46 protein-coding genes and 1 pseudogene (2 of these 47 running past the window's edge) are annotated in these 57,671 nt (G+C 58.6%); 13 read left to right on the forward strand and 34 right to left on the reverse strand.

Annotated features, from left to right (window positions below):
* Positions 1-1,613, reverse strand: the 5' portion of a protein-coding gene (locus OC71_RS03345) for a VRR-NUC domain-containing protein (RefSeq protein ID WP_041064146.1). 40 nt of this gene lie to the left of the window's left edge; only the first 1,613 of its 1,653 coding nucleotides appear in the window; it begins with the start codon at positions 1,611-1,613; its stop codon lies beyond the left edge, outside the window.
* 205 nt (positions 1,614-1,818) lie between these two features.
* Here OC71_RS03345 and OC71_RS03350 point away from each other — a divergent pair, with 205 nt between their 5' ends.
* Positions 1,819-2,043, forward strand: coding sequence for a YgdI/YgdR family lipoprotein (locus tag OC71_RS03350; protein ID WP_041064149.1), 225 nt, complete (start codon positions 1,819-1,821; stop codon positions 2,041-2,043).
* A gap of 120 nt (positions 2,044-2,163) precedes the next feature.
* Here OC71_RS03350 and OC71_RS03355 read toward each other — a convergent pair whose 3' ends face one another.
* From OC71_RS03355 to OC71_RS03425, 15 genes are all read right to left on the reverse strand, one after another.
* Positions 2,164-2,538, reverse strand: coding sequence for a hypothetical protein (locus tag OC71_RS03355; RefSeq protein ID WP_041064152.1), 375 nt, complete (start codon positions 2,536-2,538; stop codon positions 2,164-2,166).
* 257 nt (positions 2,539-2,795) lie between these two features.
* Entirely contained in the window at positions 2,796-4,649 is a 1,854-nt protein-coding gene (locus OC71_RS03360) for a polyurethanase (RefSeq protein WP_041064155.1), read from the reverse strand.
* Between the two features lie 197 nt (positions 4,650-4,846).
* Complete coding sequence (locus tag OC71_RS03365; RefSeq protein ID WP_041064159.1) at positions 4,847-6,535, reverse strand: polyurethanase; 1,689 nt, start codon at positions 6,533-6,535, stop codon at positions 4,847-4,849.
* A gap of 56 nt (positions 6,536-6,591) precedes the next feature.
* Positions 6,592-9,678 carry an autotransporter serine protease gene (locus OC71_RS03370; RefSeq protein WP_041064161.1) on the reverse strand — a complete coding sequence of 1,029 codons (3,087 nt, stop codon included), beginning with the start codon at positions 9,676-9,678 and terminating at the stop codon, positions 6,592-6,594.
* Positions 9,679-9,902: 224 nt separating this feature from the next.
* Positions 9,903-12,854, reverse strand: a complete 2,952-nt coding sequence (locus OC71_RS03375) for an autotransporter serine protease (protein ID WP_041064164.1) — start codon at positions 12,852-12,854, stop codon at positions 9,903-9,905.
* A gap of 189 nt (positions 12,855-13,043) precedes the next feature.
* Positions 13,044-14,414, reverse strand: coding sequence for a TolC family outer membrane protein (locus tag OC71_RS03380; protein ID WP_041064167.1), 1,371 nt, complete (start codon positions 14,412-14,414; stop codon positions 13,044-13,046).
* A gap of 2 nt (positions 14,415-14,416) precedes the next feature.
* Positions 14,417-15,766: an HlyD family type I secretion periplasmic adaptor subunit gene (locus OC71_RS03385; RefSeq protein ID WP_041064170.1), complete on the reverse strand. Its 1,350-nt coding sequence runs from the start codon at positions 15,764-15,766 to the stop codon at positions 14,417-14,419.
* Positions 15,763-17,538, reverse strand: coding sequence for a type I secretion system permease/ATPase (locus tag OC71_RS03390; protein ID WP_041064173.1), 1,776 nt, complete (start codon positions 17,536-17,538; stop codon positions 15,763-15,765). Before OC71_RS03390 ends, OC71_RS03385 begins: the two co-directional genes overlap by 4 nt.
* 203 nt (positions 17,539-17,741) lie before the next feature.
* A complete protein-coding gene (locus OC71_RS03395; protein WP_152620430.1) occupies positions 17,742-18,170 on the reverse strand; it encodes an AprI/Inh family metalloprotease inhibitor in 429 nt (142 codons plus the stop codon).
* Positions 18,171-18,262: 92 nt separating this feature from the next.
* Positions 18,263-19,726 carry a serralysin family metalloprotease gene (locus OC71_RS03400; RefSeq protein ID WP_041064176.1) on the reverse strand — a complete coding sequence of 488 codons (1,464 nt, stop codon included), beginning with the start codon at positions 19,724-19,726 and terminating at the stop codon, positions 18,263-18,265.
* 474 nt (positions 19,727-20,200) lie between these two features.
* Positions 20,201-20,452, reverse strand: a complete 252-nt coding sequence (locus tag OC71_RS03405) for a hypothetical protein (RefSeq protein ID WP_041064179.1) — start codon at positions 20,450-20,452, stop codon at positions 20,201-20,203.
* 136 nt (positions 20,453-20,588) lie between these two features.
* Positions 20,589-21,674 (reverse strand): polyamine ABC transporter substrate-binding protein, encoded by a 1,086-nt coding sequence (locus OC71_RS03410; protein ID WP_041064182.1) that lies wholly within the window; start codon positions 21,672-21,674, stop codon positions 20,589-20,591.
* A gap of 55 nt (positions 21,675-21,729) precedes the next feature.
* Complete coding sequence (locus OC71_RS03415; protein WP_041064185.1) at positions 21,730-22,074, reverse strand: cupin domain-containing protein; 345 nt, start codon at positions 22,072-22,074, stop codon at positions 21,730-21,732.
* Between the two features lie 32 nt (positions 22,075-22,106).
* On the reverse strand, positions 22,107-23,513 hold the full coding sequence (locus tag OC71_RS03420; protein ID WP_041064188.1) for an FAD-binding oxidoreductase: 1,407 nt from the start codon (positions 23,511-23,513) through the stop codon (positions 22,107-22,109).
* A 52-nt stretch (positions 23,514-23,565) separates the two neighbouring features.
* On the reverse strand, positions 23,566-24,381 hold the full coding sequence (locus OC71_RS03425; protein WP_041064192.1) for an AraC family transcriptional regulator: 816 nt from the start codon (positions 24,379-24,381) through the stop codon (positions 23,566-23,568).
* 263 nt (positions 24,382-24,644) lie between these two features.
* On the opposite strand from OC71_RS03425, the gene OC71_RS03430 reads away from it, so the two are divergent.
* Positions 24,645-24,917, forward strand: coding sequence for a DUF1652 domain-containing protein (locus OC71_RS03430; protein ID WP_041064195.1), 273 nt, complete (start codon positions 24,645-24,647; stop codon positions 24,915-24,917).
* A 63-nt stretch (positions 24,918-24,980) separates the two neighbouring features.
* Here OC71_RS03430 and OC71_RS03435 read toward each other — a convergent pair whose 3' ends face one another.
* Positions 24,981-27,455 carry a UvrD-helicase domain-containing protein gene (locus OC71_RS03435; protein ID WP_041064197.1) on the reverse strand — a complete coding sequence of 825 codons (2,475 nt, stop codon included), beginning with the start codon at positions 27,453-27,455 and terminating at the stop codon, positions 24,981-24,983.
* A gap of 278 nt (positions 27,456-27,733) precedes the next feature.
* Between OC71_RS03435 and OC71_RS03440 the strand changes: the two genes are divergently transcribed.
* The gene (locus OC71_RS03440; RefSeq protein ID WP_041064200.1) at positions 27,734-28,429 is read left to right on the forward strand and encodes a pirin family protein; all 696 of its coding nucleotides are present in this window, start codon (positions 27,734-27,736) and stop codon (positions 28,427-28,429) included.
* A 179-nt stretch (positions 28,430-28,608) separates the two neighbouring features.
* On the opposite strand, the gene pgm is transcribed toward OC71_RS03440, so the two are convergent.
* The 4 genes from pgm to OC71_RS03460 all read right to left on the reverse strand — a co-directional run bounded on the left by pgm (position 28,609) and on the right by OC71_RS03460 (position 34,835).
* The gene (gene pgm, locus OC71_RS03445) at positions 28,609-30,255 is read right to left on the reverse strand and encodes a phosphoglucomutase (alpha-D-glucose-1,6-bisphosphate-dependent) (protein WP_041064203.1); all 1,647 of its coding nucleotides are present in this window, start codon (positions 30,253-30,255) and stop codon (positions 28,609-28,611) included.
* Positions 30,256-30,351: 96 nt separating this feature from the next.
* Positions 30,352-31,752, reverse strand: a complete 1,401-nt coding sequence (locus tag OC71_RS03450) for a GntR family transcriptional regulator (RefSeq protein ID WP_041064206.1) — start codon at positions 31,750-31,752, stop codon at positions 30,352-30,354.
* A 48-nt stretch (positions 31,753-31,800) separates the two neighbouring features.
* A complete protein-coding gene (locus OC71_RS03455) occupies positions 31,801-33,264 on the reverse strand; it encodes a hypothetical protein (protein WP_041064209.1) in 1,464 nt (487 codons plus the stop codon).
* Positions 33,265-33,812: 548 nt separating this feature from the next.
* On the reverse strand, positions 33,813-34,835 hold the full coding sequence (locus tag OC71_RS03460; RefSeq protein ID WP_041064212.1) for a zinc-dependent alcohol dehydrogenase family protein: 1,023 nt from the start codon (positions 34,833-34,835) through the stop codon (positions 33,813-33,815).
* 269 nt (positions 34,836-35,104) lie between these two features.
* Here OC71_RS03460 and OC71_RS03465 point away from each other — a divergent pair, with 269 nt between their 5' ends.
* Positions 35,105-36,019: a LysR family transcriptional regulator gene (locus OC71_RS03465; RefSeq protein ID WP_041064215.1), complete on the forward strand. Its 915-nt coding sequence runs from the start codon at positions 35,105-35,107 to the stop codon at positions 36,017-36,019.
* Between the two features lie 832 nt (positions 36,020-36,851).
* Here OC71_RS03465 and OC71_RS03470 read toward each other — a convergent pair.
* From OC71_RS03470 to galB, 3 genes are read right to left on the reverse strand one after another with little or no spacing between them, the layout of a single operon-like run.
* Positions 36,852-37,940: a 4-oxalomesaconate tautomerase gene (locus OC71_RS03470; RefSeq protein WP_041064218.1), complete on the reverse strand. Its 1,089-nt coding sequence runs from the start codon at positions 37,938-37,940 to the stop codon at positions 36,852-36,854.
* Positions 37,941-37,942: 2 nt separating this feature from the next.
* Positions 37,943-38,659, reverse strand: a complete 717-nt coding sequence (locus OC71_RS03475) for a 4-carboxy-4-hydroxy-2-oxoadipate aldolase/oxaloacetate decarboxylase (protein WP_041064221.1) — start codon at positions 38,657-38,659, stop codon at positions 37,943-37,945.
* Positions 38,656-39,390, reverse strand: a complete 735-nt coding sequence (galB, locus tag OC71_RS03480) for a 4-oxalmesaconate hydratase (protein ID WP_041064224.1) — start codon at positions 39,388-39,390, stop codon at positions 38,656-38,658. Before galB ends, OC71_RS03475 begins: the two co-directional genes overlap by 4 nt.
* A 155-nt stretch (positions 39,391-39,545) precedes the next feature.
* On the opposite strand from galB, the gene OC71_RS03485 reads away from it, so the two are divergent.
* Positions 39,546-40,781, forward strand: coding sequence for a LysR family transcriptional regulator (locus tag OC71_RS03485; RefSeq protein WP_041064227.1), 1,236 nt, complete (start codon positions 39,546-39,548; stop codon positions 40,779-40,781).
* On the opposite strand, the gene OC71_RS03490 is transcribed toward OC71_RS03485, so the two are convergent.
* The 7 genes from OC71_RS03490 to OC71_RS27465 form a co-directional block, all read right to left on the reverse strand.
* Positions 40,756-42,003, reverse strand: coding sequence for an OprD family porin (locus OC71_RS03490; protein ID WP_041064230.1), 1,248 nt, complete (start codon positions 42,001-42,003; stop codon positions 40,756-40,758). The genes OC71_RS03485 and OC71_RS03490 overlap by 26 nt on opposite strands.
* 123 nt (positions 42,004-42,126) lie before the next feature.
* Positions 42,127-43,389 carry a gallate dioxygenase gene (locus OC71_RS03495; RefSeq protein WP_041064233.1) on the reverse strand — a complete coding sequence of 421 codons (1,263 nt, stop codon included), beginning with the start codon at positions 43,387-43,389 and terminating at the stop codon, positions 42,127-42,129.
* Between the two features lie 23 nt (positions 43,390-43,412).
* Entirely contained in the window at positions 43,413-44,750 is a 1,338-nt protein-coding gene (locus tag OC71_RS03500) for an aromatic acid/H+ symport family MFS transporter (protein WP_041064238.1), read from the reverse strand.
* Positions 44,751-45,030: 280 nt separating this feature from the next.
* A complete protein-coding gene (locus tag OC71_RS03505) occupies positions 45,031-46,311 on the reverse strand; it encodes an ABC transporter substrate-binding protein (protein WP_041064242.1) in 1,281 nt (426 codons plus the stop codon).
* Positions 46,312-46,369: 58 nt separating this feature from the next.
* Positions 46,370-47,638: a DUF1479 domain-containing protein gene (locus tag OC71_RS03510; RefSeq protein ID WP_041064245.1), complete on the reverse strand. Its 1,269-nt coding sequence runs from the start codon at positions 47,636-47,638 to the stop codon at positions 46,370-46,372.
* 148 nt (positions 47,639-47,786) lie between these two features.
* Positions 47,787-48,659 (reverse strand): AraC family transcriptional regulator, encoded by an 873-nt coding sequence (locus OC71_RS03515; RefSeq protein WP_041064248.1) that lies wholly within the window; start codon positions 48,657-48,659, stop codon positions 47,787-47,789.
* Between the two features lie 79 nt (positions 48,660-48,738).
* Positions 48,739-49,041 carry a hypothetical protein gene (locus tag OC71_RS27465; protein ID WP_368040840.1) on the reverse strand — a complete coding sequence of 101 codons (303 nt, stop codon included), beginning with the start codon at positions 49,039-49,041 and terminating at the stop codon, positions 48,739-48,741.
* 54 nt (positions 49,042-49,095) lie between these two features.
* Here OC71_RS27465 and OC71_RS03520 point away from each other — a divergent pair.
* Positions 49,096-49,567 (forward strand): annotated as a pseudogene (locus OC71_RS03520) (LysR substrate-binding domain-containing protein); the annotation flags it as partial.
* Positions 49,568-49,859: 292 nt separating this feature from the next.
* Here OC71_RS03520 and OC71_RS03525 read toward each other — a convergent pair.
* Positions 49,860-50,315 (reverse strand): Lrp/AsnC family transcriptional regulator, encoded by a 456-nt coding sequence (locus OC71_RS03525; protein WP_041064251.1) that lies wholly within the window; start codon positions 50,313-50,315, stop codon positions 49,860-49,862.
* A gap of 117 nt (positions 50,316-50,432) precedes the next feature.
* Here OC71_RS03525 and OC71_RS03530 point away from each other — a divergent pair, with 117 nt between their 5' ends.
* Genes OC71_RS03530 through OC71_RS03540 form a run of 3 tightly spaced genes read left to right on the forward strand, consistent with a single transcriptional unit; the run spans position 50,433 to position 52,388 of the window.
* Positions 50,433-51,068, forward strand: coding sequence for a LysE family translocator (locus tag OC71_RS03530; protein ID WP_217436761.1), 636 nt, complete (start codon positions 50,433-50,435; stop codon positions 51,066-51,068).
* A gap of 14 nt (positions 51,069-51,082) precedes the next feature.
* Complete coding sequence (gene panB / locus OC71_RS03535) at positions 51,083-51,916, forward strand: 3-methyl-2-oxobutanoate hydroxymethyltransferase (protein WP_041064254.1); 834 nt, start codon at positions 51,083-51,085, stop codon at positions 51,914-51,916.
* A 16-nt stretch (positions 51,917-51,932) separates the two neighbouring features.
* A complete protein-coding gene (locus tag OC71_RS03540) occupies positions 51,933-52,388 on the forward strand; it encodes a MaoC family dehydratase (RefSeq protein ID WP_041064257.1) in 456 nt (151 codons plus the stop codon).
* Positions 52,389-53,304: 916 nt separating this feature from the next.
* Here OC71_RS03540 and OC71_RS03545 read toward each other — a convergent pair.
* Positions 53,305-54,483 carry a sugar transporter gene (locus OC71_RS03545; protein ID WP_041064260.1) on the reverse strand — a complete coding sequence of 393 codons (1,179 nt, stop codon included), beginning with the start codon at positions 54,481-54,483 and terminating at the stop codon, positions 53,305-53,307.
* A 116-nt stretch (positions 54,484-54,599) separates the two neighbouring features.
* Positions 54,600-55,007, reverse strand: coding sequence for a hypothetical protein (locus tag OC71_RS28265; RefSeq protein WP_161794892.1), 408 nt, complete (start codon positions 55,005-55,007; stop codon positions 54,600-54,602).
* Between the two features lie 199 nt (positions 55,008-55,206).
* Here OC71_RS28265 and OC71_RS03550 point away from each other — a divergent pair, with 199 nt between their 5' ends.
* The 4 genes from OC71_RS03550 to OC71_RS03565 all read left to right on the forward strand — a co-directional run.
* The gene (locus tag OC71_RS03550; RefSeq protein ID WP_041064263.1) at positions 55,207-55,554 is read left to right on the forward strand and encodes a DUF4190 domain-containing protein; all 348 of its coding nucleotides are present in this window, start codon (positions 55,207-55,209) and stop codon (positions 55,552-55,554) included.
* A gap of 15 nt (positions 55,555-55,569) precedes the next feature.
* Positions 55,570-56,022 carry a DUF805 domain-containing protein gene (locus OC71_RS03555; protein ID WP_041064266.1) on the forward strand — a complete coding sequence of 151 codons (453 nt, stop codon included), beginning with the start codon at positions 55,570-55,572 and terminating at the stop codon, positions 56,020-56,022.
* A 273-nt stretch (positions 56,023-56,295) separates the two neighbouring features.
* Complete coding sequence (gene mexE / locus OC71_RS03560) at positions 56,296-57,549, forward strand: multidrug efflux RND transporter periplasmic adaptor subunit MexE (RefSeq protein ID WP_041064269.1); 1,254 nt, start codon at positions 56,296-56,298, stop codon at positions 57,547-57,549.
* Between the two features lie 15 nt (positions 57,550-57,564).
* Positions 57,565-57,671, forward strand: partial view of an efflux RND transporter permease subunit gene (locus tag OC71_RS03565; protein WP_041064272.1) — the beginning only. 3,082 nt of this gene lie beyond the right edge of the window; the window shows 107 of its 3,189 coding nt (coding positions 1-107); its start codon is at positions 57,565-57,567; the stop codon falls past the right edge of the window.

Consider the following 57,671-nt stretch of genomic DNA (forward strand, 5'->3'; position numbering starts at 1 on the left):
ACCGGCATCTGGTGTTGGTGGCAGAATTCCAGCCAGCGCAGCTGGTTGTCCTGCAGGCGGTCACCCGGGCCTTTGACTTCGATCATCCGGTAGGTCTTGTGCTGCGGCCAGAACTGGATCAGGTCGGGCATACCGGCGCGGTTGGCCTTGATGTCGAGCAGCAGGCGATTGAACCAGTGCTTGAGGTGCTGGGCAGGCAAGCACGCCAGCGCCTGCTCCAGCAGTTGCTCATTCAACGCGCCCCAGAACACGAACGGCGACTGCACGCCCCATTTGGCGACGAAGCGCTCACGAATGGTTGCGGCGTAACGGCCGTCGTCGAGCTGGTCGAGGCAGGCCTGGAACAGTTCGGCACGGCGTTGCTGAAAATCTTCATTGAGCAGATCCACCGGCCCGCGCTGAAAAGGATGAAAAAACGCCCCCGGCAGCGGCGCGAATATCGCCGGCCAGCACAGCAGGCCGAACAGCGAGTTGATCAGGCTGTTCTCGACGTAATGCACCGGGCCGCTGTCTTCGTGCAGATGCGCTTGCACATGGAACTCCACTGACAATCCCGGATCAGTGCGCGGCAGTTGCAGATCGAGGCGCTCGACCGGGCGTGGCGCTACCCGCTTGAGCGGCGGCCCGCCGAGTTTGCGCCGCAGCCGTGGCAACATCCGTTGCAGGCTCTGCTGTTCGGCGGCGCTTTTCGGCGCCTGTTCGGCAAGCGCCGCGAGCTCCAGCGCCAGTGCGTATTCGCCGCAGCGCTCCAGCACCCGGATCATTCGCTGACGGGCGCCGGGGTAGGCGCAATCGCGGTAAATGCTCAGCGCCAGGGCGAACTCAGTGATGCGTTCGCAATACTGGCCGATCTGAAACAACACCTTGCCGCGCCGCCGTTGCAGCCACGGGTTGTCGAATTGCAGTGCGCTGACCTGCTCGACAATGGCTTCCAACGGCTCACCCGCTTCAAAGCGTTGCTGGCACTGATGCAAGAACAGGCAGGCGTCGACGTCTTCGCGGCTGCGCAGGCCACGGGAGTCGGCGCAGAATTCGACTTTTTCGTAGGTAAAGATGCCGAGGTCGGCGAGGACGAATTCCGACCAGTCCTGGTACAGGTTGCCGAAGAACATCAGACGCAGACGGTCGCACAAGTCCATGATGGTCAGGCTGAGCAAGCGGTCGCCGAGCGTCGGCGCCCATTCGCAAAGGCTGCGCAATTCGCTGAATTGCCCGGCCAACACCGGCAGCCAGTCGTCCTTGCGCCCCTTGGGCTGTTCGATGAACTGGCCGAACGCCTGCAGCAGTTCAGCCTTTAGCAACACGTCGAACACCTCGGCCACGCTCAACAGAGCCTGATCGTCGAGCCAGCCGTGACTCAACAATGGCTGCGCAGCGTCGCTGATGTCGCCGATTTCCGGGTAATTGAGTTTGCCGAGGCGAAAATGCACGCCCTTGCGCATGACCATGCGCACCAGCAGCCCCTGCGAAACGCGCGGCAAGATCTTGAAGTCGCGGATGAAGCCATGCTCGGATTCGCTCATCACATCGGCATAGCGAAGCTCAAGCCAATCAAGCACTTGCCGGAAGTTGTTGAGGTAATAGAACGGATCGTCGAGTGGGTTGGCAGTCACGGGAATTCAGGGCCATGGCGAGCGAGTACTGGTTATGCGTACAGATACCAGCTCTGCCCGGTCGCGTGCAAACGGAAAAAGATCAATGGCAGCGGCAATCGGGATTTTTTCAGGGTGACATCGAACTTTTCTCGGTTCGATGGCACCAACCGCGTTAGAGACCGGATACGGTCAATTCATATGGAATGAGGTATTTGAGGTGGGTATGAATATCAAGACTCTGGGTCTTCCCCTGGCGGTAGCAGCCTTCCTGGCATTGGGCGGCTGCTCGACACCGACCGTGGTGACCTTGCAGAACGGCACCCAGTATTTGACCAAGGACATGCCGAAAACCAAGAACAAGGACGGATTCTATGAGTTCGAGGACATTTCCGGGACCAAGGTGAAGGTCCGCTCCGATGAGGTAGCGACCGTACGCAAGGAAGACTGACATCCCGCTTTACCTGTAGGAGCTGCCGCAGGCTGCGATCTTTTGATCTTGTTTTTAAGATCAAAGTCAAAAGATCGCAGCCTGCGGCAGCTCCTACAGGGAGAGCGTGATCTGTGTGGGTTATTCGAAAGCAGGCAAACCCACAAGGCTGTGATCACAGCTGAAATACTGCTCACCGCGCCGCGCCAGCTCGGCTTGCAGACGCCGGCAGCGCTCCAGATCCTGCTGGGTCATGCGGTCAATGCTCAGATTGCCAGTGGCCTGCTGTTGTTTGCCGTCACCCAGGCGAATGGTCACGAACGGCTGTTCGGGCTGGATCTGAAACAGGCTTTTCTCTTCGACCGGTTCGATTGCTTCCGTCTTCGCCGGTTTCGGCAGTTGATCGCTGCTGATGCCGTAACGGCTCAGAATCGAGGTTGGCGGCAGATCGGCCCAGGCATTGGCCGATAACAGCGCCAGTCCGACAAGTCCGACATACCCCTTGACCCTTCTCACGTGTGCATCTCCTGTACTCAATGGCGGCTGGCTATAGAACGTGTGGGCACGTGCTGGCTTTAGGCCGCTTTTGCTGTTTGCACAGCTTTTGAGTCAGGGTGTGGCTATCGAGTCACTTTTGATACCGAGTAATCCTTCAATCGCGGGCAAGCCCGCTCCCACAGGTTATAGGCCGTTCACAAAGCTTGTGAACACCGCAAAAACCTGTGGGAGCCGGGCTTGCCCGCGATGGCGTCCTTACAGGCGCCGCTTCAACCTCAGGCGATCACAATTCCATCGGCGCTGAGGCTATTCAGCGCCACTCCAACCAGCGTCACCGAGTCACCGCCAAACTTCAGCACCGTGTCCTGCCCCACCATCGAGGCATGCGCGCGGAAGTCATCATTGGGCAACACACCCTGTACGCCAAGGAACACCAGTTTGTCGTTGGCCGTAAAACCCACCACCCGATCCTGACCGAACGCGCCGTTGAACAGGAACGTATCCGCCCCGCCCCCGGACTCCATCAGGTCATTGCCGGCGCCACCGACAAACACGTCGTTACCCGTGCCACCAATCAAGTGGTCGTTACCGTCCAGGCCGAACAGCCAGTCACCGCCGGCATGCGCCTTGAGCGTATCGGCGCCACTGGTGCCTTTGACGCTGGACTCATACTGAGTGACGTTGCTGCCGACCTTCAAACCGCTGGCCGTGACGCTGTGGGTTACATCGTCCTTGAACAGCCCCCAGAGGAAGCCCGGCTCCTTGGTGACGATGCTGCCGATGTCACGGGTGATGCTGATCCCGCCGTTGCCGTCGCGGATGTACAGGTTGCCGGCGCCGTCGTTGGCAAAGTCGAACTTGCTCACCGACTGCTGCAAATCGAGGGTGTTGTTGCCGGCGCCACCGAGAATCACGTTGTAACCGCCAGCATCACGGAAAGTGTCGTTGCCGGCGCGCCCTTCGAGGTAGTCATTGCCGCTGCCGCCCTGGATCAGGTCGTTGCTGTCGCTGCCGATGATGAACGTGCTGCCCTTGTGGGTTTCGGCGTTGCGGTTCAGATCCTGTACCCAAGTGTTGGCCCGCGCCGGATCCGACAGGTTGGCGACGATGATCGTCGAGTCCTTGCTGGTCAGGTCATAAAACTTCGACTCGATGATCCGGTTCATGCCGTCGCCGTAAGCGGTCGGCAGGTGCGAGATCCAGGTCGGGATGTTGAGGATGGAGAACGGCAGCAGATTCCACGCGGTCGAGGCGTAGTGATCGTTGAAGCTGACGATGTTATCGGTGGCCGATTCCTTGGGCGCGTCGTGCACGCCGACCGAGGCGCCGGTGAAGGTCGAGCCGTCGAGGGCGCGGAACACCGGATCGTTTTCGTAACCGACGTTGAGCACCTTGTCGGTGCTGCTTTGGGTCGGCGAGGCGTAGGCGATATAGTTGGAATCGGCGAAGAACCCGCCCCACTTGCCGCCGCTGAGGTCAGCCATGCTGTTGACCGCCAGCCCGCCGAGGCTGTGGCCGCTGACCAGCACGTCCTTGCCGCTGAGGCCGTTGGCCTTGGCGAACGCCACCACGTCATTGAGCAGATTACCGAACGCTTCGCCAACGTAATTCTTGGCGTAGTCCTTGGGGCCGAAGGCTGCCAGCAGGTCGTTGATCACGTCACCGATCGAGTCGAGGATCAGATTTTCCCGCGGGCCGCTGGTGCCGCGAAAGGCAACGCCGATTTCCGTCAGATGGCCCTGAGCGTCGTACTTGCCGAGGATTTCCACTTGGGCGGTGGTGTAACCGGCCTTTTCGCCGAAAAAGGTTCCGCGGGCGTCGGTCTTGCCGTCGTAGCCCAGTTGCGAGGCGGTGATCGGAGTCCAGCCGGCCTTTTTCACGGCGTCCAGGGCGAGTTTTTCCGAGTCGGGGTTCCACGGAATACCGGGAATCACCCCTTGCGAATCGGTGCCACCGAGCAGCGCAGTCACCAATGTGGCCGGCAGGCCGAGACCGAAGCCGTTGTGCTGATAACCGGCGGCAAAGCCGTTATCGAGGTTGTGATAGGAATACAGCGTGATCGCCATGGCATCGCTGAACAACGCCTTGGAATCGGCTGTGCCGAAGTTCTTGTAGTCATACACACCCATTGCTATTGCCTCTCTTTTGTTGGAATTGTCAGAGATAGCTCACAGCCAGGGCGCCCCTCACGGGCACGCCCCGGAGCATTTTCACTACTTACACATCAAATCTGCGGGAGCGAGCTTGCTCGCGAAGAGGGAGTGTCAGCTGCCATTTGCTTGGCTGGCACACCGCTTTCGCGAGCAGGCTCGCTCCCACATTAGAGCTAGGCGAAGACGAACGCCGAGTCCGACAGGTTAGCCACTCCCACCCCGATCAGGGTCACGGCATACTCGCCAATCTTCAGCACCGTATCAGCGCCGGACTGGGCAACATGCTGCTTGTAGTCATAGCCCTGCCCCGCGCCTTCGACGCCCATGAACACCAGTTTGTCGCTGCCCTGGTAGCCATTGATCGCGTCGAAACCGAAGGCGCCGCTGAACAGGAAGGTGTTGTTGCCGCCCACCGCCGTCATCACGTCATTGCCGGCGCCGCCCACGAAGGTCACGTGGCCCTTGTCGCTGATCAGCTTGTCATCGCCACCCAGACCGAACAGCCAGTCACCGTCGGCGCTCGCGTGCAGCGCATTGCCGTACCCATCGCCGTTGAGCGAATGGGTGTACTGGGTCAGTTCGCTGCCATTGGTCAAACCCTTGGCCGTGACGCCCCAGGTGATGTCCTTGCTGCCCCACCACGACCCCGACTCCTTGCTCACCAATGAGCCGATGTCGCGGGTCATGCTGATGCCGCCGTAGGCGTCGCGCACATACAGCGTGCCGTCACCGTCGTTGGCGAAGCTGAAGTTCTGCAGCGGCTTCTGCAACTCGAACGTGTTGTGACCCTGGCCACCGAGCAGAATGTTAAAGCCACCGTCATCGCGGAACCGGTCATCACCGCCCAGGCCTTCGAGGAAGTCGTTACCGGCCCCGCCCTTCAGCCAGTCGCCGCTCTGGGTACCGATGATGAAAGTGCTGCCGGTGTGCGGCTCGCCGCTGCGCCCCAGATCCTCGACCCAGGTCTTGCCCCGGGACGATTCCTCAAGGTTGGAGACGATGAGGGTCGAGTCCTTGTGCGTCAGGTTGTAGAACTTCGAGTCGATTACCCGGTTCAAGCCATCGGCATACCCCAACGAGCCGTGGGCCGACCAGCTCAGCGGATTGACGATGCTGAACGGCACCAGGTTCTGCGCGGTGGACGCGTAATAGTCATTGAAGTTGACGATGTTGTCGGTGGTCGACTCATGCGGCCCGTCGTGCTTGCCCAGCGACCCGCTGCTGAACGTGGTGCCGTCCAGTGCGCGGAACACCGGATCGTTTTCGTAACCGATGTTCAACACGTTATTGCCGGTGCTGCTCTGGGTCGGTGAAGCGAACGCGATGTAGTTGGCGTCCTTGAAGGATCCGCCCCAGTTGCTGGCGCTCAACTCGGCCACGCTGTTGACCCCGAGGCCACCGAGGCTGTGACCGCTGAACAGCACGTCCTTGGCGGCAATGCCGTTGGCGATGGCAAACGCGGCGACGGCCTTGAGCAGATTGTCGAAGGCATTTTTCGCGTAGTTGCTCGCGTAATCCGATGGGCCGATGGCGGCGAGCAAATTGTTCTTCATGTCGCCGAAGGTGTCGCTGTAACCCAGCCCGCCAGTGCCGCGAAAGGCCACGCCGAGGCCGATCAATTTGCCGCCGGCGTCGTACTTGCCAAGCACTTCGGCCTCGGCGCTGGTGAAGCCGTCCTTCTCGCCGAAGAACGTGCCTTGCGCGCCGACCTTGCCCTGATACCCCAGTGCCGTGGCGCTGAGCGGTTTCCAGGCGGTCGCCGGCAAAGGCTGGCCGGTGGGCGTGTAGGCATACAGCGTCAGGGCGATGGCATCGCTGTACAACGCTTTGCCATCGGCATTTTTGTAATCGAACAATCCCATGTTGTGCTCTCTCTTCCTTCAAAACCGGCAGCCCGCAAGGGACTGCCGGCACGCGTTTAGAACTGCCAGTCGAGGGTCAGACCCACACCGTGGTCTTTCTCGTTGTTACCGATCAGTCCGTTGTAGTCCAGGTTGACCCGGACATCGCGATTGAGCGCCAGCCCGGCACGGACGCCGACCACGGCCGCATCACGATCCATCGACACACTCTGCACAGTGAACGCGCTGTTGCCATTGGCGAAGGTCAAGTGGCTGTCAGCATCGACACTGCTCAGGTTGTGCTGCCAGCCGAGGGTCGCGCCCAGTTCCAGCTGATGCTTGTCCGACAGCGCGAAGCTGCGCTTGGCACGCACACCAAGGGTCGACAGCACCACATCGCGGTTGTCTTCACCGCCCTTGAGCGCCGCGGCATCACCCTTTTCGGTGAAGCTCTCGGTGTTCAAGTGCACGTACGACAGGTTGGCGAACGGCTCCAGATTCATCGGTTGCAGACGCAGATCGTAAGCCGCTTCGGTGAACACCTGAGTGGTCGCCGCATCGTGCTTGGTTTTCTCTTTGCCATTGACGCCCGCGAACTGCAGATCACGCTTCACGTCCACGCGGTGCCAGCTATACGCCGCACCGGCGGTCAGACGCAGCGCATCAATCTGATGCCCCAGGTACGCACCCAGCTGGTAGCTGTCGACCGAGGCCGACGAATGCGTGCCACTGCCCATGTTCAACGAACTGTCGCTATAACCGGTAACGAAACCCAGACGCGTATCTTCAGCAATCAAACCGTCGACACCGGCCAGCAGCCCGCCAATGGAGCTGTTGGAGTCGGCGTTTTCATGGCCGCCATCGCTCTTGCCCCACGAACCCAGTACCTTGACCCAGGCGTTGCTGCGCTCGTCAGTCGGTGCGTCGGCATTGAACAGATCACGCTCACGCAGACGCTCGCCCACCGCTTCACGCAGGTAGCGGCTGTCGTTGATCAGCATCGTACCGATGGCCGGGTGAATTTCGCCGGACAGTTGCTGGAAGGCTTGTTGCGCCGAGGCCGCATTCGGCGACAGCAGCAGGGTTTCGAACAGCGCATTGCCCGCGCCCAGCCCCTCGGCAGCCGCGCCAACCGCACGCTGGTTCGGCGTCAGGCCGACACTGGCGAACGACGCGCCGTTGCGCCCGACGTCGAGTTGCACGCCGTTTGCCGAGTACGCCAGAGTGCCGCCGAGGAACGCGTAGTTCGGCAGCACTTGCCCGAACTGGCCTTGGATGCCACCGGCCGCTTGCAGGATGTTGAACTGCGAACCCAGCAGGCTCTTCACTTCAGTCGTCGTCAGCAAGGTCGGGCTGTTTTCCAGCGACAGACTGACCGTGGCGCCATCAATCACCGCTTTGCCACCAGCAACGATCTTGTCGCTGCTGGTCGGCGAGACTTCCACCGCGTAGGTCGAACCGCGCTCGAAGGTCACGTCACCGGCGACGTTCAGCGTGCCGATCGAGTTGCCCGGGGCGACGGTACCGCCGCTTTTCGCGGTCAGTGCACCGATGCGGCCGTTACCGCCGAGGATGCCGCTGTCGTTGACCGTGACCGCCGAAGCCAGCGAGCCATTGATCGCCAGACGCCCCTGATTGACCAGAGTCGGGCCGCTGTAGGTGTTGTTGCCGGTCAGCACCAGCGTGCCGATGCCCTGCTTGGTCAGGCCGCCGTGACCGGAAATGTCGTTGCGCCAGGTGTCGAGGCCGCAAGTGATGTCGGTGCACAGGCGCTCGGTCGGTTTGCCCTGGTCGATGATCGCGCCGATGCCCGGCAAGTCCGCGACAAACTGCCCGGAACCGTAGGCCCCCTGAATGCGGAACTCTTCCGGGATGTCCTGCTCGGTGACGAACATCGCCGGGCCATCAATGCCCTTACGCAGGTTGATCATGCCCCAGCCGTACAAGGCGTCGATGCCCGGTGCGCCGAGGTCGGTGGCGGTGGTACGCAGCACCGTGGCGACCTGGTCACCCGTCATGTACGGGAAGCGCTCCATCAACACCGCCATCGAGCCGGCCACGTGCGGCGCCGCCATCGAGGTGCCGTTGTAGTTTTTGTAGCCGGTGGTCAGGTTGTCGGCATTGGTGCCTTCGATGATCGAGCTGAAGATCTTCGTGCCCGGTGCCGAAACGCAGAAGCTCGCGGTGTAACCGCAACGCGAAGAGAACGTACTCATGATGTACGGGTTAGCGCTGGCCAGATCCGGGTTCTTCTGCAATGCGGCGACGGTGATCCAGTTCGGCGCGATGTCCGGCACGAAGTAACCGAGGCCGGCGATGGCGTCCGGGTTGTTCAGGTTGTAATCGTTACCGGCAGCGAAGATCGTCACGATGCCGCTGCGGGCGGCGGCAATCGCGCCGTCGTAGGCGCCGCCGGGCTTGGTGCCGAGCAGTGTGCGGATTTCGTTGAATTGCACTTGCGCATCGTTGACGGTGAAGTGTGGATACGCCGGGTCGCGGCCGCCGAGGTCGAAACGGTCAGTGATACCGATGCCCCAGCTGTTGTTGATGATCCGCGCGCCACTGGCGATCAGCGCATCCCAGCCGGCCTTGTACACCGCGCCGTCGTTGCCACGGACGATGCCGTCTTCCGGGCCCGGGTCGCCGTTGTCGGCGCTGATGATCTGCGCACCGAACGCCACGCCGTGCATCGGCCCGCCGTCACGGCTGCCGGCGGCAATACCACCGACGTGAGTACCGTGGGCGCCGAGCTTGCCGTCGGAACCGACCGAGGGCGAACCGTCATAGCGGAACGCGTCCCCGGCTTTGACCGGAATGTAAGGGTCGGTGTATTCGCGGATCCCGCTGGTGACCAGGGTCACGACTTTGTTGGGGCCGGAGAACTCCGGATGCGCGGCGTACACCGGCTGGTCAAAGATCCCAAGTTTGACGCCTTTGCCGGTGTAGCCGGCAGCGTAAGCGGAATCCGCCCCGATGGCGCCCAGGCCCCACTCCGCCTGGAACTCGGCGCTGCGCCAACTGGCGGGATCACCGCTGCGGCCGTTTTCCACGTAAGGCGCCGCGTGCGCGGTGCCCCAGGTGGTCAGCGCACAAATCACGGCGCAATTGAGGGTTTTCATGGCGAAGCGACCGCCCGTTTGCGCGGGGGTATTGTTGTTATTCATCCAGCGACCTTCCTTAGTGTTGTTGCGAAAAATCCGTCTACTTCAATCTCATGAATGCTGCTTTGTGTGGCGAGGGAGCTTGCTCCCGCTGGGGCGCGAAGCGGCCCCCTGCATTCTTCCAGTCGAACCGCGCTTGGCGGATTTACGACTGCTGCGCAGCCGAGCGGGAGCAAGCTCCCTCGCCACAGGTATATGCTCCTACAGGGAGACGTGTACACCGTCCGTCAAAAATGCCAGTTCAGGCTCAACCCCACGCCGTGGCTCTTCTCGCGGTTGGCCAGTTGTCCGTTGTAATCGAGGTTGACCCGTACGTCCTTGCTTAACGCCAGGCTGGCTTGCACGCCGACCAGCGCCGCATCGCGCACCAGAGCCGAACTCTCGACCGAGTACGGTGCGCTACCGCCGGCGAAACGCAGATGCTGTTCGGCGTCAATGTCACTCAAGCTGTGTTGCCAGCCGAGACGACCACTGACATCCAGCGACTGTTGAGTCGACAGATTGAAGCGCTTGACCGCCCGCACACCGAGGGTGCTGAGCACTGCGTCGCGCTGATCGCCCGAGCTTTTCAGTGCCGCGGCGTCGCCCTTTTCGGTAAAGCCTTCAGTGTTCAGATGCACGTAAGCGAGGTTGGCGAACGGCTCCAGCGCGACCGGTTGCATGTTCAGGCGATAAGCCGCTTCAGCGAAAACCTGCGTGGTGGCCGCATCGACCTTGGCTTTCTGTTTGGCGCTGACGTCGCCGTATTGCAGATCGCGTTTCACATCGGCGCGATGCCAGCTGTACGCCGCGCCGGTGCTCAGGCGCCAGGCGCCGATGTCGTGACCGGCGTAAGCGCCGAGGTGATAGCTGTCGACCTTGGCCGACGAGTGTGTGTCCGAGCCCATGTTCAACGAGCTGTCGCTGTATCCGGTGACCAGACCGATACGCGTCTGCTCGTCCAGCGCGCCGTCAACACCGGCCAGCAAGCCGCCGATCGAGGTGCTGTAGCGCGAAGTGTCGTTACCGGCGTCGGTCGAACCCCAGGCGCCAAGGGCCTTGATCCAGCCATTGCTTGGCGTGGTGTTGGCATCGTGCAGACGTTCGCCGACCGCGTCGCGCAACTGGCGGCTGTCATTGATCAGCATCGAGCCCAGTGCCGGGTAGATTTCCCCGCTGAGTTGCTGGAACGCCTGTTGCGCCGAAGCGGCAGACGCTGACAGCAGCAAGCTTTCGTACACCGAGTTGCCGGCGCCCAAACCTTCGACTGCAGTCGCCACCGCACGCTGATTCGGGGTCTGCCCGACGCTGGCGAACGAGGTCGCATTGCGCTGGATGTCGAGCTGAATGGCGTTGGCCGCGTAGTCGAGGTTGCCGCCGATAAACAGGTAATCCGGCAGCACCGCGCCGAACTGGCCCTGAATACCACCGGCCGCTTGCAAAATGTCGTACGAATGGCCGAGCAGGCTGCGGGTTTCAGTGGTGCTGAGCAGGGTCGGGCTGTTTTCCAGCGACAGGCTGACCGTGGCACCGCTGATGCTCGCGCTGCCGCCGGCAACGATGCGGTCGCTGCTGGTCGGTGACAGCTCGACCGCGTAGGTCGAGCCTGGGGCGAAGGTCACGTCACCGGCCACGTTCAACGTGCCGATGGAGTTGCCCGGCGCCACGCGGCCGCCGCTGTTGGCGTTCAACGAGGCGATCCGACCCGAACCGCCGAGGGTGCCGCTGTCGTTGACGGTCACCGCCGAGGCCAGCGAGCCGTTGACGCTGAGCAAGCCGCCATTGACCGTGGTCGGACCACGGAAGGTGTTGTCACCGGTCAGCAACAAGCGCCCTGCCCCGGACTTGATCAGGCTGCCCTGATAGACCCGCCTGGCCGCTGCGGCATCACGCGCCATACCGACCGCGTAGTCGGTCTGATCCTGCTGACTGGCGCCGGCCGGAATACCGTTTTGCCAGCCTTTGTCCTGCAGGGTTTGCTGCCAGGCGCGGTGTTCGGCGAGGTCTTCGCTTTGCCGCTGAATCAGGGCCTTATCGGAGATGTCATTGCTCCAGACATCGCTTTGTCCGGCGGCCAGGTTGGCATCGAACGCGCCGAGCAGTTGCCCCGGCCCGCGCATCGCCCGATCGAGGTTGGCCACGCCCCAGCCGACCCGCTCGGTCGGCGCATCGGTGACCGACCCGTCGAGTTGCGTGGCGGTGGTCAGCAGCACGTCGAGCGCCTGCTGGTTGTTCATGTACGGATAACGTTCCATCACCAGCGCCAAGGCCCCGGTGGCGTGCGGCGCGGCCATCGAAGTGCCGGACTTGATCGCATAACCGCCGCCCGGAATGGTGCTGTCGATCTTCGCCCCCGGCGTAGTGATGCACCAGTATTTGGCGATGCCGCACTGGTTGTACTTCTGCTGATTGCTTTGGTCCAGCCCGGACACCGCCAGCCAGTGGCCTTCCAGATCCGGCTGAAAGTACGGCAACGCCGAGCGCACGCTGGCGTTCGGGTAGCCGCTGTTGCCGGCGCTGAACACGTTGATCACGCCACGGCGCGAGACATCCGCCGCCGCGTCGAGCCAAGTGCCCTGATTCCAGTGCTGAGCGTATGCGGCGTGCAGATCGGCCAAAGTGCGGTAGCTGACATCCGGCGGCTGGCTGCCCCAACTGTTGTTGATCGCACGTACGCCGGCGGCGGCCAGCGCGTCATACGCGGCTTTGAAATAGCGCGGGTCGGGTTTGGGGCCGAAGAGAAAACTGTCGTTGTTGTTGGTGTTGCCGACGTAGATCTGCGCGTTGTACGCCACGCCGTGCATGCCGGTGCCGTCACGGCTGGCGCCCATGGTGCCGACCACGTGGGTGCCGTGGGAGTCGTTGTTGGAGTTGAGGGTGCCATTGACGCTGAACAGCGAACCGTCGACGTAACTGCCGGACGCCAGCACCGGGTGGTAGCGGTCGCTGGCGAACTCAGGGTGGGCGGCATCGAAGCCGGAGTCGAGGGCGCCGATCTTCACGCCTTTGCCGGTGATACCGGCGGCGTAAGCCTGATCGGCCTGCATCCGCGCCAGGCCCCAGTCGCGCTGGAATTCGGCGCTGCGCCAACTGGCGGGATCGCCGGGCTTGCCGGATTCAAGGTACTGCGCATGGGCTTGCGCGATGGAAACTGCGAGCAACAGGGTGCCGACCGCTGCCGGCTTGATGCGTACGTCCATGTTCACCACTCACTTTTCTTATGTTTTTGTTATGACCCGTTTCGCCGGGCGAGCACTTCTTGAACTATCGAGCGAGTCTATTTGTGGCGAGGGAGCTTGCTCCCGCTGGCTGCGCAGCAGCCCAAATCTGGTGAGCGCTACGCACTCAAGCGGGAGCAAGCTCCCTCGCCACAGGTTCGGTGCCAAGCATTAACGCGAGTTGCTTTTCGGGCCTTGTCCGAACGCCTCATCCACCCGCGCCAGATCCTGTTCGTTCAAGGTCCCCGCGTAGTAATGCAGCTTGGTCCAGGCCATCAAATAGTCATAGCGCGCCTGAGCCAGATCGCGGCGGGTAGTAAAAAGTTGCTGTTCGGCGTTCAGCGCGTCGAGGTTCGTCCGTTCACCGCCAAGAATGCTTTGCTTGGTCGACACCACCAGCGCTTCAGCCGACGCCAGGGCCTTCTGATAGGCACGCAACTTGTTGACGCCAGACAGGCAGGCGCTGAACTGGCGGCGCAGTTCGATCAAGGTTTCGCGGGTCTTGCCGTCGAGTTCGTATTCCGCCTGCTCCATGGTGCGGCTGGCCTGACGGGTCGAGGCCGACACCCCGCCACCGGCATACAGTGGCACGTTGACTTCAAAGCCGATGGTATTGGTGTCATAGCGCTGGTTATAGGTGTTGCCGCTGTCCGATTCAGTCTTGCGGATCGACGCATAGGCACTGACTTTCGGCAGGTGCCCGGCGCGGTTGCGCTCGACTTCGTACTTGGCCACTTCTACCGCTTGCCGTTGCGACGCCAGGTTGGGGTTGTTGCTGATCGCCAGCTCATGCCAGGTGTCATAGTTGGCCGGCATCAACGCGAAAGTCTGGAAGTTCTGATCCAGCGGTGCCAGCTCGCTGATGTCCACCGTCTGCACGCCGACCAGCGCCCCCAGTTCACGCAGCGCGGCGTCCTGCTCATTGCGCGCCTCGATCTCTTCGGCAGTCGCCAGTTCATAGCGCGACTCGGCTTCCAGAATGTCGGTGCGCGTGCCCTCGCCCTGCTTGAACATGTGTTCGTTCTGCTGGAACTGCTGCTCGTAAGCCTTCTTCTTGGCCTGGGCGATATCGATCTGATCCTGGGCGAACAAGGCCTTGGTGTAGTTGTCCAGCACCCGTACCAGCAGCTCCTGACTCTTGCCGCGAAACGCCTCGTCGGCGAACAGCGACTGCGCCACGCCTTTGCGATACGCCGCGTAGGCTTCGTAGTCGAGCAACGGTTGCTGCAAGGTCAGGGTCGAGCCGTAGCTATTGTAGTTGCGGTCTTCGGTCAGGTTGCCGCGAGCGGTCAGTTGCGTGGCCTTCGAGGTGTTGTGACCCCGGTTGTAGTTGTAACCCAGTCTTGGCAACAGCCCGGCGCGGCCGATGGTGCGGTTTTCCAGGCCCGCGTCGCGCTCCTTGATCGCGCCGAGGAACACCGGATCGTTGCGCAATGCCTGTTCGTAGACCTCGAATGGCCCCATCGCCGCCAGCGCGCTGTTTCCTGCGAGCAGCGCGAACGCCGCCCCCAACATCGAAAGCTTATTCATACAGCCGAACATCCTTATTCTTCAGTCAACGCAGAGCCAGCGCGATCGAGCAATGGTTTGAACAGGTAGTTGAGCAGTGAACGTTCGCCCGTGCGCACGAACATTTCCGCCGGCATACCGGGCTTGATCACCAGGCCGTGGAGTTTTTCCATCGCCTGATCACTGACGCTGCTGCGCAACACGTAGTACGGCACGCCGGTTTTCTCGTCGACCATCTGGTCGGCGGAAATCAGGCTGACCTCACCCGGCACGCGCGGGGTCTTGCTCTGGTTGAACGCGGTAAACAGGATATCGACCGGCAGATGCGTGCCGACCTTGTCGATCAAGTTGATCGGCAAGTGCCCTTCGACTTCCAGGGTGGTGCCTTGCGGGACGATCTCCAGCAAGGTTTCGCCCTGACGCACCACGGCGCCTTCGGTGTGCACGCCAAGGTTGACCGCCACGCCGTCGGCGGTGGCGAGGATCTCGCTGTGCTGCAGGTCGAAACCGGCCGAAGTCAGTTGCTCCGACAGGGTCACGCTTTTGAGCTGCGCGTCGGCCAGTTGCGTGCGCACTTCTTTCTGATATTCCTCGCCATGTTGTTGCAGCTTCAGCCGCGATTCGAGGATGCCCTGCTCCACCCGGCCGCTTTCACCGGTGTTTTCCGCCAGTTGCTGCTGCACTTGCGACAGCTGCCGCTGGTACTCCATCAAGCGGTTGCGCGGGATGTAGCCGTTGTCCGCCAGCGGCTGCAGGTTGCTCAGTTGTTGCTGCAGCGAATCGGCCTGGGCGTTGAGGTCGGTGCGGGCGCGACGCATGCCCGCCAGTTGCGCGGTGGCACCTTCGATGCTGGCACGCAGGCCGGCCTGCTCGCGGTAAAACGCTTCACGGCGGCTGCTGAACAGTTGACGCTGGCCTTCAAGGACCAGCGCCAGACGCGGATCCGGATCATTGCTCAACTCTGCCGGAAAGGTCACCTGCTTGAGGTTATCGCGCTCGGCCTGCCAGCGTGCGAGGCTGGCCCAGGCCATGCGGTACTGGGCTTGCAGCGACTGCACGTCGGCCGCGACCTGGGTCTGGTCGAGGCGGAACAGTGGCTGGCCCTGTTTCACGCTCTCGCCTTCGCGCACCAGAATCCGGCTGACCACGCCGGCACTCATTGACTGCACGGCTTTGCGCTTGCCCGACACCACCACGGTGCCCTGCACCGGAATGCCTTGATCCAGCGGCGCCAGTGCGGCCCAGGTGAAGAAACTGCCGGCGCCGACGATGGCCAGAATCCAGCCCATGCGCGCGAAGAATTTCGCATCGCGCTCCGGGCGCTCGGTGACGTATGCGTGTTCCATGGAGGCTTCGTTTTCAGTGTTCATGCTGGCGCTGCTCATACACCCGAATTCCTTGTCGTGGGCTGGTACTGCCGGCTCATGCTGAGCCCGCCCGGTGCCTGCGCAGATTTTTCCCGTGATTGTTCCTGAGCGCCGGACAGCGCCTTGAGTACGTCCTGACTGTTGCCGAATGCCTGCAGACGACCGTCGTTGAGCACCAGCAACTTGTCGGCCTGGGCCAGTACCGAAGAGCGGTGTGTGACCAGCACCACGGTAGTGCCCTTGGCTTTGAGCTGGGCGATGGCGCTGGCCAGCGCGGCCTCACCGACGGTGTCGAGATTGGAGTTCGGCTCATCGAGCACCACCAGGCTCGGGTCGCCATACAGGGCGCGCGCCAATGCGACACGCTGCTTCTGTCCGCCGGACAGACCGCTGCCGTCCTCGCCCAACTGTGTGTCATAACCTTGCGGCATCCGCAGAATCATCTCGTGCACGCCAGCCTGTTGCGCGGCAGCCACGACCTTTTCCGGGTTGGCTTCACTGAACCGGGCAATGTTTTCGGCGATGCTGCCGCTGAACAGTTCGATGTCTTGTGGCAGGTAGCCGATATAGGGGCCGAGCTCGTCGCGGTTCCAGCGATGGATGTCGGCACCGTCCAGGCGCACGGTGCCACCCAGGGTCGGCCACACGCCGACCAGCACTCGGGCCAGGGTCGACTTGCCGGACCCGGAAGCACCGAGCACGCCCAGCACTTCGCCCGCGCCAATCGCGAAGTTGACCATATGCAGGGTCGCCGCGCGTTGCCCCGGAGGGCCGGCACTGACTTGCTCAAAGGCAATCTGGCCTTTTGGCGCAGGCAACGCCATGGCCTCGTCGCTCGGCGGGAACGCCTGCAGCAACGCATCCAGACGGCGGTAGGCGAGCTTCGCCCCGCTCCACTGTTTCCAGACGGCGATCAACTGATCGATCGGGCTCAACACGCGGCCCATCAGGATCGAACCGGCGATCATCATCCCGGCAGTCATGTCGCCCTTGATCACCAGCAACGCGCCGAGCCCCAGCACCAGCGATTGCAGGCACAGGCGCAGGGTTTTACTGATCGAGCTGATCACCGCACCGGTGTCGCTGGCCTGGTTCTGCAGACCGAGGAAGCGCGAATGCACGCCGAACCAGCGCTTGCGCAACGCACCGAGCATGCCCATGGCTTGAATGGTTTCCGCGTTGTGCAGGTGACTGGTCGCCAGTTGACTGGATTTCTGCGAGTAACCGGCAGCTTCGCCCAGCGGCTTCCTGGTCATGTATTCGTTGAGGCACGCCAGCGCGATCAGCAGCAGCGCACCCGCCGTGGCGAGGACCCCGAGCCAGACGTTGAACAGGTAAATCACGAACAGATAGACCGGGAACCACGGCGCGTCGAAAAACGCGAACAGGGCTGGCCCGGTGACAAATTGGCGAATGTGGGTCAGGTCGCCCAGCGATTGCCCGGCATTACCCTCGCCCTTGAACAGGTTGCGTTCGAACGCTGCCTGATACACCCGCAGGTTGAAGCGGCGCTCCAGTTGGCTGCCGATGCGGATCACGATGAAACTGCGCACCACTTCCAGCATGCCGATGAAGGCAAAGAAGCCGACCACCATCAAGGACAGCATCGCCAGGGTGGTTTCGTTCTGCGAAGACAGCACGCGGTCGTAGACCTGCAGCATATAAATGGAGGGCACCAGCATCAGCACGTTAATCAGTGCGGTAAAGCACCCGACGCTGATCAGAATGCTTTTATAGTCACCCAGAGCCTTGAATAAGGGAGCGGTGGCTGGGGCCTTCGCCATCTTCATTGATTATTCCTGAATGTAATCCCCGCCATTCTTTGGCGAGACGCTTCTATTAATTATCCGTGCACAGACCGGACGGGTTCTTGCAACTTGCACTTACACTTCAATAACAACTTTCAACAGTTCAACGCCACTCGTTGCATTGAGCTGTTGCTTATAACTGCAACATCAAACCTTATAGTCAACGGTTCAGTCGGTGGCGTTGTTCACAGCTGCGGTGTATGGCGCGTCAGCGTAATCACCAGTCCCGACTTCAAAGTGCTCAGATAAAGCCCATCACGTTGTCGGCTGAAGAACTGGATTCTTGAACCTTCCTTGCCGGTGATCGACAGGCCGTCCGGATCAGGAAACCAGCCGACTGGCGCTTGCTCAAGCCATGCCCCCAGGCATTCGGCGCCCTTGCCCAGTGTCTGATTGGGTTCCAGATCGATCAGACAGGTGTTCGAGGGTTTATCCTGCAATGCCTGCGCCTCTGGGGCGTCATCGGGCGCAGTCAGAATCGCCTGCCACTGCCCGGCGAACACGGAGGGGTCTTCAAGTCTGAGGCTGCTTGCCATGGTTGCTTCTCCAGAAATCATGATCAGCGCCGCCGAAAGCCACGCCATTCCCTTGTAGGTAAAAACTTTACGGATCATCAGAAAATTCGCTCCGGCACCTAGCCTTGCCCAGCCATCAACACGATGCAAGCAAAGAAAGCGACGCATGAAGCGCCGCTTTCCCGTTTACATCACGCCACGATGTCGCTGGTCGCTGCCTGGCCAACGGTGCTGACCTGGAAGTCCGCCACGCCGTGCCCGGAGAAGTCCACCGACAACAGGCTGTTGCCGCCCGACGAGGTCAGGATCGCGTCGCCGGCCGAACCGGTGAAGCTGCTGACAAAGTGCAGGCCGGACCCGTTGGTGATGGCGCTCAGGTCGATTTTGTCCAGACCGCTGACGAAATCGAGGATCTGATCGATTGCACCCGGCTTGGAGTCGGAACTGGAGGCGAACACGAAAGTGTCCGAACCCGAACCGCCCCACAGTTTGTCCGCACCACCGGCACCGTAGATGATGTCGTTGCCGGCACCGCCCTTGAGCTCGTTGGACGCACTGTTGCCGATCAGCAGGTCGTTGCCCGAACCGCCGATGGCGTTCTCGATGGTCACGCCCTTGGCGATGGATACGTTACCGATCATGCCACCCACGTCAGAGAACGAGGCTTCATTGAGGTTGATCTTCTGGTTCTGGGTGAAACCCGAGAAGTCGAAGGTGTCCTTGCCGCCCGCATCCCACACCGAGAACACCAGCTTGTCGCTCGACGACGAGGCGCTGAGGAAATCGCGACCGGCGTTGGAGTTGAAGCCGTAGGTGGTGTCACCGGTACGGGTCGTCAGGTTGGCGCCGTACAGCTTCTGGATCGCGGCAATGTCGTCCATCAGCGGGCCGGAGGCATAGGCTTCCACACCGCCCTTGCTGAAGTTCTGGGCGGTGTTGCTTTCACTCCAGTAACTCATGAGGCTGTAACCGCGGGTGTCTTGCCCGTAGGAAGCATCCTTGTAAGTCGGGTTGCCTTCGCCGGCGTTGTAGTCGCCAGGGTGAGACAGGCCCAGGGTGTGGCCGATTTCGTGCGTCAGGGTCTGACGCCCGTAATTGTTCAGACCCGGGGTTTTGTTGACGTCGTAGCCACTGCCGGTCAGGTACCAGGACTGACCGTCATAACCTGGCTCGGTGCCTGGCAGGAACGCAAACGCCGCCGCGCCTTCCTGGCCGCCGCTGTAGTTGCCGAAGGTCATGTGACCGTCGCCACCACGGGAAGCTTCGGTGAACGTCACGTTGGCGACATCCGCCCAGGATTGCATGGCGAGCACGGCCTGGGCCTTCTGCAGGGAGCTGAACTGACTGAAACCGGTGACGCCCAGACCGCTGAAGTTAGCGGTTTTGGCGGTCAGAAAAGTGTAGGTCAGTTCGATCTTGCCGCTGTTGTCGAGGTCGTGCCAGGAAGCACCGTCTCGCAGCAGTTGGGTGGCGGCTTGATCCACCGAGAAGGAGGGTTTGCCATTGACCGTGAGGTTGCCGCCACGATCGTATTGATGGCTGAAGCTATTGATCTGATTCCAGGCGGAACTGGTTGCCGCCAGAGACTGCACTGCACCCACAGGCACGAATGTGTCTGCGGTGATATCAATAGCGTTAGCTTTTACTTTCGACATAAACACACTTCCTTGTTTAGCAATGGAACAGTTTTTGTCAGATAGCGACGATCCCTGGCGAGATCGTCCTATCACTCGCCCAATGAAGGCGTAACGAACCTGACACAATTTGAAATCTGTCGTAAAGGATTTTTTTGAGATCCAATCTGGCTGTTCCGGGAAACTCCCGTAAACAATGCGCGCGGGGTCGAAAGAATATTTTAACGGGCGGGGCCTTGCCTAATTGTCTGACGATTTTCTATTTAAATATTAAATATGGCTAAGTTGCTTTTTGTTAGATACGTCTCACTTTTCCGCACTTTATTAGTGCAATGAGACTGTATTGATATCAACCAAATGGCACACCCAGACTGTCGGCGCTGACGAGTGAAACGAGGCTGCGATCTCTTGACTTTGCTTTCTGAACAGACAAGATCAAAAGATCGTAGCGTCGTTGTGCTCGACAACCGCAGATCACAGATTCGTGACCGATGGTCAGGCTTGCAGCCTGGTAAAGATCGTTTCTTTACCAGAGAGAATCCCGATCTGCTGGAGGACATCGTTGACGGTGCCCCAAACAGCAAGATCCTCATTTGTGGTTTTACTGTCCAAGGTACGACGCAATGAGAGCAGCACGTTCAATCGGCTGACTGCCAAGTCATCAGAAGTCGTTCCCTTGTCGATAATGCGCCGAGCGGCTTGATTGATTTGCTCTTCAACGTAAGCCCGCAGATCTGACTTCGTCATGATGTAGCTCCTTTGCAGACGAGATGTGGATGAAGCATCACCCTACAAACGCCGTCGCGAAAGTTCTACTGTCAGATCTATCAGGTAGACGCACGAAGAAATCGGCGCGAATACTGGAAAAGCACCCTGATTTGCGTTAACTGCCGGTACGGATTTTGTTCCACACCCGCGTGCGAATCCGGTCGATGTTCAGCGGCATCGCCTCCAGCGCAAACAGCTTGCCCATCATCTCCGGGCTCGGATAGACCTTGGTGTCACTTTTGATGGCCGGGTCGATAAGTCCGTCGGCCTGCTGGTTGCCATTGGCGTAGTGCACGTAATTGCTGATGCCGGCCATCACGTCCGGGCGCAACAGGTAGTTCATGAACGCGTAACCGGCCTTCTCGTCCGGCGCATCGGCGGGCATGGCGACCATGTCGAACCAGATTGCCGCGCCCTCTTTGGGAATCGCGTAACCAATGTCGATGCCGTTCTTCGCTTCTTTGGCGCGATTTTCCGCTTGCAGGATGTCGCCGGAAAAGCCGACCGCCACGCAAATGTCGCCATTGGCCAGGTCGCTGGTGTACTTCGAGGAGTGGAAGTAGCTGACATACGGCCGCACTTTCATCAGCAGTGCTTCGGCTTTCTTGTAATCCTCGGGGTTCTTGCTATGCGGTGGCAAACCCAGGTAGTTGAGTGCCGCCGGCAACAATTCCGGACCGTTGTCGAGGATCGCGACACCGCACTTCTGCAGCTTTTCCATGTACTCGGGTTTGAAAATCAGGTCCCAGGAATCCACCGGCGCGTTGTCGCCCAGCACCGCTTTGACCTTGGCGACGTTGTAGCCGATCCCGGTACTGCCCCACAGGTACGGAAAACCGTGCTCGTTATCCGGGTCATTGACCTGCAAGGCCTTGAGCAACACCGGGTTGAGGTTCTTCCAGTTCGGCAACTGGCTCTTGTCGAGCTTCTTCAGCGCCCCGCCCTGGATCTGCCGCGCCATGAAGTGGTTGGACGGGAACACGACGTCGTAACCGGATTTACCGGTCATCAACTTGCCGTCGAGGGTTTCGTTGCTGTCATAGACGTCGTAGGTGACGCCGATGCCGGTGTCTTTCTGAAAGTTTTTCGTGGTATCCGGCGCGATGTAATCGGACCAGTTGTAAATCTTCACCGTTTCGGCGGCATGGCTAATGGAGGCAGCCAGCAGCAGCGGCGCCAGAGCGAGGGTTTTCTGGATCATGAGGTGATTCCTGTGGTGGCTATTTTTGTTGGCAGGCAATCAAAGGATCAAACAATCAGAAAATAAGGACGTAGGTCTTGCGCACCGTCTCCTGGATATCCCAGATACCGAGCGTGTTGGCCGGCAACATCAGTGCGTCGCCACCTTGTATGTGCAGGGTTTCACCGCCGTCGTCCGGGGTGAACGTGCAACGCCCGGAAATGAAATGGCAGAACTCCTGCGCGGTGATCTGCCGGCGCCAGCGCCCCGGGGTGCATTCCCAGACGCCGGTTTCGACGCCGTCGTCGCGCTCGACGCTGGTGGTCGAGGCCATCGCGACCGGCTCGCCGATCGGCACGGCGACCGGGTTGGATTCGTCCAGTTGCAGGCTGGCGGTGTTCTTGAACTGCGTAATGCTCATGGGTGTGACCTGTCTTGTGAAGAAAACGGCGGTTAGTGCATGAAACCTTCCATGAAGCCCGCGACTTGACTGGCGAGCTTGCGCCGCCACGGTGCGGTGGCCGGATTGGCCAGGGTCTGGTCTTCGTGGACAAAACTTTTGATGATCGCGTTGTAACCGAGCCAGCGGCACGGTTCCGGCTCCCAGGCGCGCAACGCATGAATCCCGCCGTCCTGCAGCACCCACGGCTGGTGCACCAGTTCGGTGTCGCGCTCCAGAATCAGATCGGCCAGGGTGCGGCCGCCGAGGTTGCTGGCACCCACGCCTTCCCCGCCATAACCGCCGGACAACGCGATGCCATTGGCCCGATCGCAAAGCATGTGCGGCTTGAAATGCCGTGACATGCCGAGGTTGCCGCCCCACGCGTGGGTGATTTGCACGTTTTTCAGTTGCGGGAAAAGCTCGCCGAACAGATAGCGCCGCAGTTCGACTTCATCGCGGGTCAGATCGAAGTTGTGGCGCAACTTGCCGGCGAACTGGTAGCCCCCGCGAGCGCCGAAGATCAGGCGATTATCGGCACTGCGCTGGCCATAAGTGACCTGACGGCTGAACTCGCTGAAGGCCTGGCCACGGTTGAGGCCGATTTCATCCCAGGTCGCAGCCGACAGCGGTTCGGTGGCGACAATCAGACTTTGCACCGGCAACTGATAGCGGCCCAGCGGCGGCAGCGTTACCGAATAGCCTTCAACGGCCGGCACGATCCAGCGGCTGCGCACACTGGCCCTGGCCGTGCGCAAACTACCGGACTGCCAGTGCGTGACCGGGCTGTTTTCGTAGATTTTCACGCCCATGTTCTGCACGGTACGCGCCAGACCGCGCACCAGCTTCGCCGGGTGAATCGTCGCCACGTGCGGCGCATAGATGCCGCCGTAGGGTTTTGCCACGCGAATCTGTTGCGCCAGTTGTTCGGGGCCCAGCCAGCGGTAATCGTTGTCGGTCAGGCCTTGGGCGTGCAGTTTGTCGAGGTATTCGCGCAGGCTGGCTTCCTGTTCCGGGTAGCGAGCGGCGCAGTACAGCACCCCGCCCTTGCGATAATCGCAGTCGATACCCTCACGTTCGAGGACAACTTCCACTTCATCGGGGATGCTGTGCAGCAGATCAAAAGAGGCGCGGCGTTGTTGTGGCGAGAGGCCGGCGAGCAGTCGATCCTCGCCCAGCAGATTGCCCATCAGCCAGCCACCATTGCGCCCGGACGCACCAAAACCGGCGGTTTGCGCCTCGATGATGGCGATATCCAGACCCGGCGCGAGTTTTTTCAGGTAGTACGCGGTCCACAGCCCGGTGTAGCCGGCGCCGATGATGGCGACGTCGACATCCAGATCCTGTTCCAGCGCCGGCCGCGCGATCAGCGGCTCGTCGAGTTGATCCATCCACAAACTGATAGTGCGCCACGCCGGCATGCAAGACTCCGCCACTGAAAACCTTCGATGGCGTCGATCCTAGTGCGAGTCTTCAACGGCTGTCTTGCGCGCGTGCCCGCAAAGAAATTTGTTTGGCGTAGGCCTTCGGCGACTGGCCGGTGTGCTGGCGAAAGCAACTGTAGAATGCCGACAGCGAGTTGAAACCGGCGGCAAATGCCAGTTCATCGATACGCAGCGGTGGCGTGGCGTGATCCAGTGACTTGAGCAAATGCTGCAGGCGCGCCTGGTTGACGTATCGATAGAAGCTCTGCCCCAGCACCTGATTGAGCAGGTAGGAAATCTGATTGCGGCTGTACCCGCACTCCTTCGCCACCCGTTGCAGATCCAGCTCGGGATCGAGGTAAGGCTGTTGCCGTTCGAAATATTGCTGCAGGTCTTCGGCCATGAAACTGATCTGGCGCGGTGACAGGCCCAGTCGACTCACTGCCGGACGCTGGCTGGGAGCGACGGTGCCACTGGTTGGCGTGCGAACCAGCGAGGCGTATTCGTTGACCCGCCAGATCAGGCCGTCCTTCACCGTGATCGCTTCACTGGAACGAAACGACACCAGTCCGTCGCCACCGCGCAAGGTCACTTCGTACTGAATGTAGGCAGTGTTGCCATCCACGCGGATCCGGTCGCAATGCTCCAGCGCTTCGTCGGATTCTCGCGGCATGCTGACACGCACGTACTCACGTAACTCATCAAAACCGAGCACCCGGTTCTGAAAGAAATCGTTGTACTGAACGTCCGGGTGGTACAACGCCATGACGCTGTCCAGGTCGCGATGTTTCCAGCTCAAGTGATAGCGCATGACCGTAGCGGCCGTGGCCGGGGTCTGTTCTGGGCCGTCGTCGTCGACATGCATAAAGGGCTCTGCGCAAAAGCACCGAGCTTGCCCAACTTCATCCAGACGATCAATCAGTAAACCGTAGTGGCCTTTTGGCGAAGAGTGAATGAGGCGTGACTTACATCAAAAAATGCGCAGCAATCGCAAAATGAACTGAAAAAGCTCACGGAAAATTCACATGCGGATGCTACTTTTAACGTCACTGACCGGTTGAGCCAATGAAGGCTCTTCCCACCTAACATGAGCAAAAGGAATCGCTCGATGAAGAAGGCGGGCAACACATGAATAAAGGTTCCAGTAAAGTCACTTTCCCCAACGCGTGCCAGTTGATGCGCTGGCATTTTCATCCAATGGGTTTTGAAGCGACGATGGATGCGCCGTGCAGCATGATTGCCCGACTGTTCGATCGTGCCAGCGGTGAGACCATGATCGCCATCGCCGGCATTCCCTGCGCCACGGTGATGAACGCGGCCGATGTCGAACGAATCATCGAAGCCGTGGAAGACGAACTGGAGACTTTCATTCCTCCGGAATCTCTCAAGAATTACGCTTAACCTTTTGTTTTTAATGAAAAAGCCCGCCAATTCCGGCGGGCTTTTTTTGTGCGCGGGCGTGCATCACGCAGTCTGCGGCTGCTTCCGCTGATCGACGAAGAATGCCTTGTCTTGGGCCACCCGGTCAGACGCTCTCGGCATATTGACTGACTGAGCGTCCTGCGGCTCGACGTACCAATAGCAATGGCTGACCGCCCGGGTGATGCCGACGTAGGCCAGCCGCAATATCTCGTCCTTCTGCGCCGCGTCATAGGGCTCACTGTCGCCAGCCTTGCCCAGGCCAGCCATGCGATACACCTGGTTTTTGTACGGAGAACTGGTCAGGTGCTGGCAGTCACCCAGCAGAAACACCGCATCGGCCTGCAGGCCCTTGGCACTGTGGTAAGTCAGTTGTTTCAGGCGTCGCGCTTCGTACGGCAAGCTCGAATCAACATTAACTACAGACTGAATATGCTGTTCAATCAATGACTTATCGCTGCCTCTTCGATACAGCATCAAGATTGAGTCGCCGCGATTGTAGTGTTCAGCCAGGCGCAGCCCCAAAGCCTGATCATCGCGTTCCAGCAAGCTCACCGGCTGCAAGGCCTTGGGGGCGCCGCTGGCTTTGGCTTTTTTGCCCGGGATTGCTGGCGCTGCGCGAACGATGTGTTCAGCGGCATCGATGATGTGTTGATGGCTGCGGTAATTGTCGCTGAGCATCACCCGTGTAGTGCCCGGTGAAGGGAATTCCTTGTTGAATTCCATGAAATAACTCGGTGAACTGCCACGCCAGCCGTAGATCGACTGCCAGTCATCGCCCACACACAGCAACGACGAACGCTGTGCGCCCCGCCCAACATGCATCGCCGGGCCACGACTGCGGATTTCCGCCAGACTGGCACGGATCCAGGAGACGATTTGCGGCGAAACGTCCTGAAACTCGTCAATCATCAAGTGCGACATGGGGCGCAGCAGCTCGTCACTGAGCAGTTTGAGGTTCTCTGGCGAATGTTCGCTGAACAGCGCAAACATCCGGTTATAGGTCATCACCGGCGGTTTCTGATCGAGCAAATGATCTTCCAGGGCACGCCAGAACAGGCTCAGCGCCTCAAAGAAGAACCGGTCTGGATCATCCTTGGCAAAACTCATCCGGCCGACAGCGTCCGGCACGTCCAGCCCGAGGTTTTCGATGAAGCCGGCCGCCGCGACAAAACAGTCCAGCAGCGGCGCTGAAACCAGCTCACCTTTGACCTTGTAATCGAAGCCTGGACCGGCGCTCGCGTCGCCCGCCAACGTCGACAACACCCGCTTCGAAGCCTCGTAACTATCCATCCAAATCAATGGCTTACGGCAGAAAGCTTGAAACAAGGTGCGCTTTACTGCCCACTCGGCACGCACCCCGAGCCTGGCGTTGGGTCGGCAGATCTGCGGGTTTTCCCGAGGATCAAACCCGAGCATCACCCAGGCATCGAGGCTGGGAATGTAGCCATGGCAATGAAAGGTCGAACCGTTGATCTCGAACGTTTGCCGGCTGGGCTCGATGCCTTTGATCGGCCAGGCACCTGCGCGAAACCACAAGTCTTCGATGGCATCGCACAGCTCTTCATCGCGCTTGGCCGCCAACTCCGTCACCGCCATGCGCTTTTGCACGTCCGGGTGATCGCGTTCCAGCTCCTTGAGCTGCAAACCCGCCTTGGCCAACGGCTGAATGAGCTGACGGAAACGCTCGTCTTCACTGAACAACCGGTGATAACAGGCATTGAGCTGGCGGCGCTGAGCGTCGTTGATCCGTAAATCGAACGGATTGCTGTCGACCTCTTCGTCAGCACCCTGAATTCGGTCGCTGAGGTTCTCGAACGCCTGCAAGCGCTCAAATCCCGGCAGACTGCGCACCATCGGCAGAATCCGCGAGTGAAAGGTGCGCACCAGTTCCCGCGCCTGTTTCAGGCTCAAGGCCAAGCCCCAGAGTGCAAACAGCTCGATCAGTTTGTTGATGAAATCCTTGCGCGACTCGCGGGTGAAGGTCACCACGGTCATCGAATCAAGTTCAAAGCCCAGGTAGTGAGTGAGCAACAGAAGCCTTAGCACCAGCGTCGTCGACTTGCCCGCTCCGGCACCGGCAATCACCGAGGTCGAAGGCGTATCACTGAAAATCATCTTCCATTGCGCGGCGCTTGGCTGGGCATGTTCGGGCAGCAAGCGCGCCACATCGGCCTTCATGCGTTTCTTCAGCTCGGCACTGAGGGGCAGGCGCCAGTCGTCGAACAAGTGATTGTCCACGCTCGGCGGACGATGTTCGGTGCTGCGACTGTCACGAATCAACAGCACTTGCCGGCCTTCCTCCAGGCCTTCGAGTTTGCCCTCTTTGAAGCCGTACTCCACGCCAGCGGTATGGCCACTTCGAAAGCCGTCTGCCTGACCGTGCAACCATGACGCGCGGTGTTGAGCGCGCAAGCGTGTCAGGCCGTGGCCGAAGAAACGCGCGGCGAGACGCTTGAACCATGGCATCTCGGCCAGTGGACGGAGTTCGGGAGGCAGATCGGGAGTGTGTTGCGCCACGCTGAGGGGCTCCAGTGTGTGAGGCTGTTGCGGCTATGGTGTCTTTATTTGCCCCTGAGTTCTAGCGAAATGCTTACAGCTCATTGGTTTAGGCGATGAAGTGAAAGTGGGGTGAGATCGTTTCGAACCCGCTTCTCATCAACGGATTCGATGAGAATGCCGCACTTTTTACGCTTTTTCTCGATGATTGACTGATGGATGATGCCCGTCATTAACCGACGGTCTCGCTTCGTGGCTCTGGCGTTGCGCCCCATGACGGACCTTTTGAGGAGACGATCATGCTTGAACTCAGACCTTTCAACACGCTGGGCGGCGCTCATCACGGCTGGCTGGATGCCCATCACCACTTTTCGTTCGCCGAATACTACGACCCGCAACGCATGAACTGGGGCAATCTGCGGGTGTGGAATGACGACGTGATCGCCGCCGGCACCGGGTTCCCGTTACACCCGCACCGCGACATGGAAATCATCACCTATGTGCGTGAAGGTGCGATTACTCACCAGGACAACCTTGGTAATAAGGGACGCACTGAAGCCGGCGACGTGCAGGTCATGAGCGCCGGTACCGGCATCGCACACAGCGAATACAACCTGGAAGACAAGGAGACCCGAATCTTTCAGATCTGGATTCTGCCGACGGAAACCGGGGCGCCGCCATCGTGGGGTGCCAAACCGTTCCCCAAAGGTCAGCGCGAAGGCTTTGTCACCCTGGCCAGCGGCAAGGATGGCGATGATCAGAGCTTGCGCATTCGCGCCGATGCGCGATTGGTTGCAGCCAATCTCAAGGCGGGAGAAACCGCTGAGTATCAACTGGATGCAGGACGCCGTGCGTATCTGGTGCCCGCCACCGGCCTGATTGAAGTCAATGGCTTGCGTGCGCAAGCTCGAGATGGCGTTGCCGTCGAGCAGGAGGCGGTACTGACGGTGACGGCACTCGAAGACAGCGAAATCGTTTTGGTGGATCTGGCTTAGATTGCGGGTATGAAAAAGGGTGACCAATTGGATCACCCTTTTTACACAGGATTTAACGGCTGCCAACCTTGTGGCGAGGGAGCTTGCTCCCGCTGGGGCGCGAAGCGTCCCTGTTTTGCGACCGCTTTGCAGCGGAGCGGGAGCGAGCTCGCTCGCCACAGTTTCTTTGGTGATTACTACTATTTCGTGGAAATAGCACCATCCACCAAGGTTTGCGCTTCAGCCACCAGCTGCTTTAGGTGGTCGTCGCCAATGAAGCTTTCAGCGTAGATCTTGTAGATGTCTTCGGTGCCCGAAGGACGCGCGGCGAACCAACCGTTTTCGGTCATCACCTTCAAACCGCCGATGGCCTGATCGTTGCCCGGCGCATGGCTGAGAATGCTCTGAATCTTCTCGCCCGCCAGTTCGGTCGACGTCACTTGCTCTGGCGACAGTTTGCTCAGCAGGGCTTTCTGCTCAGGGTTGGCCTTGGCATCGACGCGCACCGAGAACGGTTCGCCCAGCTCATCGGTCAGGGCGCGATAGGCCTGGCTTGGGTCACGACCGGTACGCGCGGTCATTTCAGCCGCCAGCAGAGCTGGAATCAGGCCGTCCTTGTCGGTACTCCAGACACCGCCATCCTTGCGCAGGAACGAAGCGCCGGCACTCTCCTCGCCACCAAAACCCAATGAGCCGTCGAACAGGCCATCGGCAAACCATTTGAAGCCGACCGGGACTTCATACAAGCGCCGACCCAGGCGCTTGGCCACACGATCAATCAGGCCACTACTGACCACGGTTTTACCCACGGCAGCGTCGGCGCGCCATTGCGGGCGGTTCTGGAACAGGTAATCGATGGATACCGCCAGATAGTTGTTCGGTGCCAGCAGACCACCCGACGGGGTGACGATGCCGTGACGATCGTGATCCGGGTCGCAGGCGAAGGCCACGTCGTAACGTTCCTTGAGGCCGATCAATCCTTGCATCGCATGGCTGGACGATGGGTCCATGCGAATCTGACCGTCCCAATCGACTGTCATGAAACGGAACGTCGAATCGACCTGTTTGTTAACAACGTCCAGATCAAGACGATAATGCTCGGCAATCGCCGACCAGTAACGCACCCCTGCTCCACCCAGCGGATCGACACCCAGGCGCAACTTGGCGCCACGAATGGCATCGAAGTCGATCACGTTGATCAGGTCGGCGACGTAGGTGTTGAGGTAGTCATGGCGGTGCGTGGTGCTCGCCTTGAGCGCCTGCTCGTAGCTGATGCGTTTGACACCCGCCAGCTTGTTGGCCAGCAGTTCGTTGGCCTTGGCTTCGATCCACTTGGTGATATGGGTGTCGGCCGGGCCGCCATTGGTAGGGTTGTATTTGTAGCCACCGCTTTGTGGCGGGTTGTGCGACGGCGTAATCACGATGCCATCGGCCAGACCCGAGGTGCGGCCACGGTTGTAGCAGAGAATCGCATGCGAAACCGCCGGCGTCGGCGTGTATTCGTCGCCTTCGGCGATCATCACGGTCACGCCGTTGGCCGCCAGCACCTCCAGCGCACTGGCTCCTGCCGGGGTCGACAGTGCGTGAGTGTCGATACCGACAAACAACGGGCCATCAATGCCCAGTGCTTCGCGATACAGGCAGATGGCCTGGCTGATCGCCAGAACGTGCCACTCATTGAAGCTCAGGTCAAAGGAGCTGCCCCGATGCCCGGAAGTACCAAACGCCACACGCTGGGTGGAAATAGAAGCATCCGGTTGGCCGGTGTAATAAGCCGTTACCAGTCGCGGGATATCGACCAACAATTCTGCCGGTGCCGGTTTGCCCGCAAAAGGACTGATAGTCATGCAAAACCTCTGAAATAGAGTGGTTCAGGAAATACAGCGCAGTTTACTGGCAGTTTGACCGCAGCGCGACGGGATCTATCCGACGCTTTCCAACGTTCATTCCACAGCAGCCAGTCGCAATGCATCCCCGAGCATTGCAATCGCTCCGCTCAAGCCGGTTTCCCCCTGATCCAGTAGGTTCAGACGCAGATGCCGACGGTGCAAACCCTGCAAACTGAACAGCGCCCCCGGCGCGATCAGAATCTGTTGTCTGAGCAGGCGCTGAAACACGTCGCGCATGTCCACCGGACGCCTTGCCCGCACCCAGACAGTCGCGCCGCCTTGCGGCTCAACGACCTGCAGTGCATCGCCCAAGCGTTCGCGCAGCAAATGGATCATGGGCGTTCGACGCTCCCTGAGCAGCCGGCGAAGGACATGCAGATGCTGATCGATCCGACCGTTTCCATACAGTCGAGCGATAGCCTTCTGGCGGATGGGCGACAGTCGGAACGAACGCATCAGAAAATGTCGCAGTAATTCGCTCTTCCATTGGCGCGACAACACGAACCCGTAAGGTGCTTCGATTCCGATGAATTTTTCGAACGTGGAGAAGACCAGCAGTCGATCTGGATCCAGCAAGTCACGCAGGCAATCGCCGTCCATGACTTCGCCAAGCTCACCATAACAATCGTTTTCCAGAACCCAGGCGCCGTGTTTGACAAGCAGCCCGGCGATGCGGCTGCGATTGCCTGCAGGAACCTGTGTGCCACGCGGCATACTCAACCCCGAAGAAAGCACCACCAACCTGACATGTTCAGTGTTGAGCAGCGCTTCCAGGCGTTGCGGTTCCAGACCGCCGCAGACCTGCAAGGGCAACTCGATTACGCGTACCTCTGCTGCCTGCAGCAGCCGCAGTATTACCCAGTCGCAGGGCGATTCGACCAGGACCGTTGCGTGTTTGAGCTGTAGAACGGCAACCAGAATTTCCAGCACCCCGCGCAGATCCGCACCAATGTAGACATCCTCCGCGTGCCAGCACTGCTGCGGTGAAGTGGTGTAGCGGGCTGCCACGACCGTGCGTAATTCAAACTCACCGCAAGGCTGATCAAGCGGCGTCGGTTGCCGGGGGTACTGCCGCAGCAGTTCGCGTTCGAGCAATAGCAACGGGCTGTCCAGCGATTGCACGGAGACCGGATCTTCGGCGCTCAACAGCCGCATTCCCGGGCGCCGCGCATTGACGTAGAGCGTTTCAAGCAGATCATTGCCAACGGCTGGAGAAGACAGATCCGCTAACGCCCGGGCGTAATAACCGGACTTGGCAACTGAATAGACCCGCCCTTCTTTCTCCAGCAACGAATAAGCATATTGAATGGTCGAAATCGACACATTCAGACGCTCTGCCAGCTGACGGAGCGACGGTAGCCTGGTGCTGTCATTACCGGCCGTCTCCGCCATCAATCGCATCAAGTAACGATAAACGGCCTGATAAGCGAAACCGGGCTCTCGTACCCCTTTCATGAGCCCGATACCGGGACGACAGTCGCTCTGAAGGATGAATCACTCACCTCAACGCTCCGCTGACCGGCCACCCACGCCGGTGTCGGCATTACCAGCATCCTCCGCCACGCCTCCTGCCGACCGGGCAGCACCACGGGCCGGCAGTGGCTCCATGGCGTAGAGATGCCCGATCAGCCTGATCGGCAGCCCGCTGACATCCGTCATCCATTGCAACACTTGCTCGGGGCCGTGCAACCCTTGCATGGCCCGGTGCAAATCGGGCAATGCCACCAACATGCCGGGATGACAACTGCGCAGAAACCGCTCAAGCCCGGCCCCCCGTTCGATGAACGGCGTGAACAGCAAACACACCCATTGCGCTTCGTTAAGACCGTAGGTCTGGTGCAGAGCTGTTGCCGCCTCTTCACGCAACTCCTCAGTCTGCTGTAACCCTAGCCTCGCGATCATCTGCTCACAAACCGGATCCGGCACTTGCATTTGCTGCATTCTTACCAGCGTGCGCTGAACATGTTCCGCAAAACCGCATTCATAACCGCTTCCGTCAATGAACTCGGCCTCAAGGCCGCGAAGATGAGCCTCAATCAAAGGATCGGCGTATTCACCTTCGCCCTGGTGAAATACCCACTCCTCCGCCTGAAACCCGAGAAACTCGCTAAGCAAAGGCCAGCGCTCCTCCAGTTTGCCCACCGCCATGTCGTGAATATCGACGAATGTAGTGCGACGGCAAGACTCGAATCCGTCCTCGGGACGCCAGCGCAATAACTGGGATTCGGCGTAAAGACCGCGATACAGATCCCCTCCCAGGCCGTCGAGAACCGCGAACAAGTCGTCGAATGAGACTGCATTGGATGGCAGAGCCTCCAGGCCGGCTTTCTGCACCGCTCGCGCGAGATCATTGATGAATTGCTTCTGGCGCCGCGGCGACTCACTGGCAACCCAGGCGTCAACACCATTGTTCCAGCGGGCAATCTGGCCGCAAAACTCGGCCCGCGCCAGGCAAACGTCGTCCCACAATTCAAGTGGCTCGTCCCTTGCCCGGCGATGCCCCATCATCAGAAGATTAATGCGATTGGCATCCGCACTGTCATTGTCGGGTGACTTCTGGTGATTGAACGGCAGTACTTGACGATGATCCACCATCAGCATTTCGACCCGGGGGTCATCATAAAGAAACAGTGCAGCAAAGCTGCGGTGCAGATTGTCGAGTGCGGCACCGCCCATGCTGCCGCTGCGCAGGACGGCGACACGCAACTGGAAGGTGGCGGGTGCGCGGCCGGCGATACTCAGCTGAGCGGCGCGCAACAACGCCAGGGTGTAGCAGCTGTCACGAGTACCGGACGGTGTCACCAGAACCTTGTAGTCCCCCATGCGTTCCGCTCCGCCAGCGGCGACCATCAGCCGCTGGATCAGCAACTGCAGCGCAGTCCGTTCGGCTCTGGAAAAGAAACTCAGCAAGCGTTGCAGTACTTGCTGGTAGACATAGTTCATTGCCTGATCATGGATCGTGCTCATCAGTACTTTACCCGGCGTAAAAAATTCGTATCGCACATCAGTGAAGACACTGGCGCAATAATTCATCAATAAGTAATAGACGATCAAATACTAACACTTATGATTTTGAAGTTATTTGAAACACTTGCACCTGAGAAGTCGACAATAACGCCACCCTAAGTGACGTAAACCCCTGCCAGCGCTGGGTTTTCCCTGGCAGAAAAACATCTGAGGAAACTTCTTACAGCGTCCCACGGACATTGAGTACAAGAAAAGCAGAACGATAATAGGAAAGACCCTACACCGATTAAACAGAAACCGGCATATCGCTCGCGAGATGAATTATTCAACACGGAATAGAAAACAGAATGCACAGACATGGCTCATTCCTTGAGATGAAAGTAATCATTCAATTATCAGGGCTTAGAGGGCGATTAAAAGATACAGATCGCGAGCAAAAACCGGTTCAGATGCACAGGCAGCCAGGCACTGAATCCGGCAACTGTTGTGATGGCAAGGGAGCAACACGCTGGAGTCCGTGGGGCCACGGACTCTGATCGGAGGGGGAGTTACGCGGGTTCGACCTGCAGGGCGACCCGCTCGCGGCATGGGCATTCGTCCATGTAACGATGCGCTTCAACGAACTCGTTGAACGGGAAGACCCGAGTCTTGAGCGGCAGCAATACGCGGTCGGCGGTGAGCTGGTTGATGTCACGCAGGGCCCGCTGCAAGGCGACGTGGTCCTGAGTGATACCGAGCTCGGGTTTGCCGGTGAAATTGCCGATGCAGTGCACAAAGAACTGGATGTTCTTCTGAAAGGCCGCACAGGCCGGAAATGGTGTCTGATTACCGCCTTGCAGGCCATACAAAACGAGGCTGCCACGCGGCGCAAGCACATCACCGAGCAACGACATCTGCGGGCCGCCAAGACCGTCAAAGACCACATCGACACCACGGTTGTCGGTGATTTTGTTGATTCGCATCAACAGATCTTCTTCCTCGGTGACGATGACTTTCTCGGCACCCAGCGACAGCAGGTATTCACGCTCATCTGCGGTTTTCGTCGCGGCAATCACCCTCACCCCCATGGCTTTGCCCAACTGGACAAAGGACGGACCGGCGCAATGGCTGGCGTCAGTGACCAGGGCAAACTGCCCGGGTTTGACCCGCGCCAGATCGGCATAGGCGAAATAGGCGATCAACAGCGGCGTGTAATGCACGCTGGCTTCGATCGGGCTGAGCACATCCGGATAGCGAGTCAGCGCGGTGCGCGGCAAAACAATCTGCTCGCCGTACACCGGGTAGTCGTTCGGGCTTTCGGCGGGAAAACTGGCCACCTTGTCGCCAACCGACAGGTCGTCGACACCGTCACCGATCGCGGTGACCACGCCGGCCATTTCATGGCCGAGACCGGACGGCAAGCGTGCCTGGGACGAGGCCAGGTTCTGACGCCAGAGAATGTCATACCAGCTGATGCCGATCGCTTCGACACGCACCTGCACTTCGCCAGGACCTGGCTGAGCGGCCGCATGCTCTTCGCATTTGAGCACCTCGGCCGGACCAAACTTGTGAAAACGGATCGTGCGGGACATCGCAAACCTCGTCAAAGTAACCTCTAATGCCCTGAACTCTATCTGGGCTTTTGACCCAAGACTATCAGTGGCTATTAATAGTCGACATGCCTGTCATTGATTCCGCAGTATGAACGGCATTGGCAAAATCGATGAAAAAATGCCGCAACCGGCTCGGTAAAGCTGAATTTAGCGGTGCAGAGTACCAGCCTTTCCCCGTAATATTCATGCCGGCCATTGTTCTCATATGGTCGCTCTCGTCAAGCTTGATGACTCTGCCAGGACTCCAGATGAATCGTAATGACCTGCGTCGTGTCGACCTGAACCTGTTGATCGTGTTCGAAACCCTGATGCACGAACGCAGCGTGACCCGCGCCGCCGAGAAGCTGTTTCTCGGCCAGCCGGCGATCAGTGCGGCGCTCTCGCGCCTGCGCAGCCTGTTCGATGACCCGTTGTTCGTGCGCACCGGACGCAGCATGGAACCGTCCGCACGCGCCGTGGAAATCTTCGCCCTGCTCTCGCCGGCACTCGACTCGATTTCCACCGCTGTCAGCCGCGCGGCGGAATTCGATCCGGCCACCAGCACCTCGGTATTTCGTATCGGCCTGTCCGATGACGTCGAGTTCGCCCTGCTGCCGATGCTGCTCAAGCGCCTGCGCGCCGAAGCACCGGGGATTGTCCTCGTCGTGCGCCGGGTCAACTACATATTGATGCCAAGCCTGCTGGCCTCCGGCGAAATTTCCATCGGTGTCAGCTACACCACCGACCTGCCGGCCAATGCCAAGCGCAAGGTCTTGCGGCGCAGCCAGCCGAAACTGCTGCGCGCCGACACGGTGCCCGGCCCACTGAGCCTCGACGACTACTGCGCCCGCCCCCATGCGCTGGTGTCGTTCGCCGGCGACCTCAGTGGCTTCATTGATGAAGAGCTGGAGAAACTCGGGCGCAAGCGCCACGTGGTGCTGGCCGTGCCGCAGTTCAACGGCTTGAGCACGTTGCTGGCCGGAACCGACATCGTCGCGACGGTGCCGGATTACACGGCGGATGCGCTGACGGCGGCGGGCGGTGTGCGCGCAGAAGATCCACCGTTGCCGACGCGCACGTTTGAGCTGCACATGGCCTGGCGTGGATCGCAGGACAACGATCCAGGGGAGCGCTGGTTGCGGTCGCGGATTCAGATGTTTTTTGGCGACCCTGAGAGTCTCTAGGCGTCGCCGGGCAGGCTGTTTGGCTGATCATTTCTGCCTTTTCATAGACCATGGAGATCCATCCACTTACAGAGAATTGCTACATTGGGGGCACATCTGAGGGCATGCTTTGGATGGTTTGAAAAGGATGCCCCCAACCTAAGGTTCGACAGCCCCTTCTCGGAAAAGGCATACGCTACTGCTCGCAACCACCATCGCACGAACTGTTTTGATCAGTAGCAATAGAGTGTAGGCTCTACTCTACTAGTCTCGATGTCTGTTCTAAACCGATTGTCGTAAGCAGTGATGACAGCTTTGGGTCGACATGAGTCAGTCGCCGTAGATGGCAGTCTAGCGATGCCGTTCAGTCGGCACAGGCAATGAGCGCGGAAATAATCCAGAGCTAAGTTAGAGCTGCTTCCAGAGCATACTGATCCACGATGTCGCCAGACTCGAAAATTCCTGTCTCTACGATTTTTTCTAGAGCATTTTCGATGTCCTGAAAACCCAATCTGACATTATTTACACACTCTGGCCCGTTAGCGGCCGTACCGAGTGACATTTGCACACGATCAAAGCGGAATACTTTGGGCCATAACCCATTGAAACTACTTGTTATAGTCATGGAATTGAAACAGTCAACTGTAACAAGTCCATGAGTTCGAATCCCACCGCCTCATCCGTATTTGATACGACAAAGCCATGATTATTCAGGGCTTTGTCGTTTGTGAGGTAAGCGATTGTAATCGCGGATTTCGTAAATCCTTTCCGCATGATTTGTTCGGTTTCCGCAACCAAAACTAACAACCGTGTCTACAGGATCGCTCGGTTGATCTTAATTGGAGGGTCGAATTTAACCGATTGGCATATCACGCCATAGACCTGACGGAACGAATACGATGCCGCTGATTAAAAGTCTGGCGGTGCGCATCAACCCGCAGTCCGCTATTTTCCCATCCTTTAACCCTACTTCAACAGTAAACTCGCCCGTCGGGTGTTCGATCGACAAGCGCTTCATATCACCTTCCTCCACAACTGCCATGCCCTCCGCAACACTGCCTTCAATTAGGCTGGCAGCAGCTACACTGACGGCGCCAAACACACCAATGCTGGTGTGGCATCGATGGGGAATGAAACTGCGTGTGCTGATGGCCCCACCTATTTGCGGTGGTGCAATCAAGCACATCTTCGGCACGTTGCGCTGGCTCACATCTCCCAGGTTCATACGTCGCCCCGCTTGCAGTCGAATGGACTCCAGACGCTGTTTCAGTGAAGCATTGACGTCGAGTTGCGCAGGACTCTCATAGCCACTGCAACCAAGCTCTTGCGCGTTGATCAGCACTACGGGCATGCCGTTATCGATGCAGGTCACTTCAACGCCGTCGATCACGTCCCGGGCGCTGCCGGTCGGCAACAGGGCGCCGCAACTGGCGCCAGCGATATCCTTGAATTCGACAATCAATGGTGCGGCCTGTCCTGGCACGCCGTCGATACGCGCGTCGCCGTCATAGCGCACCTCACCATCAGAGGTTGGTACATGGGCGATGGCGATCTGTCCGGTGTTTTCCATGTAGATCCGCACTGGGGTGACGTCGGCTATCGCCGCCACCAACCCGCGCTCGATGGCGAACGGGCCGACACCGGCGAGGATGTTTCCGCAGTTCTGACCGTAATCGATGCGCGGCTCATCCACCAGCACCTGGGCGAAAAGGTAATCGACATCTGCACCCGCGCGGCTTGACGGTCTGATGATCGCCACTTTGCTGGTCAGTGAATCACCACCGCCAATGCCGTCGATCTGCCGCGCATCCGGCGAGCCCATCACCGCCAGCAACACGCGGTCTCGCAGCGCAGGCTCTTGCGGTAAATCGTCGGCCAGAAAGTAAGCGCCTTTCGACGTACCGCCGCGCATCAACAGACAGGGAATGCGGGTCTGCGCCATGCTCAGTCTCCCAGCTCTTCAAGATTGTCGACGTAACGCAAACCCTTTTCCGCCAAGCGCGCGCGCATGTTGTAGATGTCCAGACCCAGTTCGCCCTTGGCCAAGCGCAAGGCCTTCTGTTCCTCCAGGTCGGCCCGGGCGCGACTGGCTTCGACGACTTGCTGCACCTCGGTACGTCGCACGATCACAACACCATCGTCATCCGCAACCACCACATCACCCGGGTGCACCAGTTGCCCGCCGCACACCAGCGGCAGGTTGACCGAGCCCAGGGTTTCTTTGATTGTGCCTTGGGGGCTGATGGCGCGGGACCAGACCGGGAAGCCCATTTCGCGCAGGGTGTGGGTGTCGCGCACGCCCGCATCAATTACCAGCGCCCGAACGCCGTGAGCCTTGAGCGAGGTGGCCAAAAGGTCGCCGAAGTAGCCGTCTGTGCAAGGTGAACTCGGCGCGACCACCAGAATATCACCGGGCCGGCATTGTTCGACGGCCACATGGAACATCCAGTTGTCGCCCGGAGCGACGAGTACCGTGATGGCTGAACCACTGATTACCGAGCCTTGTTGAATTGGTCTGATCGAAGCCGCGAACAGTCCTTTGCGGCCTTGTGCTTCATGAATAGTCGCCACCCCGAAGCGATTCAACTCATCGACCAGCGCCGCTTCGGCCCGCTGAATATTGCGCACGACAACGCCAGTCTTGCCGATATGTTCGCTCATCCCAGATTCTCCGTGACACGCGGGAAAATACTCTGATAACCCTCGCCATAGACGATGTTGCGGGTTGAGGTGATCCCGACATTACGTTTGGCTTGCACACCGCGCTGCAGGGCAACGCGCGTGTAGTACTCCCACAAATGTTCCTGACCGGCCATGCACTGGATGGCCGCGTACTTCTTGTCCCAGACCTCCGTGATGTCGAGCAATACATCGGGGCGCCATTCGCATTGCTCGGGCTGGTGCGGCTCGAAACTGTAGACCGGCGGTGCGCCGACGATTTTCTCACCCGGTTTATAGCCTTCGGCCTGGGCGATGATGCGCGCCTCCTGCGTCAGGTTCATGGCCAGCGGGTGATCGTAGTTGTACGGGTCCTTGAGCGAGTGACTGAGGACGAACTCCGGTTGCACCCGGCGGAACACATCGGCAAGGCGGAACAAGGTTTCCTTGTCGGCGCGCATCGGGTAATCGCCGATATCGAAGAACTCGACACTGGCCCCGAGAATATCGGCGGCGGCCTGAGCCTCTTCGCGACGTGCGGCTTTGACCTTGTCTTCGCTCATCTCGCCCTTGCGCCACAGCTTGGCGGATTCGCCGCGCTCACCGAACGACAGGCAGACAATGTGAACGTGGTAACCCTGCTGGGCATGCAGAGCGATGGCGCCACCGGCACGCCAGACAAAATCGGCTGAGTGGGCGCTGACGACCAGCGCGTTTTTGGTTGAATCGATCATTGCGGATTCTCCTTTAGCGTTGCGAAAGAGCATCGCATCGCACCCCGCCGACGGAGTAATGCGTTCGAGTGTTCGAGGTATGCGTTTTTTTTATTGCCACTCGAAAATATCGGCGGCATAGTCGTCGAATTCGCCGACCCGCAGAGCCCTTGTCCATGGAAAACCTTGAACTGCCGAGCCTGATGCACGTGCGCGCCTTCGTCCGCGTGGCTGATCACGGCAGCGTCTCCAAGGCTTCAGTCGCGCTGTACCGGGCGCAATCGGTGGTCACCCGCTCCATTTCCGAATTCGAAGAACGGCTGGGCGTAATGCTGTTCGAGCGCCATGCCAACGGTATGCGTCTGACCAATTTCGGAGAGCGTTTGCTGCCCCGAGCGCGACGGGTGCTGGCGGAGCTTGGGAGCGTGCCTACATTGCTCGGCCTAGGCGAAAAAGCCGCGATTGAACCGCTTTATCTGTTCCAGGCGCGACGCCTGCAAGTGTTCATCAAACTCTGTGAAACCCACCATATGCAGACCGTGGCCAGTCTGCTGGGCCTGAGCCAACCGGCCGTCAGTTCGACGCTGAAAGTGCTGGAAAACGGCTGCGGCCAATCGCTGTTCGAGCGCACGCCACGCGGCTTGCAGCCGACCCGCGCCAGTCATGACATCCTGTTTGCAATCCGCCGTGCGCTGAACGAGTTGCGCCATATCGACACCGATATCACCGCCCTTCGCGGCGCCTTGCACGGTGTTGTGCACGTCGGTGCCCTGCCCCTCGGCCGCACGCGCATTCTGCCCGAGGCCATCGTGCGCCTGATGGCAGAGCATCCCGGCATTCAAGTGATCACCAATGAAAGTCCCTTCGACCTGCTGGCGACCGAGTTGCGTGCCGGCGATGTGGATTTCATTTTGGGTGCGCTGCGTTCATCGACCTATGCCAGCGACCTGGTCGGCGAGTCACTGCTGACGGAAGAAATGGTCGTGCTTGCGCGGCGTGATCATCCGCTCTGCGGCAACGGCGATTTGCAGAATCATCTGGGCAACGCGCGCTGGGTATTGCCTCGTGCTGGCTCACCGGCGCGGACGATGCTCGAGGAATGCTTCGCCGGTTTCGGCATTCCGGCGCCTTCCCCGGTGGTGGAAAGCGCCGACATGGCGATCATTCGCGGACTGTTGTTACGCTCGGACATGCTCGCGGCCGTTTCAGCGCATCAACTGGAACAGGAAATCACTAGCGGCGAGTTGTGCATTTTGCCGCTGGAGTTGAAACAGACCGCCAGAGCCATTGGCCTGACCTACCGCAGCGGCTGCCTGCACTCACCGGTGGCGCAGGCGTTGATGGAAATGATCCGCCAGGTGATCCAGGCACAGGCCGCTGAGGCGCTTAAAGCAGGTTCAACGGATAGCTGATGATCAAGCGATTCTCGTCGAACTCATTGCTGCTGTAATCGCGGCGAATGCTCGAGTTGCGCCAGCGCAGGTTGAGGTTCTTCAACGCACCGCTTTGCAGTGTGTAGCCCAACTCGGATTCGCGCCCCCATTCCTTACCGTCGGTGACGGCCCCGCTGTGCACGTCGTCGCCGCTGATGTAACGGTTCATCAGGGTCAGACCGGGCACGCCGAGTACGGCGAAATTGTAGTCATGGCGTAGTTGCCAGGATTTCTCCCGCGCATTGTCGTAGCTGTTGTTGTAGCTGTCGTTGGCCAAGGTTCCGCCGCTGGTGCCGTTGACGCGCATCCAGGCATCATCGCCGCTGAGCTTTTGCAAACCGAGGTAAAACGTGTTGCCGCCGTAGCGTGCCGACAGCAATGCCGAGAACGTGCGGTTGTCCAGATCGCCTGCGCGGGCACTGCCATCCTCGCGACCCCAGAAGTAGCCAAGATTGGCGCCCAGCGTCCAGTCACCCAGTGGTTGGCTATGAACCAGTTGCAGATACTGTTGCTGATAGATGTCCTTTAGCTGAGCATTCCACACGCCGATCATCGTGCGCTTTTCGTTGAACGCGTATTCGCCGCCGACGAAGTTGAAACGGTCAGAGGTAAACGCGGTTTTGCCCTGCATGAACATGTCTTCCATGCTTGAATCGTTGCGCGGACTATTCTGCCGGAACTGACCGCCATACAAGGTCAACCCGGCGATATCCTGTGAAGTGACCTGACCGCCACGAAAGGTTTGTGGCAATGAGCGACCGTCGTCGGAACGCAATATCGGCAACACTGGCATCCACTCGCCGAGCTTGATTTCGGTCTTGCCGATTTTCATTTTCCCGGCGACAGCCAGGCGCCCAAATTGATCGGCAGGTCGGCCATCACTGTCCAGCGGCAGCAATTGCGTGCCTCCCGTGCCTTGCCCGCCGTCAAGCTTCAGCGAATACAGGCCCAGCACATCCACACCAAATCCGACTGCACCTTGGGTGAATCCAGAGCGGAAATCGAGAATGAAATTCTGCGTCCATTCCTCGGCTTTGCCCTGCGCATTGGCCGGGTTGGTGAAGTTGCGATTGATGTAGAAGTTGCGCAGGTTGAGATTGGCCCTGGCGTCTTCCACAAAGCCTGCAGCGCTCGCCTCGACAGGCAGAGCACAAACGGCGGACAGCGTGAAGACTACGCGTGTATTGGCGGTGATTTTCATTGTTATTGTTATCCATTTTTTTGGGATGAAGCAGTCCGCTACGCCCGCATGAGCCGGGCGCAGTGAAGTCATTCAAGGGTGTTGCGAAGCGGCCCGGAGCGAGCCGCCGATGACGCCGTGTCGTTAGTGTGGGGCCTTGCCCGCTACCGAATAGAGCACCTGCTGATTACGGGTTTTCATGAATTCCTCGAGGCTTTGTCCGCGCATTGCCGCGTATATCTGCAGATTCGGCACCCCGACCACGGCAGCGAGTTTTTCCAGCACGAAAAAAATCGCCCCGTAGTGAATCAATCCGCGCCAGTCGCGGCGTCGCAGCAGATCCCGCTCTTCATCGCTCAGCCCTGCTTGATCGAACAGCGCTTCGGGTTGGTCGAGGAAACACTGACGCCAGTGCGGCTCGATCATGCGATGCAAAAACTTGTTCAACCGATAGCCCTTGGCGCTGCGTTCCAGGGTGAACGGATAGGTGCCTGCGAGCCTCTCGATACCCGCCAACTGATGCTGCATGTGCAGCAAGTGCCGCGTGTTGACGTCGACGGGAACGGGCCGATCCTGATTTTCCAGCAGCAGTGTGGCAATGCCGGTCATCGACGGCAGGTAGTAATCCTGGTGCAGGTTTTTCACCGTGGCCGACAGCGCGCCGCGCATGATCAGCCAGGTGATCACTTCCGAACCTTCCATGCCCCCCAGCGCGGCGTACTCGGCGTGGGTCATTTCGGTCAGCCGCTCGGGATCATTGACCAACAGATCAATGAACTGCTGGTCCCACTCCGGGTTGTTGAAACCACAGCGCTCGCCGTGCACCTGGTGGGAAACACCGCCGGTCGCGACGATGGCCACTTTCAGATCCTCGGGGTAGCTTTCAATCGCCCGGCGCAGCGCCTGGCCCAACTTGTAGCAACGCCGCGCACTCGGCACCGGGAACTGCAACACGCCAACCTGCAGCGGCACGATCTCCACCGGCCAGTCCGGCTCGCACGGCAACAGCGCCGACATCGGCGAGAAGAAGCCATGGTCGAGCGGTTTGTCGCGGAAGAAACTCATGTCGAATTCATCCGCCACCAGGCTCTCGCCGATGTGCCGCGACAGCGCCGCATGACCAGCGATCCCCGGTAACTCACGTGGATTGCCGCCCTCATCGGCGACTTCGTAGCGATCATCGACACCGAGGGAAAAGGCACCATAGTGATCAAAGAAAAACGACGTCACGTGGTCATTGAAGATATAGAACAGCACATCCGGTTGCTGCTCCTTCAGCCACACCTTGATCGGCTCAAAGCCACGGAAGATCGGCGCCCAGGCGGCCTCATGCTGCTTATCGTGATCGACTGCAAAGCCGATGGTCGGGGTGTGAGATACAGCGAGGCCACCAATGATGCGTGCCATAACGAGTTCCTTTATTGAAAAGATTAATGCGCCAGCAAGGCCCGACTGACTCGGCGCCGTGCATGACCGTTGGCCAGGATCGCCAGTGCAGCGATAAAGGCAGGCACGCTCAACAGGGCAAACAGCAGCGGCAACCCCAACCCGAGGCTGAGCACCGCGCCACCGATGAGCGAACCAAAGATAGCCCCGAAGCGGCCGATACCCAGCATCCAGCTGACGCCCGTGGCGCGGCAGTCCGTCGAGTAGTAACCGGGTGCGAAAGCATTGAGGCCGGTTTGCGCGCCGCTCATACAGAAACCTGCCGCCACCACGCCGAATGCCAGCAGGCCCGATTCAAGGCTGAAGGCGCCCAGCAGCAGAATGAAAGCGCCACCCAGAGCGTAAGACGTGGCAATCACCGCGTTCGGATTTCGCCGGTCCATCGCCCACCCAACCACGATGGCGCCGACAGTACCGCCAATCTGGAACAGTCCGGTGATGGTCGCGGCCCGTTCGATGGACAGCCCACCTTCACGCAGCAGGGTCGGCATCCAGCCCATGGTTAGGTAGATCACCAGCAACCCCATGAAGTAAGTTGCCCACAAGGCGAGAGTGCCGAAACGATAGTGATCGGTGAAGAGCAAGCGCAGCGGTGCTTTTTGCTGAGTCTGCGGTTCGGCAATGACGAATTTCGTCGCTGCGCTGAACGTGCCCCCCAGCTTGTTCAGCACCTTGGCAATCTGGCTGGCGGGCGCGTTGCGTGCGGCGAGAAAACGCGCCGACTCAGGCAGCAACAGCCACATCAAGGGCAGCAGCAACATCGGCAGAATCCCGCCGGCGAGCAACACCGACTGCCAGCCGTGATGGGGAATCAACCACGCAGCGAGAAATCCGCCCAACCCCGACCCCATATTGAATCCGGTGAACATGATCGTGATGAACAGTGACCGATTGCGTTCCGGCAGATACTCGGAAAGCAGTGTGGTGGTGTTTGGCAATGCTGCGCCCAGCGCCACACCGGTCAGCAGACGCAAGGCAGCCAGCTCGTAGGGATTACGTGCAAAGGCGCATGCAAGGCTTAGCACGCTGAAGCCAGTCACCGCCGTCAGTAGTACTTTTTTGCGGCCGATTCGGTCGGCGTAAGGGCCAGCGGTCAGCGCACCGATCGCCAGCCCAATCATGCCCGCGCTCATCACCGGGCCAAACGCCGCTTTCGAAAGCCCCCACTCTTGAATCAGCGAGGGGGCAATAAATCCCATCACCGCGACGTCGAAGCCATCGAAAAGCACTATGAAAAAACATAAACCCATAATCAGCCACTGGTACGGCACCAGTTTTCGGTTGTCAATCCACGCTTTGATATCCACCCTTTCACTACTCATGCTCTCACCTTCTTATTTTTGTAGAAGTCCCGACGGACGAGGCCTGTAATTGGACCGTCCACGCTAAACGATGGAGGTGACTGTAAAGCCGCAGGTATACCGCTCGCCTCTGGGAAATTATTAACCGGGTATCGATTTTTCTTATCGGGGAATCAACAGAGATAAACAGAGCGTGGTAGAGCGGGGGTGATGATTGCGGCACGAGCAGCCGCTAGTAGGAGATGCATCGTCAATAGCTGCTCCGTATTCGGTATACGGAGCAGCTCAAAACTAAAGCAATTTATTGTGCGGCCTTGATCGCCGCCAGCAACTGCCTGCCAGCCTTACCAGCATCGGCGGACTTGTCATTCATGAAGTGGGTCACGACATCGAACACAGCGCCCTGCACCGCCTGAGAAGTCGACATGTTGAATGCCATGCTCGGAGCGAGTGAACCAGTCTTCTCGGCAGCAGCGAAATCCTTTGCAGAGGCTTGTGCACAGCTATCGAATCGACTCATGTCCAAACCCTTGATGACGGGTATTGACCCCTTGTTTTGATTGAAAACATATTGAAACGACGGCTCCAGCGCTACTTTGGCCAGGTCGTTGCGGGCTGCAATATTGCCAGGGGTGTCATTCTTCGAGGCAAGTTTGAACATCGCCAGTGAATCAATGGTATAGCTGTAAGCACCCTGCGAGCCGGGAAATGGCACACAAATGTAATCTGTATCGGCAAACTTGCCCGCCGCGCTCCACTCACTTTTCGCCCAGTCCCCCATGATTTGCATGCCTGCTTTGCCATTGATGACCTTGGCTGTTTCCAGATTCCAGTCTTGACCGTTGCCATCGGGATCCAGATAACTCTGTATTCTTCGCAGCGCATTGAATACTTCAATCATTTTCGGCCCGGTGAAAACACTGTCGTCGACATCAATAAAGGCCTTCTTGAAACCATCAACGCCCATCACGCTCAACACGAGGTTTTCGAAGATTGTCGTGTCCTGCCAGGCCTGACCGCCATGTGCGATAGCTATGAACCCTGCCGCCTTGAGCTTATCCCCAGCAGCATAAAGTTCATCAAGAGTGGTCGGCACATCGGAGATACCCGCCTGCTTCAGAACGACAGGGTTAAGCCAAAGCCAATTGATGCGATGAATATTCACCGGTACCGCAACGTAATGCCCCTCGTACTTCATTATTTGGGCGACGGACTCGGGAAGCAGGCTGTCCCAGTTATTCGCCTTGGCGACGTCGTCAATGCTGGCAAGAAGATCGAGGCGACCCCATTCCTGAATATCTGGCGCTTTTATCTGCGCGGCGGTGGGAGGATTGCCCGATACAGCACGGGTTTTCAGCACAGTCATGGCCGCACTGCCTCCGCCGCCAGCGACTGCACTGTCCTGCCAAGTGAATCCATCTTTCTCGATGATTTTCTTCAAAACTTCCACCGATTTGGCCTCGCCCCCGGAGGTCCAATAGTGAACGACTTCAACGTTTCCCTTGGTTTCAGCGGCCTGAATCACAAGAGGAAATAAAGCGGCAAGAGAAACCATGGCTGCAAGGCGGTTCATTGAGTTCATGTCAGTACCTTATTGTTTTTTTATCGAGGTAGTGGGCTATTCGCTCAGTCTCACGCAATCATTCGAGCCCCAGACCGGCACGTCCGAGCGCGTTCAGACGCTCCAAGGTGAAACGACCTTCCCAAGTTGTTTCATAGTCTTCCCGAGGAAAATCGTCGGGTGATGCACCCTGCGCGAATGCCCTGAACACATCCTTGGCGTAACGCAGGTTTTTTTGACACATAGGTGCAGCCGGAACGTACATAACATTGCCCCAGCCTTGTTGATTTGCCACGGGTGCGACACTGTGAATTACATCGCAATGCCACCACACCGAATCGCCCGCACGGACATCCGGAATCGGACTCAGCCCTTCGAACAGCAGTGGATGCCACTGTCGGGACACCGGAAGTACCTTGCCCGGCGCAACCCCGCACAGCTCATCCTCAGGTACATCGTCCAGCAGTGGCCGCAGCAGCATGTAAACCATCGCCTTGGGGATCGGCAAGGTATGCAGTACCCCCTGATCGGCGTTCATATCCGATAACGCGGTCCAGCCTTGAAACGTGCGGAACGCAGAGCACTTGACCGTATCTTTGTAGGCGTACTCATCAACTTCAGTACGGAAGGCTGCGTCCCAAGGGTCGTAGGCGCTGAAATCGTTGCTGTAAATTTTGTCGAATACCTTCAGGTAGGCTGGGTGCAGCCATCGCTCCAAGGCGCCCGAGTCGGTGTGTGGCCCGAGACCTTTTGAATGTGTTCCCGGAGGTCGACGCCGTACTCGATCCGGGTATAGGGCATTGATATCAGGGTTGAACCATTGCCGCCCTTGAGAATGGATCTTCCAAAGACGATTCAGAAAAGATTGTGCGGCCCCCATGCGCTCATCCTGACGCAACTGCATCTGCGACTCCGACCAATAGATCGGAAAAATTTCTGGACGCGATGCCTCCAGGCTTCCGAAAAACTGGTCCGCTGGACCACGATAAATTGCATCGAAGTGATTGCGGTCAAGGTAATCCAAAAGCCTCTCGTCCCACCCCAAAACCTGCTCTCGAGGAAAATGGTTTCTGAGCACGACGCAACCACGCCGCTTGATTAGCGCCAACTGGTCCGCACTCACTTTCCCGACCGCGATATCCTCGAACTCAAGGATCGGCCAAGCCGAACCGGTTAGCGCCTCCTGCGCCTTGATTGAGTCGATTTCAGCAACGATGAATTCGCTAACTTGTTCAAACAAAGATTCAACGTCGCCGATCTGCGCGCGCAAGGCGCGCTTCATTTTGACGATGCTGTCTCGATAATCTTGCGGAAGCGTTTCGCTTTCGAAGGCACGGTATTTACTCATGGGAACTACCTGCTGTTTTTGTTATTCATGCAGGTATGGAACCACTTTTAAATAAGCACACGGCAGCCTCATTTGAAGCGTCGACTAGTACGATAATGGCGTTTTGAGCCAATACGATCGGAGTATCAACCCACTAGATTTCTGACCTTCACTGAAAATGATGGCTGTGCGTTTGACGAAACGCGGAAGGTGTCAGCCCTTTCAACGCCTTGAACTGGCGGTTGAATAATGCCAGCGACGAGTAGCCCACCTCCTCCGCTATTATCGATACCGGCGAGTCGCCCTGCATCAGCAACGCACAGGCATGGCCGATGCGCAGTCGAACGATATAGTCCAAGGCGGTACAGCGTGTATGCCGGCGAAACATTCGATGGAAAGCAGACAGACTGACGCAGGCCAGCTCTGCTAACTCGGCAACATTGATTGCCCGGGCGTAGTTACCATGTAGGTAATGCAGAACTCGATGAATACGCGCGTCTTCGACAATCTGATCACCGGCCTGCCCGCCTGGCGTCGGCAGGATCCGAGTAGCATCAGCATCTCTTGCCAGCCTGTCGAGCACCGTTAGCAATGCGATCAAGCGCTGGGGCGGCGTCTGATTGACCATTGCCTCGATGGAGGAGCGTACTTCACTGAAGGCCCTACCACTGAAACTCACCGCGTGTTGAGCTGCCGCCAGCAATGGGCGAACCGCAGCCATTTCCGGAAACAATGTCACAAGCGAGTCGGCCCAAGCAGCGGAAAACCAGATAACCAAGGCAACATGCGGCTGATCCTCATCAATACGCTCCGCTGAAGACCAGCTATGAGGAATATTCGGCCCTACAAGAATCAGGTCTCCATCGTCATAGCGCGCTACGTCATTACTGATGTAGCGATGGCCGCGACTATTGAGCGTGAGTGTCAACTCATATTCGGGATGATGATGCCACTCGAATGGAATCGCATCCGGCAAACGCCTGTTCAATAGCGTCCAAGAGGTTGCAGCCTCTGTGGGTACTTTCTCGAAGCTGGGTTTCATGACATCGACTCGGCCTAGCAAGGGACTTGTATCGCCATCATCGTAACACCCACTACTTCTGCAGTGAGCTGACGAGATCTCAACGCGTAAAATCGTCGGCCGCCTGATCATGACATTGACCTGCAGAAGGATTCCATTGAAAACCAGAGCGCGCCAGCACGCTTGGTTTCAATCGCTGGTCGCTACCGTAATCCTCGCGTGGGTGGAAGAACAGTGTTTGCGTAGCTGGAAGTACTCGCACCCTGGTTTCGTAAGCAGCCAGGTAATCGTTGCGCACCTCAAGTGAAACGCTGCCAGGCATCCATGCGACAAAAGGAGGAAGAACCTCGAATCCGAGGTAGCGAAACATCCCATCGTGGATGGGCAATAGAATGTGACTCATACACCCATGAATGCCATCGGGTTGATATAGGCTTTCCGCAGTGCCGGTGGTAATGCACAGCGCTATGACGCCGGCGTGCGTCTGGGCGATCAGGTGGAGAAGGACGTGATTGCCGTGCCGATCGGCCCGTCATTGCGCATCGCGGTAGTAGGTTCTCCCGAGTATTTCAAGCACCGACTGATCCCGAAGGGACCGAGCGATCTGGCTGCGCACAACTCCATCAATCTGCGCCTGCCTACCCATGGCAGCCTGATTTGAAAAAGACGGCCACGAACTCAAGGTGCGCGTTGAGTGGCAATAGACGTTCAACAGCAGCATGCCGATCTGGCGTGCGGCGGAGGCAGGCTGGGGGCTCGCGTTTCTACCGGAAGATATGGTCATGAGCCAGTTGGCCAACAGCACACTGTTGGGGGTACTTGAGGACTGGTGCCAACCTTTTGCCGGTTACCACCTTTACTACCCGAATCGTCGTGAACATTCATCAGCGTTTGGTGTTGTAGTTGAAGCGTTACTCTACAAGCGCTGAGTCATCGACCTTCAAGGCGCATGAGCTTTATCCGCCCCATAACCCCGTAAATGAGCAAATGCTTTTGATCGGTTGCAGCCGGAAGCGACCGGCTGCAATAGGGCGATTACTGCTGACTTTGAGTGGTAGCTATTGGCTGTAGGTTCAACCGGTCGTTCAACAGCAGCAGCTATCAGCCATAGACGACCCTATGCAACAGTCTTTGTTCGAGACAAGTAGTCGTATCTCAGCATCGGACGATTCGACAAACGTATGACTGCTTCCCACTGACTCTCCCGTATTGCTTGAGCTCTTATTCTAGAGGCAGAGGACGGTCTGTGATGACGTGCTTCATCACTAACGTCGATGTGAGACGCTGTACGTTAGGTAGCCTAGACAGTTCTTCATCGTAAAGCTTCTGAAAGGCTGGGAGATCTGCTGTCACCACCATCAGCAGATAATCAGGATCGCCAAAAAGTCTTTGTGCTTGGACTATATAAGGAATTCGCGGTAGAGCATTTTCGAAATCTGCTACCGCCTTTTGGTGCCCCTCTCGAAGGGTTACGAATACCAGGGACGAGAAATTCAGACCTATCTCGGTCGCCGATAGCTGAGCACGGTACCCTTTGATAACGCCTGCGTCCTCCATCGCCCGAACACGTCGATGGCATGGAGACAAACTGAGACCTACGCGGTCTGCCAATTCTGTCAGCGACTGGCGACCATCCTGCTGTAGCTGCGCAAGAATCTTCTTATCAATTCGATCCATTCAGAAAAACCTTCTAATTAAGTCCGCCTTTGCGTATATCTTCGAAAGATAATACCACGTGGCATTCTTTATCCTTCCAAGACAGTGTTTCAGGGCGGTAAACGGCGCACTGAACTGATGAAAAAGAAGGATTTGATCGTGACAGTGTCTTTGATGATGGCCTTCTGGGCCGTATCATTTTTGTTTGTTATCACGCCTGGAGTCGACTGGGCCTACTCGATATCGGCAGGTCTGCGAGGTCGTGTTCTACCCGCCGTAGTCGGCATGCTTTCCGGTCACCTTTTGGCCACGTTGATCGTCGCTGGAGGCGTGGGCGGGGTGTTGGTCAAAATACCCCATGCGTTGCTGACATTAACGCTAATGGGGGCGGCCTATCTCCTATGGCTCGGCTTCAACATGTTGCTAAAGCCTTCGTTGCCTGCTCAAGGAGCATCCAGCGGTGACAGTAGCTGGATGGCCTGGGCGATAAAAGGACTGTGCGTCAGCGGTCTCAACCCGAAAGTTCTTTTGTTGTTCCTGGCACTGCTACCTCAGTTCACTGATGCGTCAGCGGGGTGGCCAGTAGGGGCTCAGATTATCGCGTTAGGTTTGATCCACGGTTTCAGTTGCGGCGTCATCTATCTTGCGGTTGGCTACGGCGCCGGAGCGGTGCTTGCTTCACGTCCAGCAGCGGCTACCTATGTGAGCCGGATATCGGGAGCCGCGATGATCGTCATTGCTGTGGTTCTTGCTGCCGAACGGCTGACCATTTGAATTAAGGAAGCAAAATGTCTGATCAAATCACCGCCCCCTATAACAGCCCTCGTCTCGGCAGGGTAAGAATTCCACATTTACAAGACATGAAGGCACGGGGTCAAAAATGGGCCATGTTGACTGCTTATGACATGTACGCCGCGTCGGTGTTTGAGGCAGCAGGAATTCCGGTACTGCTCGTAGGCGATTCCGCCGCCAACAACGTTTATGGGCACGACTCGACGTTGCCGGTAACAGTTGACGAGATGCTGCCTCTGGTCAGGGCGGTTTCGCGCGCTACTGAGCGGGCGTTGGTCATTGCGGATTTGCCTTTTGGCTCTTATCAGGGATCGCCTGAACAATGTTTCCATACCGCAGCCCGTTTCATGAAGGAAGGCGGCGCTCATGCCGTAAAGCTCGAAGGTGGGATCGAAATGCTTGCGCAGGTTGAGAAGTTGGTAGGCGCAGGCATTCCAGTTATGGCTCATATCGGTTTTACCCCGCAGGCAGAACACCAGCTGGGCGGATACCGCATTCAAGGCAAGGGCGAGGACGCTCAGAGTTTGATTAACTTGAGCGTTGCCTTCGAGCGTGCAGGGGCGTTTGGCCTGCTTATTGAAATGGTGCCAGGAGACGTGGCTACGAGGATCACCGAGACAGTCTCCATCCCTACCGTCGGAATCGGTGCAGGTGTTGGCTGCGATGCCCAGGTACTCGTCTGGCAGGACATGGTAGGGCTTCGTGATGGTCAATTGCCGCGATTCGTCAAACAGTATGCGGATATGAGAAAGGTGATGGGTGACGCTGCACAAGCCTTTGCTAAAGACGTCGAGTCTGGCTCATTCCCAGGGATTGACCATACGTTTTAAATCGTCGGAGATGCCAATGAACGCAATGCGCCAGAAAGCAATTGAAGGACTTAAGGAAGGCGATACTTTCGAAATCAAACGCACTTTTTCGCACGCAGATATCGTTCAGTTTGAGGTGCTATCGCGCGACCACAACCCGGTGCATTCCAACGCTATGTACGCGGAAGCAAAAGGCTTTGATGGTGTCATCGCTCATGGCTTGCTGACTGCGACGCTGATTACGGAAATTGGAGGGCAATTGGGGTGGCTGGCCACCTCTATGAATTTTCGCTTCAAGCGCCCCGTTTACATTGGTGATGAGCTGACTTGCGTGTGGAAAATCATGGGGATTGATGACGGTAATCGAGCGCGAGCCGAGGTAACCGTGAACAACATTAACGGCCAGGCTGTCTTGCTCGCAGACACAACAGGGCTGATCCCCACTGACACCGAGAGGAATCTACTCGCATCAATAAAAATTGATGAAACTTAGATTTATAGCGGTGGCCAAGACATGCCAAAAACACCTCTTATATAGGAACCACGCATGCAAGACTTAGTAACATTTATTGTTAGACCAGGAAGGGGAATTGAAGACGCCTACTTTCTCCTGCTAGCTGCTTTCGTTGGTGGCGCTGCGGGAGTATTACTGGCCTACAAGGTATCGCTATGGGTGGGATTGCCCTTTGCACTAGTCGCGACCCTGATGCTTTATTTCACGTGGCGAACCCCAAGCTTGGTGCCTCTACCCTCTGAGAGACCAACGCCTAATGAGCCGTAGCATGAGGGGATAGAGGCGATCAAACTGGAATAATCACCTAAAGCCTGCGAAAGGCTTGCTGCTTAACTCGCACTTTATAAAACGCAGATTACCGCTTTTGGCTGATAGCAGAGGACGCTTTAACCATCATGCCGGCCGAATGACATCGGTATACTTTTAGCGTTCGTCTAATACAAATCCAAAATCGTCGCTGGACACTTGAGCCGCTTCGCTGAGCCGTTGACGTAGTGCAACGGTCAGCTGTCGTTCCACCTCCTGAATCGCCACTGGTTCCGTAGAAACCTCCAAGCCCAGCAAACCAATTACGCGGATACAAATATTCGGTCGAACACAGCCGATCGGAGTTGCTGTTGTCGACCTAGAGCGGATTAGCTGGTCCTTCCTGAGCCCTGCCCTCTCCCACCCAGATCCGATGAGGAGCAACACTGAAAGCCATCGACGACCACCCTGGCACGCCTCAGAGATCGCCAATCTCGATCGCTCGTATATCCCGCGCCAGTGGGGGCAAAACTGGGGGCACAGTTGAATTTTCTCCGTCTGAAAACAGCTTCCTAGAGCCAAGTAAAAATGTTTTTCGGTGATCCAGACAGCCTTGAGCTGCCTGCACATTAAGCAGGCAGCCAAAGGCTCAAGTCCTGGGCCGGCTGATGCGATAGATCGACACGCAGAAAGACGACAACGCCAACGCCGCCAGCATCCCGCCGACAAGCCCGACGTAAGCAAAGCCGAACTGGCTGCCGACCCAGCTCCCCACCAGTGCCCCGCCGCCGATGCCGATGTTGTAGATCCCGGAAAACAGCGCCATCGCCACGTCGGTGGCGTCCGGCGCCAGCACCAGGACTTTCGACTGCAGCGCCAGCCCGAAGCCCATGATCGCCATGCCCCAGAACACACTCAGCACGCCGAGGTATGAGACGTTGCCGCTGAACGGCAACAGCAACGCCAGGCACAAGGCGAGCACCGATACGCAGATGATCAGAAAACGTTGCGGGTTATAGCTGTGCAAATAGCTGAACAGCAGCGAGCCGAAAATGCCGGCGCCGCCGAATAACAACAGCAGGAGCGTCACCACATCACCGCTCATGTTGGCCACGGTCAGTACGAACGGCTCGATGTAGCTGTAGGCGGTGAACTGTGCAGTCACCACCAGAGCTGTCAGGACATAAACGGCTACCAGCGCAGGTCGCTTCAGCAATATGGGCAGGCTCTTGAGCGAGCCCGAGTTCTGGCTGGGCAGCAACGGCAGCACCTTCGCCAGACAGAACACCAGCGCCGCCGCGAAGCCCGCAATCACGATAAAGGTTGTGCGCCACCCCATCGCCTCGCCCAGCAAGCGGCCGAGAGGAATGCCCAGCACCATCGCCAGCGAAGTACCGGTTGCGAGCAAGCCCAGCGCCTGAACCTGCTTGCCCGGTGGAGCCAGACGCACGGCCAGAGAAGCGGTGATCGACCAGAACAGCGCATGCGATAGCGCCACGCCGATCCGGCTCACCAGCAGCACCCCGAAGCTGGTCGCCAGACCCGACAGAATGTGGCTGGCGATAAACATAGCGAACAGCACGAGCAACAGTTTGCGTCGCTCGACGTTGCGCGTCAGCAGCATGATCGGCAGCGACGTCAGAGACACCACCCACGCGTAAATGGTCAGCATCAGACCGACCTGCGCCGTCGACATGTCGAAGCTGCTGCCGATCGAGCTCAACAGCCCGACAGGCACAAACTCGGTGGTGTTGAACACAAACGCGGCCAATGCCAGGGCAATGACTGCGTACCAGTTGCCGGTGTTTGTCGCCGTAGAATCACTCATTGAACGTCGTATTACTCGTCGATGATCGCGCGTGAATGTACGCAAGCGATCTGTGCCCATCTGTCGGTGTCTTGGTACCGATTGCCGAATGTTTCGACGTTTAGGGGGACGCATCATCAGAGGGTCAAGCCACACTGATCTGATCCAATGCGGTAGAAGCATACGAGGTCTTGATCAAACAAGCTGCCTTGTTCACTGGCCAAGTAAACTTTGACCAGCATGCAGTCATTCTTCAGGTCGATCAGTTTTTCCGCGATGATAATCCCGTCGCCCACGGCACTGCCCATGCCTTGGGTTTTATCGTTCGCTGCCGGGGTCGAATGGTAGCTGGCGCTCGCAGCCTTGGCCTGATATTGGCATTCAGCTATATCGTGCTGGATATCAGCAGCACTGGCGCCGGGCCTGGACCCATCGTGTAGAGCTTTATTGGCACGCCTGGGCGTTGCAATCGCCGCGCATGGAAATGCGGTTCGTGCTGCGCGACGTATCTTGAGCAGCAAGGAGCCGGTGAAGCGTTCGACCATGCCGAATCGGTAAATGGCCTCGCTGGCTGGCACCGCTCCAGACGCTTCCACAATCCCGATAGCCTTCAGTCCTTGAGTCCCCGCACAGCCACGGCAGCAATGATGGCAAAGTGATAATGACAAATCCGGTAATAAAGTTTAACTTACCGCCGCCCCGACCGCTGGAGGATCGGGCATTTGCACTCAGTTAAGGAAAACGATGGCAATGGTCTATTGTCGTGCTTGCGCCAAGGAGCTACATGAAACGGCGCTCACCTGCCCCCAATGCGGGGCGCCCCAACAGGCCTCCGTGCCGCAAACGCAAGCCGAAACACCCTGGCTGGCCATCGTTTCATTGATCCTCGGGATTATCAGCGCACTCAACCTGTTTGATGATTCCGAATGGGACAGGGATGCGATTGTCGGTGTGGGCATCCTCAGCCTTGCGGGCCTCACTTGCGGCATCGTCTGTATCAACCAAAAACACCCAGGAAGAAACCTCGCGATCGCCGGCATCGTTTTGTCTGGCCTTGCCGCGTTCGTTTTGTCCTGTCTATCGATTGAATAATTTTAGGGAAAAAATATGAGCTTGGTTTTCTGCCGTGGTTGCGCCAAGGAAATTAGTAGCCTGGCCGTGGCATGCCCACAGTGCGGTGCACCTCAGGCTGTTCAACCGTCCTATGCAAGCGGCCCCGCCATTACGACGGGCAATCCTTACGTGGAAGCGCTGAAGAATTACGCCGAATTCAAAGGCCGCGCCACCCGCCGCGAGTACTGGATGTTTGTGCTGATCAACATGGGTATCTGCATTGTCATGGGCGTTCTCGACGCCATGCTCAACACCAAGGGCTTGCTCTACAACCTGTACAGCCTGGCGATGTTGCTGCCGAGCATCGCAGTGGGCGCGCGCCGTATGCACGACACTGACCGTAGCGGCTGGTGGTTGCTGCTGCCGATCGTCAACCTGGTGTTCCTGGTGCAAGACAGCCAGCCAGGTCCGAACCGTTTCGGGCCGAACCGCAAAGGCAACAATTGAGTCACTTCGCATCACGTTGAACGAGACGGCCTTCATGGCCGTCTCTTTGTTTGTGAATTCTGTTCCTGAAGCCGCCGCTGGATTTTTACTGGCGGCGCAACACACATTTGTCATCAAACCAATTGATAGCACCCTAACGAAAGGTGCATGCTAGAGGGCTAGAATCGCTCTTATATCATTCCGAATGATAGTTACCTTTGCTTCATTCGATTCGTGCCATCACAGCCCGCCGAGCATCATCCGCCCATCTTCAATACATTGGCGGATGATTCCATGGAACAGTCACTCAAACATTTGCGCTTCCCCTTGGCCATGTTGGCCGTGCTGGTGATGAGCGCTTGCGGCAAGACTCCGGAGACTGCCGCCACTATGCCCGCTGCCAAAGTCAGCGTGGCCAAGGTGCTGGAACAACCGGTCAACGAGTGGGACGAATTCACCGGGCGCCTCGAAGCGCCGGAAACCGTTGAAATCCGTCCACGGGTCTCCGGCCAGATCGACGAGGTGGCGTTCACCGAAGGCGCGCTGGTCAAGAAAGGCGACCTGCTGTTCCAGATCGATCCGCGCCCTTTCCAGGCAGAAGTTCGCCGTCTCGAAGCTCTGGTAGCCCAGGCGCGCGCCAATGCCACCCGCAGTGAAAACGAAGCCGGTCGCGGCGAACGTCTGCGCGCCAGCAACGCGATCTCCGCTGAACTGGCCGACTCGCGCACCAGCGCTGCACAAGAGGCCCGCGCCGCCGTTGGCGCCCTGCAAGCGCAACTGGATCTGGCCAAACTGAACCTGAGTTTCACCCGCGTCACCGCGCCAATCAGCGGCCGCGTCAGTCGCGCCGAAATCACCGCCGGCAACCTGGTGACCGCCGACACCACCGCGCTGACCAGCGTAGTCTCCACCGACAAGGTTTACGCCTACTTCGACGCCGACGAGCGTGTGTTCCTCAAATACACCCAACTCGCCCGCAACGGCCAACGTGGCGCCACCACGCCGGTGTACATGGGCCTGTCCAACGAAGACGGCAACCCGCACCTCGGTCAGATGAACTTCGTCGACAACCAGGTCAATCCGAAAACCGGCACCATCCGTGGTCGCGCAGTGTTCGACAACAGCGACGGCACCTACACCCCGGGCCTGTACGCACGGCTGAAACTGGTCGGCAGCGGCACCTACAACGCCATGCTGATCAACGACGAAGCGGTCGGTACCGACCTCGGCAAGAAGTTCGTGCTGGTGATGGATGCGGACAACAAAACCGCTTATCGCGCCGTTGAACTGGGGCCGAAGATCGAAGGCCTGCGCATCGTGCGCACCGGTCTGAACAAGGATGACACGATCATCGTCAAGGGTCTGCAGCGGGTTCGTCCGGGTTCTCCGGTGACGCCTGAAGTGATCCCGATGGCCAGCGAGCAGACCATTGCCGCTCTGGCTCAACAACGTCAAGCGCTGGAAGCCAGCAACCTGCCCAAAGTCGCACCTGCCAAAGGTGCACAGGGTACGGCTGTGAAGCTGGCCGCTACGACCCCACGCGGTTAAGGGACGACAACTCCGATGAATTTTTCCCAATTCTTCATTTCACGGCCGATCTTCGCAGCGGTGCTCTCGCTGCTGATCCTGATCGCCGGTGCGATCTCGCTGTTCCAGTTGCCGATCAGCGA

It is taken from the genome of Pseudomonas sp. W15Feb9B, assembly GCF_000828175.1.
GTDB classification, from domain to species: domain Bacteria; phylum Pseudomonadota; class Gammaproteobacteria; order Pseudomonadales; family Pseudomonadaceae; genus Aquipseudomonas; species Aquipseudomonas parakoreensis.

What these genes read in the sequence shown, in the direction of transcription:
- OC71_RS03475 (WP_041064221.1), bottom strand. Translation starts at nt 38,659, where the DNA reads ATGAGCGAACATATCGGCAAGACTGGCGTTGTCGTGCGCAATATTCAG.
- OC71_RS03510 (WP_041064245.1), bottom strand. Translation starts at nt 47,638, where the DNA reads ATGAGTAAATACCGTGCCTTCGAAAGCGAAACGCTTCCGCAAGATTAT.
- OC71_RS03495 (WP_041064233.1), bottom strand. Translation starts at nt 43,389, where the DNA reads ATGGCACGCATCATTGGTGGCCTCGCTGTATCTCACACCCCGACCATC.
- OC71_RS03415 (WP_041064185.1), bottom strand. Translation starts at nt 22,074, where the DNA reads ATGAGCATTACGCAGTTCAAGAACACCGCCAGCCTGCAACTGGACGAA.
- OC71_RS03460 (WP_041064212.1), bottom strand. Translation starts at nt 34,835, where the DNA reads ATGTCCCGCACGATCCGTTTTCACAAGTTTGGTCCGGCCGAGGTGCTC.
- OC71_RS03430 (WP_041064195.1), top strand. Translation starts at nt 24,645, where the DNA reads ATGAATAAAGGTTCCAGTAAAGTCACTTTCCCCAACGCGTGCCAGTTG.
- OC71_RS03425 (WP_041064192.1), bottom strand. Translation starts at nt 24,381, where the DNA reads ATGCATGTCGACGACGACGGCCCAGAACAGACCCCGGCCACGGCCGCT.
- OC71_RS03515 (WP_041064248.1), bottom strand. Translation starts at nt 48,659, where the DNA reads ATGAAACCCAGCTTCGAGAAAGTACCCACAGAGGCTGCAACCTCTTGG.
- OC71_RS28265 (WP_161794892.1), bottom strand. Translation starts at nt 55,007, where the DNA reads ATGGTCGAACGCTTCACCGGCTCCTTGCTGCTCAAGATACGTCGCGCA.
- OC71_RS03400 (WP_041064176.1), bottom strand. Translation starts at nt 19,726, where the DNA reads ATGTCGAAAGTAAAAGCTAACGCTATTGATATCACCGCAGACACATTC.
- OC71_RS03410 (WP_041064182.1), bottom strand. Translation starts at nt 21,674, where the DNA reads ATGATCCAGAAAACCCTCGCTCTGGCGCCGCTGCTGCTGGCTGCCTCC.
- OC71_RS03530 (WP_217436761.1), top strand. Translation starts at nt 50,433, where the DNA reads ATGAAAAAGAAGGATTTGATCGTGACAGTGTCTTTGATGATGGCCTTC.
- OC71_RS03545 (WP_041064260.1), bottom strand. Translation starts at nt 54,483, where the DNA reads ATGAGTGATTCTACGGCGACAAACACCGGCAACTGGTACGCAGTCATT.
- panB (WP_041064254.1), top strand. Translation starts at nt 51,083, where the DNA reads ATGTCTGATCAAATCACCGCCCCCTATAACAGCCCTCGTCTCGGCAGG.
- OC71_RS03500 (WP_041064238.1), bottom strand. Translation starts at nt 44,750, where the DNA reads ATGAGTAGTGAAAGGGTGGATATCAAAGCGTGGATTGACAACCGAAAA.
- OC71_RS03540 (WP_041064257.1), top strand. Translation starts at nt 51,933, where the DNA reads ATGAACGCAATGCGCCAGAAAGCAATTGAAGGACTTAAGGAAGGCGAT.
- OC71_RS03385 (WP_041064170.1), bottom strand. Translation starts at nt 15,766, where the DNA reads ATGAGCAGCGCCAGCATGAACACTGAAAACGAAGCCTCCATGGAACAC.
- OC71_RS03370 (WP_041064161.1), bottom strand. Translation starts at nt 9,678, where the DNA reads ATGAATAACAACAATACCCCCGCGCAAACGGGCGGTCGCTTCGCCATG.
- OC71_RS03465 (WP_041064215.1), top strand. Translation starts at nt 35,105, where the DNA reads ATGAATCGTAATGACCTGCGTCGTGTCGACCTGAACCTGTTGATCGTG.
- OC71_RS03485 (WP_041064227.1), top strand. Translation starts at nt 39,546, where the DNA reads ATGGAAAACCTTGAACTGCCGAGCCTGATGCACGTGCGCGCCTTCGTC.
- OC71_RS27465 (WP_368040840.1), bottom strand. Translation starts at nt 49,041, where the DNA reads ATGAGTCACATTCTATTGCCCATCCACGATGGGATGTTTCGCTACCTC.
- OC71_RS03420 (WP_041064188.1), bottom strand. Translation starts at nt 23,513, where the DNA reads ATGCCGGCGTGGCGCACTATCAGTTTGTGGATGGATCAACTCGACGAG.
- OC71_RS03395 (WP_152620430.1), bottom strand. Translation starts at nt 18,170, where the DNA reads ATGATCCGTAAAGTTTTTACCTACAAGGGAATGGCGTGGCTTTCGGCG.
- OC71_RS03360 (WP_041064155.1), bottom strand. Translation starts at nt 4,649, where the DNA reads ATGGGTGTGTATGACTACAAGAACTTCGGCACAGCCGATTCCAAGGCG.
- OC71_RS03450 (WP_041064206.1), bottom strand. Translation starts at nt 31,752, where the DNA reads ATGAAAGGGGTACGAGAGCCCGGTTTCGCTTATCAGGCCGTTTATCGT.
- OC71_RS03490 (WP_041064230.1), bottom strand. Translation starts at nt 42,003, where the DNA reads ATGAAAATCACCGCCAATACACGCGTAGTCTTCACGCTGTCCGCCGTT.
- OC71_RS03505 (WP_041064242.1), bottom strand. Translation starts at nt 46,311, where the DNA reads ATGAACTCAATGAACCGCCTTGCAGCCATGGTTTCTCTTGCCGCTTTA.
- OC71_RS03455 (WP_041064209.1), bottom strand. Translation starts at nt 33,264, where the DNA reads ATGAGCACGATCCATGATCAGGCAATGAACTATGTCTACCAGCAAGTA.
- OC71_RS03525 (WP_041064251.1), bottom strand. Translation starts at nt 50,315, where the DNA reads ATGGATCGAATTGATAAGAAGATTCTTGCGCAGCTACAGCAGGATGGT.
- OC71_RS03555 (WP_041064266.1), top strand. Translation starts at nt 55,570, where the DNA reads ATGAGCTTGGTTTTCTGCCGTGGTTGCGCCAAGGAAATTAGTAGCCTG.
- OC71_RS03350 (WP_041064149.1), top strand. Translation starts at nt 1,819, where the DNA reads ATGAATATCAAGACTCTGGGTCTTCCCCTGGCGGTAGCAGCCTTCCTG.
- OC71_RS03550 (WP_041064263.1), top strand. Translation starts at nt 55,207, where the DNA reads ATGGCAATGGTCTATTGTCGTGCTTGCGCCAAGGAGCTACATGAAACG.
- pgm (WP_041064203.1), bottom strand. Translation starts at nt 30,255, where the DNA reads ATGACTATCAGTCCTTTTGCGGGCAAACCGGCACCGGCAGAATTGTTG.
- galB (WP_041064224.1), bottom strand. Translation starts at nt 39,390, where the DNA reads ATGATCGATTCAACCAAAAACGCGCTGGTCGTCAGCGCCCACTCAGCC.
- OC71_RS03375 (WP_041064164.1), bottom strand. Translation starts at nt 12,854, where the DNA reads ATGGACGTACGCATCAAGCCGGCAGCGGTCGGCACCCTGTTGCTCGCA.
- OC71_RS03405 (WP_041064179.1), bottom strand. Translation starts at nt 20,452, where the DNA reads ATGACGAAGTCAGATCTGCGGGCTTACGTTGAAGAGCAAATCAATCAA.
- OC71_RS03470 (WP_041064218.1), bottom strand. Translation starts at nt 37,940, where the DNA reads ATGGCGCAGACCCGCATTCCCTGTCTGTTGATGCGCGGCGGTACGTCG.
- OC71_RS03440 (WP_041064200.1), top strand. Translation starts at nt 27,734, where the DNA reads ATGCTTGAACTCAGACCTTTCAACACGCTGGGCGGCGCTCATCACGGC.
- mexE (WP_041064269.1), top strand. Translation starts at nt 56,296, where the DNA reads ATGGAACAGTCACTCAAACATTTGCGCTTCCCCTTGGCCATGTTGGCC.
- OC71_RS03365 (WP_041064159.1), bottom strand. Translation starts at nt 6,535, where the DNA reads ATGGGATTGTTCGATTACAAAAATGCCGATGGCAAAGCGTTGTACAGC.
- OC71_RS03390 (WP_041064173.1), bottom strand. Translation starts at nt 17,538, where the DNA reads ATGAAGATGGCGAAGGCCCCAGCCACCGCTCCCTTATTCAAGGCTCTG.
- OC71_RS03380 (WP_041064167.1), bottom strand. Translation starts at nt 14,414, where the DNA reads ATGTTCGGCTGTATGAATAAGCTTTCGATGTTGGGGGCGGCGTTCGCG.